The sequence below is a fragment of the Fundidesulfovibrio putealis DSM 16056 genome, assembly GCF_000429325.1.
Lineage (GTDB): Bacteria > Desulfobacterota > Desulfovibrionia > Desulfovibrionales > Desulfovibrionaceae > Fundidesulfovibrio > Fundidesulfovibrio putealis.
Genome location: NZ_AUBQ01000004.1, coordinates 228,263 through 284,395 on the forward strand (window position 1 = coordinate 228,263; position 56,133 = coordinate 284,395).

The window sequence follows — 56,133 nt, forward strand, 5'->3', positions numbered from 1 at the left end:
GTGGTTGCCGGACCCTAACGTGCCGGTCTGGTCCTTCTGGCGGGCCTTTGCCTTTTCCGACACAAGTTCCGGGTCTGCCCCGGCGATACGCCCATGGTCCTCGATGCGCTCAAGGTCGGCAGTTTCCCCGTATCCCTGCTTCACGGCCCAGGCCGCGCCGCCCGTGAGCATGGCGTCCATGGATTTTCCCGTGAGCCGAAGCGCACCGGTTTCGCCCACCCCGGCGGGGATGGCCGAGAACAGCCTGTCCGCCAGCTGATCGAGAACAGGGCGGACCTCGTCGACATGCAGGCGCGTGGTCAGACTGCGCACCCCGCAGGAGATGTCGTACCCAACGCCTCCGGCGGAGACGACCCCGCCCAGCGACGAATCGAACGCGGCCACTCCGCCTATGGGGAAGCCGTACCCGTGGTGCGCGTCCGGCATGACGCAGGCCGCGCGGACGATCCCCGGCAGGCAGGCCACGTTGGCGATCTGGCGCAGAACGGCGGCGTCCATGGCGCGAATTAGTTCCCTGGAGCCTGTCAGCTCCGCCGGAACCCGCATGCTCCCGTGTGCGGGCAGTCGCCACTGCCAAGGGCCGAGCGGTTCGAGCTGGTCGATTTCCATGCCCGCAGCATACACGTTCCCGCGCCTCTTGACAAAAGGAGGCGGGCGGGCGCATTGGCCCTATCCCGAGGAGATCATCATGATGCGCACTCTCATAGCCGTTCTCACGTGTCTGTTTCTCAGCGCCTGCGCAGGTTCCATGCCCCTGGTGGGCGATGGCGACGATACGCTTTCCGCCCCTGACGAGTCCTTCAGCCTGAAGCTGCCAGCTGGGTGGACCATCAAACAGAGGGGTGCGGGAACGGCGGGCGAGGGGGGACGGGTGTCCGTGCTGGCCCACAAGGACGCCGCCGCCACCGGCAAGGGGTATCCCACCGTGATGGTGCGCGAGATAACCGAACCGACCCCGCAGGGCGTCTTGGACCTCATGGCCAAAGACAAGGGGCTGGAATACTCCGAACTGTGGAACGTGAGTCCGGAGAAGTATCAGTTGAAGCAGGCGCTGCTGGACAAGTCATCCCAGGTGCTTTCCTACTGGCTGGTGCCGCGCGACGGTCAGGGCCTGGAATACTACGCGGCGGTGGTGCTCACGCATGCAGGCAGGATGGAGATCATCGGAGTGGCCCAGGCCGGGACTGTCCCGACCTATATGAAGGATTTCAACGCCATGTTCACCTCGTTGAACATCGGCGAGAAGGCTCGTTTCAAGCAGGGAGCAGCCGGGGACGCCACGGCGTACCTGAAGCGGACCTATGCCCGCGCCCTGACGCGCGAACGCGACGCCCTGGCCCGGCAGGCTGCGGAGACGGCGGCCTGGGCCAAGGCCGGGACCGGGCTTTCCGCCCAGGAGCAGGGATTTCTGGCCAACGCCTATGTGCGGGCCGTCAGTTCCGCGCAGCAGTACTGCGCGGAGCTCATTAAAACCGTGGAAGCGCATCGGGGCAACGAAACCGTGGCGACCATGCAGCGCCTGACCGAGCGCCTGGACGAGGCGGCCAACGCGCTGGACACCATCCAGCTGAACATCCGCGAGGTTCAGGCCAGAAGCTCAGTGGAAAAGAGCGCGGTGAGGGCGCACCGCATGGCCACGCTCGGGCGAGAGGCGCTGAAGCTGTCGCTTTAGCCGCAGCGCTGCAAAAAAAAAAATCAGGCCCCGGAATGCTGTCGCATCCGGGGCCTTTTGTTGTTCGTCGGATAATCCCTGGAGCCACGGGCTGGCTTTCACGTTTGGGATCGTAGAAAATCACTTCACATGCTGAATGGGCGTTTTGTCCGTCTCAGTCATAGCGACGGCAGCCGCCTCCCAGTGTCTGACGGGGAAGCGGCAGGAGGCCAACCCGCTCTAAGCTTCCTGGCGGTTCCTCCGGGCTCTGCGGCCCATGTAGGCCAGTCCGGCTGCGCCCAATCCCACAAGGAGGATGGTCCCCGGTTCGGGGGTGGCCGCGCGGGGGATATTACCCTCAAAAGGTTTGTCGTTCACCTGTACCGAGCTGTACCAGTTGCCCACCACGACCTGTCCGTTGATGACTCCCCACTGGTGCTGGACCGATGCCAGCGGAGCCAGGAGCGAGCCGTATATTCCGGAACTCAGGGTTATGCTGGTCGCATCCGGGAGGTTGAACAGGATGCGGTCCGCTGCGGCGCTGAAGTTGGCGTAGTGTTAAGGCGTGGGGTTGCAAGTGAGCCAAGGCATTGACGGAGGATCACGAATGAGCAAGCCGCAGATGTCTAGGCGATGAAGTAGGCGTTCAGCTCCTTGCCGTGAACCAGGCCGGGACATGGCTGTCGATCTCGGCGCTGCCGCAGGCCGCGATTTTACCCATATGAAAGGTGTCCTTGGGGAACGCGTCACTCTGGCCATGATGAAAATATGCGTGAACGGGTTGATGATTTGCCATCCATGAGGACAAGAGTTCCAGCTTGAATTCAGTGGATGCCAGCATGCTGGCCAGGCCGCCTGTCGAGGCGCGAGTTTCTGCGTGGTCGTCAGAATATGAAACGCTCAGGGAGACTTCGTCTCGCAGTGGAAGGGGATTGAGAGACGGCAACGTCCGGAGTCGGGCTTCGTAGCCGGTTTTTATCAACCATCTGGAATCATGAACAAACGCCCTCTCCGGGTGTCTTTATCATTGTCTCATAATGTAAATTATGTAAACTTTAAGAACGGGCGAAGGGTACCGGCGGGGCGGCCCGGGGCAGATAAAAAAGACGCTGCCAGACGCGTTCTGTTCGCGTCTGGCAGCGTCCCGGTTCATTTTCGGGGTCGAAAGCCTTGTGGCTTGTCTGGAATCAAAACTCCCGGCAAAGGCCTTCAGCAGGCTTCGAAAACACTCACACCCAGAGGCTGACCAATTCGAACCTGCCGACGTCGATCAACCCCTTGTCCGTCAACTTAAGTTCGGGAATCACCGCCAGCGAGGAAAACGACATGGCCATGAACGGGTGCGTGTATTCGTCGGGATTGATGGCCACGGCCCGGAAGGCCTTGCGCAATGCGGCGTACTCCGATGCCACGGTCTCTGCGGGCTTCAGGCTCATGAGTCCGGCCAGGGGCAACTCCAGGAGCGCGAGCACCTCGCCGTCTGCCACCACGCAGTATCCGCCGCCTGTCCCGGCCAGGATGTTGCCTGCCAGGGCCATGTCGGAGTCGGACACGCCAGCAATGATCAGGTTGTGCGAATCGTGCGCCACGGTCCCGGCCAAAGCGCCGCGCCTGAGTCCCAGGCCGTGCGCGAAGCCCAGTCCGACGTTGCCGTTTTTGCCGTGGCGTTCGATCACGGCCAGCTTGGACAGGTTCCGGGCAGGGTCTCCCTGGGCGTATCCGTCCACAATGGCAGGGCGCACGACCATGGCCTTGGTGATGATCTGGCCGGTCACCACGCCGATGCAGCGAACCTCATCCGTAACTTGAGGTATTGCAAAGATATCCGAGGCTAATTTTCCAGCTGAACAGCTTAATTTAACTGTGTTTTCTGCGCGAACATCGCCTGACGGCGTGAAGGAGGTTTCCGCCACGTCCCGACCGTTGAGCAGGACGGAATGCACGGCGAAGGTCTCCAGATCATCGAGAATGACGATGTCTGCCCGGTAGCCGGGGGCCACCGCCCCCCTGCCCCGCATTCCGAAGTGGCGGGCGGTGTTGATGCTGGCCATCTGGATGGCCCGGATGGGGTCCATGCCCAGGCTCACCGCCATGCGCACGTTGTGGTCCATGTGGCCGTGAGTGGTCAGGTCCAGGGGGTCGCGGTCGTCGCAGACCAGGGATATATTCTGGGCGTTGAACCCGTTGGCTGCCGCGATCAGGTCCTTGAGGTTCTTCTCGTCGCTGCCTTCGCGCATGAAGAGGTGCATGCCCTTGCGCAGCTTTTCCAGGGCCTCGTCCAGGTCGGTGCATTCGTGGTCGGAACTTGGCCCGGCGATGATGTAGGCGTTCAGTTCCTTGCCGTGGACCAGCGGAGCGTGGCCGTCGATCACGGCGCAGCCGCAGGCCGCGATCTTGCCCAGAACGTCCGGGTCCCTGGCCAGCACGCCCGGATAGTTCATGAGCTCGGCCAAACCGAGCACCCGGCCCGCATGCTCGCGGACCAGCTTGGCCACGTCGTCTGGCGTCACGCGCGCCCCGGAAGTCTCCATGTCGGTGGCCGGAACGCAACTGGACGCCATGAAGTAGAAGGTCAGCGGACAGCCGTCCGTCAGCTCCAGCATGGATTCGACGCCTTCGCGCCCAAGGACGTTGGCGATCTCGTGGGGGTCCCAGACCACGGCGCAGGTGCCGCGCGGAGCGGCTGCACGGGCGAATTCCCAGGGGGTGAGCAGCGTTGACTCGATGTGGATATGCCCGTCGATGAGCCCGGGGCAGACAAAACGGCCTTCGCAGTCGATGACTTTCCGGGCTTCATAGTCGCCAAAGCCGATGACAATGCCTTCGGCAACGGCTATGTCCGCATCGTGGATGTCGCCAGAGAGCACGTTGACCAAACGGGCGTTTTTCAGCAAGACATCTGCCGGGGCGTCGCCCAAGGCCAGGGATATCTTTCTGGCGATGCCCGCGACTGGAGAGTTCAGGTCCATTCGATACTCCGGTATTTGCCGCCTCTCTGAGGGCAGGCGGCTGGTATCCGCATATACTATTTGACCCTCGCAGCCATGTCCATGGTAAGCCGACGTAAAAAGGACGGATTCATGAACGAGAAGATCATCGATTGCCATGGCATGACCTGCCCCCAGCCCTTGATGGCCTGCCGCAAGTGCATCGAGGCGGAAGCACCGGACAACCTGAAGGTCCTGGTGGATGACGCTGCGGCCCTGGAGAACGTCACCCGCTACCTCACGGCCTGCGGTTATACGGCCTCCCAGGTCCAGGACGGACGCACCTGGATCATCACCGCCCAGCGCGGCACAGATGCGGCCAAGACGCCTGCTCCGGCAGTTGAGGACTACCCCTGCCCCGTTCCGGACAAGGGCCAGCCCCGGCGCATTGCGGTATTCCTGAGCGCTGACGTCATCGGTCGCGGCGACGACGTCCTGGGCGGCAAGCTCATGCTCAACTTCCTGAAAACCCTGCCTGAGCTTGGCCCGGAGCTGTGGCGCATCGTCATGGTCAACGGCGCGGTGAAGATGAGCGCCCAGGACAATCCCTGCCTGGAGCCCCTGCTCGCCCTGGAAGCCCAGGGAGTGTCCATCCTGGTGTGCGGCACCTGCCTGGAGTTCTTTGGCCTCCTGGACAAGCGCGCCGTGGGGCAGACCACCAACATGCTGGACGTGGTCACCAGCCTGCAAATTGCCGACAAGGTGATCGACCTCTAGAGTCGCGTTTTGAAATTAATGAACAGTTTTTTCAAAAAATTTAAATAACTTGCATGAACGCATTTTGAGAACGCCCCACGAGATGACACAGAAAACGCCCTCCTCCGTTTCCGGCGACACCGGCGACGCCATGCGCCTGAACAAGGCCCTGGCCCAGGCCGGAGTCTGCTCCCGCCGCGCCGCCGACGATCTCATACGTTCCGGACGCGTGTTCGTGAACGGCAACCCCGCCGACCTGGGGACGCCGGTGCGCCTCGGCGTGGACGACATCAGGGTGGACGGCAAGCCTCTGGGCGGCCCGGCAGCGGGAAGCCCCCAGCTGTATTACATCCTCAACAAGCCCATCGAGGTGGTGACCACGGTCAAGGACCCTGAGGGCAGGCGCACCGTTCTGGACCTCATGGGCGAGGTGGGCCGCAGGCGCAGGCTGTTCCCCGTGGGCAGGCTGGACTACTTCTCCGAGGGGCTTCTCATCCTGACCACGGACGGCGAGCTGGCCAACAGGCTCATGCACCCGCGCTGGCACATGCCCAAGCTCTATCGCGTGGCCGTTCGCGGCGACGTGTCCGAACGGGCCTTGGGGACCATGCGCTCCGGCATGACCCTGGCCGAGGGCGAGAGGCTGGCTCCGGTGAAGGTCCAGGTGGTCCAGAAGGACGAGCGGGCCACCGTGCTGGAGATGGAACTGGTGCAGGGCGTGAACCGCCAGATCAGGCGCATGTGCCGCGACCTTGGCCTGATCATCCTGCAGCTTGTCCGGGTGAGCCAGGGGCCGCTGGCCCTGGCCGATCTGCCGACGGGCCGCTCCAGGCCCCTTACCCCCGATGAGGTCGCAGCGCTCAAGAAAGCCGTCGGACTGTAGACTTCAAAGTCTCAACGCAAAAGGGCAGTTCCGGAATCCGGAGCTGCCCTTTTTGCATCGCATGAAGCCAATAAGGCTCACAAACCGTATGAAGGGACCTTCAGGACGCTGCACGGGGCCGCGTCCAGGAAGTTCACAACTCGCTGCCGGAACAGGTCCGGAGCTTCCAGATAAGACATGTGCCCGCAGTCGGGCAGGTCGTCGAAGCGGGCGTCCGGCAGGCTTTTGGCCATGGCGCGGGTTCTGACGGGAGGTATCAGCACGTCCTGGTCGCCCGAGATGCACAGCGTGGGCGCGGTGATGCTTGAGAGCAGGTCCTGGCCGTCGTGAGCGCCCAACGCGTCGCACTGGGCGGAAAAACCAGCCAAAGTGGGCACGTACTTGCGCCTAGACAGGCTGTCCACGACGCCCTCCTGCTTCAGACCCCGTTCACCAAGCAGCCAGGGCAGCATGGCCGCGCCAGAGTGGGCCATGCAGTGGCGGGAGGCGAAGAGCTTCACCACCATGCGCATGGCCAGCATGCCCGCCGTGCCCATGGAGGCCGCCGAGGAGGCCAGCACGAGCCGGTCGATACGGTCGGGGTGTCTTGCGGCGAGCACCTGGGCCGTCATGCCGCCCAGGGAGAAGCCCAGCACGTGCGCGCGTTCGATGCCGAGACGGTCCATGACCGCCAGGGCGTCGTCTGCCATGACGCCGGTGCTCAGGTTTTCGAAGTCGGCCTTGGTGCGGCCCGAACCTCTGGGGTCGTGGATGATCACCTGAAAGTGCCGGGCGAGGCCGGGAACGAGATCGTACCAGAGGGTCACGTCCATGGCCAAGCCTGCAAGCAGCAGGAGCGGACGCCCGGTTCCATGCACTTCGATGTGCAAATCGTCTGACATGCTGAAATGACCTCATTTCCTTGAAAGCTGATGTGTGTGGCCGGAGCATGCTCCAACGACATTACGCCTCAGGAAAAGGTCCACACCGCCCTGTCGTGATGCACTAGAATGTTATGACTTGAAAGCCTTTTTGCAGGTATGGGGCCATCCCGGCGTGGCCGTGCATGTCTTCCAGCAGGGGCAACCCCTCGTTGGCCACGGAGTCCAGGGTGCCCATGGCGTGCGCGCAGGCCTTGCACACTCCGGCGATCAGCCCAAGCGACTTGGTCTTCTCGAACAGGGCGTGCATGGGATGTGACCCTCGAGAAAGTTCGGCCAGCACCTTGCTGGACTCTCCTTCAAGTATGACTTTAACTTCCATCCCCTTTTCACGCATGTCGATGGCGTTCAGCATCACGTGAATGAAGCAGGGGATCTCGCCTTTGAACACAAAAAGAGCTATTTTTCCCATATGTTACCTCTTTCCCACAACACAAGCACAGCGATCCCTAGGTGTAGCCTTCCAGAATGTCGTCCAGCGCTGTCATGTCGGGCTTCGAGGTGGCCAGCGGCCGACGCACAGAGGAAACCATGCGCTGCTCGTATGGCTGGCGCGAGCCCTTGTAGATGACCCCTATGGGAACGCGGTCTCCGAACTCCTGGGCCTTTATCATGGCCTGCCGCCAGTCCGTGGGGTCGTGGTCCTGCCCCAGCTTGTAGCAGCGCTCCTTGTACCACGCATACGTGTTCACCTTGTTGAAGGACACGCACGGCTGAAAGATGTCCACCAGGGCGAATCCCGGATGCCGGGCGGCCTGGACGATGATGTCCGCCAGATGATCGACCTCTGCGGCGTACGCCCGCGCCACGAAGGGCACATCCATGGTGACGGCCACGGATATGGGATTGAAAGGCATGGAGGGCGTCCCCCAGGGCTGGAACTTGGTGGCCTGCCCCTGCGCGGTGGTGGGGCTGGCCTGGCCTTTGGTCAGGCCGTAAACTTGGTTGTCGTGCACCAGGTAGGTCATGGTCACGTTGCGGCGCATGGCGGCCAGGAAGTGGTTTCCGCCCTCGCCGTAGCTGCACCCGTCGCCGCTTTCGGCGAACACCGTCACCTCGGTGTTCGCCAGGGCCGCGCCCTGGGCCGGAGGGAGGCTTCGACCGTGCAGGCCGTTGAAGCAGTTGCAGCGCAGATAGTGCGGTGATTTGGCGGCCTGGCCTATGCCCGAGCAGATCAGCACCTTGTGGGGGGGGAGATCCAGAGTGGACAGTGCCTTCTTGAGGGCCTTGTTGATGAAAAAGTTGCCGCAGCCGGGGCACCAGGCAGTCTCGAAAGTCCCGTATTGCTCGATGGGAATCATGAAAGCTCCTTGACCGGAAATCCCGTAAGTCGTCCGCGTCTCAATTCGCCTCTTCCAGCCGCTTCAGGATGTAGCCAGCCGTGACGGGCAGGCCGTCGTAGCGCGTTACCGTCGCGCCGAAGACGTAGCCTGTCTCCTGGCGGATGAGCGCGGCCAGCTGGCAGGAATAGTTCCCTTCCACCATCACCGTGCGCCCGGCGGATGCCAAAAGCGGCAGGAACTGGTCCGGATTCAGTGGGTACACCTGCCCGAAGTGTAGGACGGCGGTTTTCTTCCCCTGTGTGCGCATGATTTGCGCGGCCTCCACTGCGGGTCCGTACGTGGATCCCCAGCAGGCCAGCAGCATCTCCGGAGCGTCGTCTCCCGTGAAAGTCGGAGGCAGGACGTCTTCTTTCAACCCCAGCCCCTTGCGCATGCGCTTGTCCACCATGCGCACGCGCACGCCGAGATCTTCGGTAATGTGCCCGTCCGGGGTGTGCTCGTCGCTGTCGAGCACCACCAGATGTTCCCCGAAGCCGGGCACCAGCCTGGGCGATACACCGTTTTCGGTTACGGCGTAGCGTTCGTACCCGGCGGGGTCGTCCGTGGCCAGGGCCGGAGCGGATACCGGAGGCAGGGCGGAAAGATCGAAAGGAGTCACCGCCCGGTAGGAATCTGCCAGATACTGGTCCGTGAGCACGAACACCGGGCTCTGCCACTTCTCGGACTGATCCATGGCCCGGTAGGTCATCTCGAAGCACTGTTCCGGCGTGCCGGGAGCGAAGATTGCCCTGGGGAAGTCTCCATGTCCGGCGTAGAGCACCAGGTTCAGGTCGCCCTGCTCCGTGCGCGTGGGCAGCCCAGTGGCCGGGCCGGGCCGTTGGGCCAGGACCACCACCACCGGGGTCTCCGTCATTCCGGCGAGGCTTATGCCTTCCACCATCAGGGCGAACCCGCCGCCCGAGGTGGGCACCACCACCCTCGCCCCGGCGTAGGACGCGCCAAGGGCCATGTTGATGGCCGCTATCTCGTCTTCGGCCTGCTCCACCAGCATGCCCATGCGTTGGGCGTGCTCGATGAGTGTCGATGCCACGGAACTGGACGGGGTCATGGGGTAATAGGAACAGAAATTCGCACCGGCGGCCAAGGCTCCCAATGCGATGGCGTCGTTGCCGTGCATGAACAGGCGTTTTTCCGTGCGCCCTGGGGCGGGCATGCAGGAAAATCCAGCCTGCTGCGAACCGGCCCAGGTCAAGGCGTCCGAGAAGACCTTCAGGTTCGCGGAGACGATCTCGTCGCCCTTCTTGTGGAACGTTTCAGCGATCAGATCCTCGAACCACTTGCGATCCAGGCACAGAACCTGGGCCAGGACGCCCAGCGCGGCGATGTTTTCGAACATCGGCTTGGGGCACAGGGTTTTGAAGGGTATCGAAAGGCCGGTGTGCCCCATGCGGTCTATGGCTTCGTCCGCCAGCACCATGGCCCGCCCGGACAGGTCCCCCGTGTGCATGGGCACGGTCTGCGCGTCCAGGGCCACAAGCAGGTCGATGGATTCGCGAGGGCCATGCACCGCCTCGTGGCTGACCCGGATGGCGTAGGTGTTGTGCCCGCCCCGGATGCGCGAGAGATAATCCTGGGTGACGACGATTTCGTAGCCCGCCCGGACCAGGGCCTTGGCCAGGAAATCTCCCACGGTAACCAGGCCCTGTCCGGCTTCTCCGCCGACGACGATGTTCACGCAAGTGTCCGGCATGTCCGACTCCAGGCCCTGGGGCCTTAATGAAAAGGCGGCCGCCGGAATGCTCCGGCGGCCGCCTGGTGAACTACTTTTCAGCAGCGGATTCCGCGAAACGTTCGAAGTAATAGCGCATGTCTGAGAGCAGGACAAAATGTCCGCGCTCCTCCTCCATGGCCCGTTCCAGGAAGAAGCGGACGTCTTTGTCCTTGGCTTCGCGCAGTTGGTCTTCCAGATGCTTGAGGCAGGCGTGCTCCACCTCCATGGCCAGCATGAGCACGTCCAGCTCGGCCCGGCATTCGCCGGGAACGCCTGTATAACCGGCTTTGAGTTCGGCGAAAACACCGGGGATCGACGTCTCTTCCTCGGTCAGCTTGCACGCGCCGACCAGTGAGAGTCCCTGGTTCAGGGCCGCATGGATCTCCGCCAGGCGTCTGGCAACGCGCAGCTTGTCCTCGGCCAGAACACCGAACACTTTCCTGGCCAGCTCACTCGGGCAGCGCGCCTGGGCGTCGGTGTAGAAGTCCAGGGCTTTGCGCTCCAGGTCCAGAGCCTTGCAGAGCATGTCCCCGGCGTCGGTCATGATCAGGCCGTGGCCGCCGGCGGCGTGAAGACCCGAGTCGCCAGTTCCTTGTCCAGCATGTACAGGGCGGACGGGTTGCCTTCCACCAGCTTGAGCTTGTTGATCACGTCCTGCACGCTGGCCTCTTCCTCGACCTGCTCGTCGATGAACCACTTCAGGTAGGACGCCGTGGCGTGGTCCTTCTCGGAAATGGCCAGGTCCATCAGGGCATTGATGCGGGCGGTGACGCCCTGCTCATGCTTGAGGGTGTCCTGGAAAGCGGCCATGGGGCTCTTCCAGCTGTTCTCGGGGGCTTCGAGGGTTTGGAGCTTGATGCGTCCACCGCGCTCGAAGGTGTAGCCGTAGAACTTGGTGGCGTGGAACTTCTCTTCCTGCTCCTGGACCTTCATCCAGCTGGCGAAGCCCATCAGGCCCATGTCCTCGAAATAGGTAGCCATGGACAGATACAGATAGGAAGACCACAGCTCCCATTTCACCTGGTCGTTCAAGGCCTGCTCCATCTTCTCGCTGAGCATCGGTTACTCCGCCTTCCAGAGGCCGTGGATGTTGCAGTACTCGCGGGCCACGATCTTCTCTGCGGCAATGCAGAATTCAGCCTCGGGCTTCTGGCCGGGCAGCAGGTCCTGGCGGTAGACCTTGCCGTCCGCGATCACCTCGATGAACTCGATGAAGTGTTTCTCTTCCATGGGATGGGCGACGCTGCCCACCATGACCTTGAAGCCGTTGGCGGTCTTCTCGATCACGGGGACGTGCTTCTCTTTGGCCGCGTCCACGGTGTTTTCCTGGAAGTACTTCATGGGCTGGCCGCAGCACACCAGATCGCCGCCGCCGGTGTGCAGGACTTCAACGATATTGCCGCAGATATCGCATTTGTAGATGCCATTTTTTTCGGTCATGTCAGCTCCTTTGTGGTTTCATGGAAGTACGGGCCGCGCATTCGAGGAACAGCCCGACATTCTGATGAGATAAACCACTTTTGATGCGTTTGCGCAAGAGCTTTCAAGCCGGATCAGGAGAAGGCCTCCAGAATGTATTTCACGGCCAAAAACAGGATGCAGGCCGCCAGGAAGGTTTTGATGTACTTGGCCGGAACGTATTTCTGGCAGCGCGCCCCCGCGTACATCCCCGCGAAGCCGCCCAGGCCGAAGAGCGCGCCAAGGGTCCAGTCCGGGGCCACGGCCATCTGGGGGTAGTACGGGGCGATGGCCTGATAGAACAGGACGCCGCATACGGACGTCAGGAACGTCCCCATCAGCGCCGCGCCAGCCACGGTGTAGACGGGCAGTCCGAAGAAGGCCACGAAGAACGGGGCGATGATGGCTCCGCCGCCGATGCCGTACACGCCGCCCACGATGCCCACCACGAAGCTCATGAGCAGCACGCCGCCCGTGGAGAACCCGTAGGTTTCGCCCTGGAAGGTGAACTCCACCCGCTTGAAGCTGTAGCTGGCCTTGGACACGGCCAGATTGTCCACCAGCGAGCCTTGCGGGCCGCAACGCGGGCCTGTTGTCCCGGCCTGAGCCTCCAGCGGCTTGCCGGAACATCCCAGCTGTCCCGCCTGCCCTGCGCTTGCGGCGTTAAGGCCCCCCAGGGATTTTCCGGCGCAACTGGCCTGTTTCGGCGCGTCGCGCATGGCGCAGCCCGGACCCGCACCCGGCGCTGCCTTGGCCGGGGCAGCTTTCTTGAAGAAGGTGTCCCGTGCCAGACGCAGGCCGATGTAGCCGAGCACGCAGGCGGCGAACAATTTGAAACTTGAGGGGTTTGGCAGATACTTCACCCGGATGATGGCCCCCAGGAAAACGCCCGGCAGCGTGCCGATGGCCGTGGCATAGGTCAGCGGCCAGACCATGCGCCGTTCCTTGATGTAGCGGTACACGCCGCTTGGGATGGCAACGATGTTGTAGACTTGGTTGGTGGCGCTCACCGACGGGGAGGTGTACCCAAGTACGGAAAGCTGGAAAGGCAGCAGCAGAAAGGCCCCGGATACGCCGCCCATGGACGTGCAGAAGGACACGCAAAAGGCGACCACCGGAGGAATCCACGGTGAAACCTCTATCCCTGCGACTGGAAAATACATGGCTCCATGCCTCCTGGTTGCGGCCCCCCCGCATTGTCGGCATCCAAGCCGGGATCTCCTGGGCGCGGCTGGGCGTCCACGAGAGCCTCAACTCCATCGATAGTCACGAATTTCACAAAACCCGTGACCATTCAATAACCAGAACACATCCGGTTGTCCACAATCACGGCATGGACTTTGCCTAAATGCGGCAGAGGCGGTATACATAGGAAAATTCGTCCGCCCTGGCGAGTCTAAAGGGTTTTCGTCCTGCCGCCGATAAAGGGATAAACCCTTGGAGGATACAATCATGCGCGCGTTTGCCCTCACCGCCGCGCTGCTGTGCGCCCTGGCGTTGCCCGCCGTGGCCTCGGCGCAGACCATCGGTCCGGTGGACCCCGGCGCGCAGGTGGACGTCTCCGCCTCGAAAAGCACCACAATAAATGGTGTTTCGGGAGTGCGCGTGCGCTCCACCCCTGGCGCTTCCCAAGGGTACATGGTGCCGGACGCCTCGGGTGGCTACGTCTATTACGCCCCGGGCAGCCCTCCCGCGCCCCAGGCCCCTTCGCGCGCTGACGCCGAGGAGATCCGCCTCTACGTGCGCGAGCTCGCCTCGCAGATCACCCGAGGGCTTGACGGAGACACTCCTCTGACGGGCGTCGTCAGCATGCCGTCGGCCTTCGTGGATCAGGACAACAGGTCCTCGTCCTCTTTCGGGCGCCTGGTGGGTGAGCAGATGATTTACGAATTGAACAGCCGTGGGTTCCCTGTGCGCGAGGCACGCGGAGCCGCACCGGTTCGCGCCAAGGGCAGGAAGGCCCCTGCCGATCCCCTGGCCGTGCTGGCCGGGTCGTACTATGTGGACCGCGAGAACCTGTTCGTCAACGCGCGGCTGGTGGAAGCATCCGGGCGGGTGCTGCGCACCGGATCGGTGCTCATCCCCATGACCCCGACCCTGCGGCGCATGCTGGGCATGCCGGACTACAACGGCCTGCGCCCCACTCCGCCCACCATGATCGGCGCGCGCGACGTGAATGATCCTCCCGGCTCCGGAGCCAGGACGCCAACGCCCTATACGCCGTCCGTAAAGAAGAAATACACGGCCAAGCCGAGCGCAAAACCCAAGGCCAAGGCGCCCTGCCCGCCCGGGTGCGAGCCGGTGGACACCGCCGCCAAAACACCCGCCAAACCGGCAGCCCCGCCGCAGCAATAGGAAACGGACATGTTTCGATCCATCGCCGTAATCCTGACGCTCCTGCTGGCCGGATGCTCGCAGGGCAAGGGACTCACCGTCATTCCGCAGGACGCGCACAGCCTGGATCATTACGCCTTGGGCCTTCGCGACATGCGCGCAGGGCGCTACCTGCTGGCCAGGGAACACTTTGTGCTTGCCAGGGCCACAGCGCGCGACATGGACATGACCCGGCGCTGCGACGCGGAAATCGCCGCCGCCGACAGGGCTATTCATGGCCTGCGCTAACGGTCTGTTGCAGGCGGCCCATGCCGCCCGAGGAGTACGCTCATGAAACGATTCGCATGGCTGCTGCTTTTTGTCGCCACGGCCTGCGCCCCTTATGCCAACGGCGAGATGGCCTCGCTTTTCCACGAGGTGGGGGGGGCCATGCCCTGGGGCGGCAACAAGCCAGACACCAATGAATATTACCCCCAGTACGCGCGCATCATGGCCGACGAACTGGACACGCAGCTGGCCGGACGCCTGGGGTTCGACCACACCACCACGCGCGGCCTGCAATGGTTGGTAGTCACCACGCCGACCGACCTCAACAACATGGGGCAGGCCGCCCCCCTGGCCAGGGCCATGGCCGAGCAACTCGGTTCGGCCATGACGGGCAAAGGATACTACGTCCAGGAGATCAGGAAGACCTCCGAGGTGATATTCGACAAGTCCCAGGGGGAATTCATGCTGAGCCGCGACGTGCGCGCGCTGGCCACGAAACGCTTCCAGGGGACCCTGATCATGGCCGGGACCTACGTGGCCACGCCCCAGGGAGTTCGTTTCAACGTGGAGGTCATGGACGCCCGCAACAACGACGTGCTGGCCAAGACCAGCAGCGTGATGCCCATGAGCCTGCCCGTGGCCTATCTAATGGAATCGTCCTCGGGCGGCAGGGGAACCATCCGCCCCACCGTGGCCACCGTCCCAGGCGTCCCCGATCCTGGGCCGACATATCTTCCCGCTGGAGACTGGCGAACCAGCAGGCAGAAAATTCCCAACTTTCTGCTGCCGTAGAGAGTGAGTTTATTTGGGAGTGGTGAGTCGATGGGCTGACGAAAGCGCGTGTAGGAAGGGTGGTATTGTCGAAAGAGTTGGAACGGCGAAAGCAGGTCCAAGAACGGGTGACGTTGGCGAAAGGGATGGACAGGCGAAAGAAAGCCTCCGGCGGCCAAAGGGACAAGTCCCTTTGGAATCCCCTCCAGGGAAGATTGTTCTTTTCGGCCTGACGGAGTGAAGCTGGATTGTCCAGGAATCATGCAGTCGGTACTAGGTCTGATAGTTCTCTTGTCGCTTTGATTCGCATGGAACGTTGTCGGCGTTCAAAGCGTCGGGCACGTGAAGAGGCATAACCCCAGCCGCTCCCCTTCAGCTGTACAGATAAACGCGAACAGGCGGACCATTTGGTCCGCCTGTATTTTTATACGTGTACGAGAGATTCCCGTTACATGCTGGACGAGCCGCGCTGCGACGTGGACATCAGGTAGATTTCGTGAGGATCGAGGATCAGCACCACGGAGCCGTCGCCCATGATGGTCGCGCCGGACAGGCCACGCATGTCGAAGTCCGAAAGGTAACTGCCCAAAGGCTTGATGACCACCTCCTGGCGCTCCAGCAGCTTGTCCACGATCACGCCCAGGCGCCGGTCGTTGTCCTGGAGGATGACCATGGACACGATTTCCTTCTGTTCCTCGTCAGGTTCGGCGGGAATCTCCAGGATCTCGCGCAGCTCGATTATGCCCAGCACCTCGCCGCGAAGCGTCACGGCCTTGCGCTTGTTGACCTCGGTCATGCGCTTGACCTCGATCTTGGTGGTCTCGGACACTGCATCCAGGGGGATGGCATAGGTCTGGTTGCCCACCATGACCATCAGGGCGTCGATGATGGCCAGGGTCAGCGGCAGGGCCATGGTGAACTTGGTCCCCTTGCCCACTTCGCTGGTGACGCTCACCGTACCCTTGAGGTTCTTGATGTTGGTGCGCACCACGTCCATGCCCACGCCTCGCCCGGAGATGTCGGTGATGGTCTCCGCCGAGGAGAATCCCGGCATGAAGATCAATTCCAGGGCGTCGCGGTCGTCCATGGCCTTGGCCTCTTCCGGCGTGACCAGCCCCTTGCGGATGCCCACCTCGCGCATCTTGGCCGGATCGATGCCCTTGCCCTCGTCCTCTACCTCGATGGCCACGGAGTTTCCCCTGTGGTAGGCGCGCAGGTACACCTTGCCGATGGGGCTCTTGCCCGCCGCCACGCGCGCTTCCTCTGTCTCGAGGCCGTGGTCCACGCTGTTTCGGATCAGGTGCACCAGCGGGTCGCCGATGACCTCCACCACGGATTTGTCCAGCTCGGTCTCCTCACCTTCCATCACCAGCTCGACTTCCTTGCCCGACTTGCGCGACAGGTCGCGCACCAGGCGCGGGAAGCGCGAGAACACCGAGGACACCGGCACCATGCGTACCTTCATGATGGTGTCCTGAAGGTCGTCTGACAACCGGGCCATTGCGTAGGTGGTCTCGGTGAGCTGCTGGGCGATTTCCTGGACCTCGAGCTTGCCCTCCTCCAGGGATCTGGCCAGCAGGGCATACCGATTTCGGTTGATGATGAGCTCGCCGATGAGGTTCATCAGGTGGTCCAGCTTCTCATGATCCACGCGGATGGTGGAGGAGACTTTCGGTCCGCCCGCAGGCTGTCCCTGCCCTGCCGGGGCTGCCGGTGCGGGGGCGGGTTTGGCTTCGGGCTTGGGAGCAGGCTTGGTTTCCGGTTTGGGGGCGACCGGAGCGGGCACCGGCTTCGGCTCAGCCGGGGGCGTGGGCTTGGCTTCCGGTTTGGGAGCAGCTTTCGGCTCCGTCTTGGCGGGAGCAGGCTCGGGGGCCTTTTCCGGCTTGGCGGGTTTGGCTTTGGGCGCTGGCGCAGCTTCAGGCTTGGGTTCCTCCACGGCAACTTCGGCCTTGGGCTGCGGGGCAGCGGCAGGTTGCGCGGGGGCGGGCTTGGCATCGCCGCCCTTGAGGCTCGCCAGGGCCTTCTTCAGCATGTCTGAGATGATGCCGCATTCCTGGCCCAGGATGTCCAGCATCAGCTCGAAGTCCAGGCCGGACTTGCGGGCCTGGTCCACCATGCCCGCAGTGCGTTCCGCGTAGACCTTCAGGTCGGCAAAGCCCATGTAGCCGGTGGAATTTCTCAGGGTGTCCAGCGAACGGTACAGGCCGTCGATGTATTCCTTGTTGGTTCCGTCCTTGGCGAGTTCCTTCAGGGCCAGATGGATGTTGTCCATCTGCTGGGCAGTGGTCTGCTCGAAAATCTCGATATCTTCGGCGTCCAGGCCGGAGTCGCCGACTGGGGGTGCGGTCTCCTGGGGAGTCTCTTTCGGCTTGGGCGGCGTGGGCGGTGTTTCGACCGCAGGTTCCGCAGGAGCCTCGGCTTGCGGCTCGGCGGATACAGGCTCGGGCTCGGCAGACGCAGGAGCCTCTTCCGTCACGGGCGCGACCATATCGCTGAAATCCACGTCGCCGGTGGCTACGGCCTGCTGCAGCTTTTCCACCAGGAAGGAGATGTCCACGGGGATGGCGTTGTTCTGCTTGGCGTCGATCTTGCCGACCAGGGTTTCCATCATGTCCACCGTGCCAAGCAGCAGGTCGATCATGCGGGGGGTGGACGCCATCTCCCCTTTGCGCACCTTGTTGAGGAGGGTTTCCGCCTCGTGCGTCAGGGCGTTCAGTTCCTTGTGGCCGATGATGCCGGAGTTGCCCTTGAGGTTGTGGAAGTAACGGAAAATGTCGTTGACCAGATCGCCGCCGGTTTCCGGATCTTTCTCGAGTTCAAGGAGTCCGGCGTTCAGGCTTTCGATAAGCTCCTGCGCTTCCTCCAGGAAATCGGTCAGGTGCCCTTCTCCGATGGCCTGCAAGCCGTAGGCGGCCCCAGTTTCGACCACAGGAGGCATGATGAACGCGCGATTTTCACCCGTTGGGGTCGTCTTCTTCGCGGTCACGGAGTCCTCCTGGGCAGTGGTGGCGACAGGTGCGGAGGCTTCGTGATCGGGCTGTCCGAAGGTTTCGATCTGCTCCACGTCGAGAATCGCATCTTCCAGGGGTGGAGTCTCGACAGCGGGAACCGATTCCACGGCGGAGGCAGAGGCGACAACCGGTTCGGACATGTCCTCGCCGGCCAGGATGGCTTCGATTCGGTGGATGATGGAGGCGGTTTCGACTTCGCCCTCGTATCCCTGGGTTTCCAGGTTGTCGATCATTGTGCGCAAGGCGTCGGTAGCCGAGAGGATGACGTCCATGATGGCCGCCGTGACCGCGATCTTGCCCTTGCGCAACTCGTCCAAGATGTTTTCGGCTCTGTGAGCCAGGCCATTGATGTGATTCAGGCCGAGAAATCCCGATGCCCCCTTAAGCGAGTGCATGGGGCGGAAAATCTCGTTCAACAAGCCGAGATTGTCCGGGTTTTTTTCGAGCTCCAACAGGTTGGGCTCGATGGTTTCCAGATGTTCCTTCGCTTCGACGATAAAATCGGCGAAGAGTTCGGGATCCATGAAATCCTGACTCATGCGCACCTCTGCAAGGCGTGTCGTTTGCGACTAGCCAAGGAGCATCTTGATGTTCTTGACCATCTTGTCCGGCTGCGCCGGTTTGACCATGTACAAATTGGCGCCGATGGACATGCCGGCCTGGATATCCTTCTCCTGGCCCTCAGTGGAGAGGACCACGATGGGGATGTCCCTGTAGGCTTCCTGTTCGCGCACGCTCTTGATGAACGTGAACCCGTCCATCCGGGGCATGTTTATGTCGGAGACGATCAGGTCGATCTTCTCGGCGGAATACAGTTTCTCCAGGCCGTCCAGGCCGTCTTCAGCCGTGACAACCTTGAAGCCTTCCTTTTTCATGATGAAGGCCACGAGGTTGCGGACCGTTTTGGAATCGTCAACGATCAGAATCGTCTTGGACATGGCGGCTCCTAGCTCTTGAGCACTTTCTGGAACAGACGGTTGACTGAGAGTATCTTTATCAACCTGTCGTCGGCCTTCAAAAGACCTGCCATAAGGTCGGCGCTCACTCCGACCTGGGCTTCGATGTTCCACTCGATGTCCCCTCGCGGGGCTTTGTACATTGTGTCGATGGCCCGCACCAGCAGGCCTATCTGCATATCGTGAACCCGGCAGACTATGAGGAACTTGTCCTCGTGGTCCTGGCCGACGGGAATGCCAAGCAAGCGCGCCAGATCAACCAGGGGCGTCACCCTGCCCCGTAGGTTGGTCACTCCGGCAAGAAACGGCGGCGCGGCAGGCAGTTTGGTGGCGGGAACAGCCCGCAGCACCTCCTGAACCAGCATTATGGGCACCGCAAACACCTGGTCGGAAACATGGAAGCTGACCAGGCGCAATTCTTCCTCGGCCATGAGCGAGGCTTCCAACGCGTCTCCGGACAACACGGCGGGAGCGGCGTTGTCCTGGGGCTGCCCGGTCGGGGCCGCGTCCGGCGTCACGGCGTCGAGGCCTCCTCCGATCACCTGCTCAACGCGCACGGGGCGTTCCAGCGCCTTGCCCGCCGGGGTGTTCTCCCAGCCCGCACCCACGTATTTTTCCAGGAAAGCCCGCTCGGAGCCGGTAAGGTCCTTGGCGGAAGCTCCCGTTTCCGGCAGAGCCACGTCCTGCTCGAAATAATTTTCAAGATTCTTCATGCAGCCAGTATTTCCTTTGCGAGAGCCATATACTCCCTGGCCCCGCGCGAGTCGGGAGCGACATCGTAAATCACCAGCCCTCGAGCGCTGGCCTCGCGAAACTGGGTGTCCATGCCGACCACGGTGTCGAACATCTTGCCCCCCAGCTTGTTCCTGAGCAGTTCCAGCACCCGGCGGCAGGCTCCTGCCCTGCGGTCGAACATGGTGGCCAGCGCCTTCCAGGCCACGGGCTTCGCGAGCACCTTGTTCAAGAGCCGGATGGAGTCAAAGATCAGCCGCAGGCCGTGCAGCGCCAGAAAGTCCGTCTGGATGGGGATGATGAGCATGTCCGAGGCCACCATCGCGTTCACCAGCAGCACTCCCATGTTGGGCGGACAGTCCAGGATGACGTAGTCGTAGTCACCCGCCGCCTGCTCCAGAAGCTCCTTCAACAGCACGCCTTTGTTCTCGCGCGCCTTCAGGTCTATATCCAGCTCCGTCAGCCTGACGTTGCTGGCCACTACATCCATTTTGCCTTCAAGGGCCGGAAAGACGGCCTGCTTCCAAAGCGACGCATCGTACGTGCCTTTCAGAAGCAGATCGTACGCGGAGACAGTCACATTCTCCGGAAAATATCCCAGATGCACCGAGGCGCATCCATGGGGGTCCAGATCCATCAGCAACACGCGCTTGCCAAGTCTGGCCAGGGCCGCACCAAGCGAAAGCGCAGTGGTCGTCTTGCCCACGCCGCCCTTCTGGTTGGCGATGGCCACAACTCTTACAGACACGTCCTCTCCCGTCTTTTAAGGCAACACGCAAGGAATCGCCAGTCGTCATATTCGGACAAAAAGGTGATTTCTTTAACCTTCCTTGAGGTAGACGATGGCTCCCGGGTAGTGCTTGGGCTTGAACGCTCGGGAAATGTTGTGCAACGACTCGGAATGGCCGATCAGCATGAATCCGCCGGGCATAAGATTGTCGTAGAAGGAACCGATGACGTTCTTCTTCATCTCATCATCGAAGTAGATGATGACGTTGCGGCAGAAAACTATCTGTGAACGGTCGACGCGTTTGAGCATCGCCTTGTCGCTCAAGTTTATCTGGCCGAAATTCACCAGACGTTTGACTTCCGGCTTCACCTTGAACTTGTCTTCCTCTTGAGTGAAGTACTTGGCGACGATTTCCTTGGGGGTGGTCCGCAGGGTGTAGTCGTTGTAGACGCCGCGCCGTGCCGAGGTCAGCACCGCTTCGGACAGGTCGTTGGCAGTGATCTTTATGTCCCAGGAGGCGATCTCGGATTTGAGAACCTCATGCAGGATGATGGCGATGGTGTAGGGTTCCTCGCCAGTGGAGCACCCGGCCGACCAGATGCGCAGTTTCCTGGCGCCCAGCTTGCGCTGCTTTTCTATCACCTCGCTCACCACGTTGTTCTGAAATACAGCCAGCTGAGGCGGGTTGCGATAGAAGCTGGTCTCGTTGGTGGTGACCACTTCGAAAAGGCGGTTCAACTCCAGGCGTTTGCTCGGGTCGTACTGAAGAAAGTGGTAGTACTCGGCAAAGCTCTTGAGGTTCAGCTCCTTGAGCCTGTTGGCCAGCCTGTTCTCCAGCAGGTACTTGCGGTTGTCCGCGATGTAAATGCCGGACTGCTGGTAGATGTAGTCCCGCAGTTGCACGAACTCGGAATCCGCGATTTTGAGTTCTTTGCGCAGGGATATGGTCTTTGAAAAAAGCGAGGACATTTAGTTATCCTCTCCGTGCTCTTCTTGAATTTTGGAAATGGCTGCTTCAGCCGCTTCCGCAAGCTCCTGATCCTCGGCATTGAGGATTTCCAGGAGCGCCCGGAAGGAGACTTTGCCGCCGATGTCGCCCATGGTCTCGATGACCTTCAAGGCGACGAGCTTGTTGGGGCTGTCCAATAGGCCCACCAGATCCGGGATGGCCTCTTTCGCGCTGCGCATGGCCAAAGCTTCCATGGCGCGGATTTTGACCCAGTCGTCGGAATCGTTCAAAGCCTGGATGAGGTATTTCGTGCCTCCTCCGAGGGAGCAGTGCTGCCCGATCTGTTCCACCACCGCCAGCCTGACCTCGCGGGATTCGTCGGACAGCCTCGATACCAGCAGATCCATGCCGTCCCCTCCTGGGGAGCACAGGGTTGCCACGGCTTCCAGGGCGACTTTGCGGATGTCCGCAATCTCATCTTCAAGCGCGGCCTTGAGCACCTCGAGGTTGCCTTCGGGATCAATCTTGCCGAGCGCGTAGACGGCCATGAGCCGGTCCAGCGGCTCGCCGGACTGGGTCATGGCGCGGAAGCGGTCGTTCATGACGGAGTCGCCCAGGGCGATGCAGGCGTCCAGCGCAGCTTCCTTTACGTCGTCGTAAGGATGCTGGAGAAGTGCGAAGATGGCGTCCGCCGCCTTGCCCACCCGCATCTTCTGGCCCAGGAAGGCGAGCGCGCCCTTGATGACGGTGCCGTCGTCATGCCTGGACAGGACGTCCTGGAAAAAGTCGATGGATTCCGCCCCCCCGACTTTCAGGAGTGCGCGGGCGATTATTTCCCGCTGCACGTCCCTGTCGCAGTTCCAGAAGGCGTTCCGGAGTATCTCGGAGACCTCGCTCCCGCCGATGCGCGCCATTGCCTCCACGGCCACCATGGCCCGCGCGTGGTCGCCGACGGTCAGGGCGTTCTGCAGGGCGGGGTCGAGCCCCATGGCGCTCAGGGAATGAACGGCCAGCTCCAGGCGGTCCTGGTCGCGGTCCGGGTCCAGGGTGGCCGCCAGATTCAGGACGGCCTGGCTCGCATGCTCCACTCCCACGAAGGCCAGCCCGTGCATGGCTGCGTCCTGGATCTCGACGTCCTCGTCAGTCAGCGCGGCCAGCAGGTACTCGCCGAACTGCGCCCGCTGTTTCTCGGAGAGAAGGGCAAGGGATTTGCCGCCCAGGATGCGCACGACCGCCTTGCAGATCTTGTTGCGAAGCGCCGTGGGCGATTCGTCAAGGCGCTTGATGAGCATGGAAACGGCTTTGATGTTGCCGATTTCGCCCAGGGCGTCCACGATCATGGAGGCCACCAGGTCTGTGGACTTGCCCAGGGCTCCCACCAGGGCGCTCACTGAGGATTCGTCGCGTATCTTGGCCAGGGACTCGATCACAGCGAACTGCACCCATTCGTCGTCGGCCAACGCCTGGTTGAGGCACGTGGCCGCCTCAGGCTTGCCAAGCGCCCCCAGGCTCACGGCGGCCTGATAGCGGACGTTTACCTCGGGGTCCTTGAGCAGGGCGTCGCACAAGGGGGCGACCGCCTGGAGCGTGTCGGTGGAGCCGAGAATGTCCGAGGCGAAAATGCGCATGTCCGGGTCCTGGTCGTGAAGAAGCGCAACCAGGGTGGAGAAGTCCTGGTGGCCCACCTCGCGCATGACGTCCATGGCGATGTTTCTGGCCGGGGGGTCGTCAGAGCGCAGGAGCGGCGCGACGGCACGCACCACGGAGGCTCCGCCTATCTGGCGCAGGGCTCGGTCGGCAGCCTCCTGGACTCCGAGGTTCTGGCTCTGCACCAGCCTTGCCAGGAGCGGCACGGCTTCCTCGACCCTGGCAGCCCCGGCGGCGAAAGCGGCTTCGCGTTCTAGTTCCACATCACCGGACTGAAGCTGGCTCAACAGTTCGTCGTGCTCACCCATAAGCTCCCCGGCTGCCGTCCAAACCATCTGGGCGGCCCGTTGATCATTTGTACAAATTGGCCATGATGGCCTGCGCCATCTCTTCTATGTCCACTATCTCATCAGCCAGCCCTGCGTCCACGATTGCCTTGGGCATGCCGTACACGACGCAGGAGGCGTCCGACTGGGCCAGCGCCCGGCCCCCTTTCTGCTTGAGCACCTTGACGCCTTCCATGCCGTCGGAGCCCATGCCGGTCAGGATGACACCGAGAGCCCGCCTGCCCACTGCCTCGGCTGCGGAAGCCACCAGCACGTTGGCCGAAGGCTTGTAGAGGGCCTCCACCGGATCCGTGGTGATTTCGATCTCCACGCGGCTTACTTTCTGGTGCAGCTTCAGGTGTTTGCCGCCAGGGGCGATGAACACGTGGCCGGGCATGAGCCGGTCGCCGGTTTCGGCCTCCTTGACGTTCACCTGGCAGACGCCGTCCAGGCGCTTGGCGAACGGCCCGGTGAACGCGGCGGGCATGTGCTGGGCGATGACGATGGCGGCGGGAAAATCCTTGGGAAGGCCGGAAAGGACCTTCTGGACGGCCGGGGGGCCGCCCGTGGAAACGCCGATTGCCACCAGATCGCGCACCAGGGAGCCGGAAGGCCGGACGATTTCCCGCCTGGCCTCGGTTTCTCCGGGTGGGCACGGGGAGGAAGACGAAGGGATGCAGGGCTTGCGGGCAAGAATGGGAGGCCGGAATTTGCGCCGGGCGATCTGCTTCACCTTGGCCTGGAGATCCAGCTCGATCTTGACGATGTCCAGCGACACCTTGGAGAGCTGCTTGGGGATGAAGTCAACCGCGCCCAGCTCCATGGCCTTGAGCGTGGCCTCCGCGCCTTCCACAGTGAGGGAGCTGACCATGAGCACGGGCTTGGGCATCTCCATCATGATGTGCTTGAGGGCCGTCAGGCCGTCCATCCGCGGCATTTCGATGTCCAGGGTGATCACGTCTGGATTATGCTTGCGGATGAGGTCAAGGCCTTCCTGGCCGTCTCTGGCCGTAGCCACGACCTTGATCTCAGGATCCTTCTCGAGCATGGACGAGAGCGCCTTGCGCATGAAGGCCGAATCATCAACGACAACAACACTGATCACTATGGCGTCCTTTGGGTTTTGCGTGTCGGCCGGACAACCGACCAGATGAAGCTAGCAGCCTTACGTCTCGGGAACATGGCAGAACAGCATAAAATGTACTTGAAAAGACCTTCGCATGACAACAAAAATTCCTGCTTGCCAAACCCTCGTAAGTTGTCTAGAAGCTCTTTCTCGCATCGGGATGTAGCTCAGCATGGCTAGAGCGCTGCGTTCGGGACGCAGAGGCCGGAGGTTCGAATCCTCTCATCCCGACCAAGAACAACGGGGGCTTACGACACAGTCGTAGGCCCCCGATTTTTTATTGCGGATAATGGTTTTGCCGCCGCTGCCCCCCCCCCCGATTTCCAGGGCCACGCGCTGCCGTACGCCCGGATGTATTTCCATATCACAGCCCTCGTGACCTGCCTGTACCGCAAAAAGCCCCCGCCAGTGATGGCAGGGGCTTGGGTGAATCGTCGTCAGCTGCGATTGAGGCTAAATCCAAAGCGCCCTACCTCATTGTCTCGTCCACGTTGCGCTTCACCTCGATGACCTCGGGAAGCTTCTGCAGGTGGTCAATAGTGCGGTAGAGATGCCCGGAGTCTTTCACTTCGACCGTGAAAACGATCTCCGTGCGTCCGTCCACGCTGGAATTGAAGGTGCCGGAGTCGATGTTCACGCCATCGTCGGAGAGAATTGCGGAGATCTTGGCCAGCACGCCTTTCTTGTTGCGGGCCAGAATGGCGATCTTGGCCGGATACGGTTTGTCCTCCTGCCCTTCCCAGGAGACTTGCAGCAGCCTTTCGGGCTCAAGGCTCGCGAGGTTCGGGCAGTCGTGGGTGTGCACGATCACGCCCCGGCCCCGGCTGATGTAGCCGATCACCGGTTCGCCCGGCAGCGGCGTGCAGCAGCCCGCGAAGTTTACCAGCACGTTGTCCACGCCCTTGATGCGGATGGATTCCCCCACCTTGCCCTTGGCCGCTTCCGCCGCATGGGCGGCCTGGGCCGCCTGCGCCTCGGCGGTCTGGCCTTCGGTCTTGGCGGAAGCCTCCGGCTTGGGCAGGAAGGCGCGCAGCACGCGCCTCGGGGTCAGCTTGGAGTAGCCGATGGCCACCAGCAGTTCGTCCATGCCGGGGAAGTTGTACTCGGCCAGCACCGGGGCGAAGGCGTCCTCCTTGGTCAGGCGCGCCACGCTGAGCCCGTGTTTGCGGCCCTCCTTTTCCAGGAGTTCCTTGCCCAGGGCTATGGCCTCCTCGCGCTCCTGGGTCTTCACCCAGTGCTTGATGCGGGTGCGCGCCTTGGCGGTCTTGACGAACTTGAGCCAGTCCTTGCTGGGCTTGCGGTTCTTGTCGGTGATGATCTCCACGGCGTCGCCGTTTTTCAGCGGCGTGGAGAGCGGCACCAGCTTGCCGTTGACTTTGGCCCCGGTGCAGTGGCTGCCCACCTCCGTATGGATTGCGTAGGCGAAGTCCACGGGGGTGGCCCCCTCGGGCATCTCCTTCACGTCGCCCTTGGGGGTGAAGACGTACACCTCCTCCTGGAACAGATCGTAGCGTAGCGAGTGCATGAACTCCTTTGAGTCCGTGGCCTCGCGCTGCCAGTCCATGATCTGCCTAAGCCAGGTGAAGCGCTCGGCGTCGCGCGCGGCCATCTTCCCGGCCTTGCTGCGCTCCTTGTAGGCCCAGTGGGCGGCCACGCCGTACTCGGCCAGCTGGTTCATCTCCTCGGTGCGGATCTGTATCTCGATGCGCTCGCCGTCCGGGCCTATCACCGTGGTGTGCAGGCTCTGGTACATGTTGGCCTTGGGCATGGAGATGTAGTCCTTGAAGCGCCCGTGCACCGGCTTCCAGACCGAGTGCGCCAGGCCCAACACCGCATAGCAGTCCTTGAGGCTGCCCACGATGATGCGGAAGGCCACGATATCGTGCACCTCGTCCAGGGCCAGTCCCTGGGCCTTCATCTTGTTGTGCACGCTCCACAGGTGCTTCTTGCGCCCGAGCACCCTGCCCTTGATGCCATGCTCGTCCATGAGGTTCCGGATGATCTCAATGACCTTCTCGATGTAGGTCTCGTCCAGGACTTCATGCTCGTCCACGCCCTGGCGCAGCTGGTCGTAGATGTCCGGCTTCAGGTGCTTGAAGGACAGATCCTCAAGTTCCACTTTAAGTCTGTGCAGGCCCAGGCGGTTGGCCAGGGGCGCATAGATGTCCATGGTCTCCTGGCTGATGAGCTGGCGCTTCATGGGTTTCTGGAAGTCCATGGTGCGCATGTTGTGCAGCCTGTCCGCCAGTTTCACCAGGATGACCCGGATGTCCTCGGCCATGGCCAGCACCATCTTGCGGATGTTCTCGGCCTGGGCCTCCTCCTTGGACTCGAAGGACATGAGGCTTATCTTGGTGACGCCATCCACGATGTCGGCCACTTCCTCGCTGAACTGCTCCTCGATCTCGTCGATGGTGGCGATGGTGTCTTCCACGGTGTCGTGGAGCAGTCCCGCCGCGATGCTGGGAGCGTCCAGGCGCATTTCCGCCAGGATGTTGGCAACCTCAAGGGGGTGCGAGAGATAGGGTTCGCCCGAAAGGCGCACCTGTCCGGCGTGCGCGGCCGCAGAATACACATAGGCCTTGGTGATGAGGTCCTGCCCGGCCTGGTCCATGTAGGGCGAGACCTTGTCCATGATTTCGTTGATGCGGATCATTTGGCGTAGGTATTTCTTTGCTGGGACGCAGGAATCCACCAGCGGACGAAGTTCCAGGAAATTCCCGCCGGAGCCGGTTCCACGCCGTGGACGCGCTCCGTCAGGATGGGCAGTGCATAGGGGGTGTACAGGAAACAATACGGCTGGTCCTCGTGGAGGATTTCCTGAAACCGGTCATATATGGGCTTCCGGCCGGCCGGGTCCACGAGGTTTCGCCCCTGTTCCAGCAGCGCGTCGGCCTCTGGATTGGCGTAGCCCACGAAGTTGAGACCCGGCTTGGCTATCTTTGAGGAGTGCCACACGTCGAAGGCGTCCGGGTCCTGCGGGATGGACCAGGCCAGCAGCACGGTCTCGTAGCGGCGCTGGTCCACGAACTCCTTGATGAACGTGGCCCACTCGATGGTGCGCACCTTCACCTGGATGCCGATGCGCGCCATCTGCGCCTGGATGATGGCGCAGGCCTTGATGCGTTGCTCGTTGCCCTGGTTGGTGATGATGGAGAATGCGAAGGGCTTGCCGTCCTTCATGAGCGGCCCTGTGGGCGTTTCGCGCTTCCACCCCAGCCGCGCCAGGAGCATCTGGGCCTTGCCCGGGTCGTACTCGTAGTCGGCGATATCGTGATTGTAGGCCCAGGAGTCCGGTTTATAATGGCCGATGGTCGGCACGCCCAGGCCCATCAGCGCTCCCTTGATGATCTCTTCCTTGCCTATGGCGTGGGCCAGGGCCTGTCGGACCGCCTTGTCCCTGAACAGGGGGTGCTCCAGGTTGTAGGCCATGTAGGCGTAGGACGAGGCCAGGTATTTGTACTTGCGGAAGTCCCGCTCCCACTGTTTGCCGCTGGTGAGGAACAGATACTGCGGCGGCGTCAGTCCGATGTAGTCCAGGTTTCCGGCCTTGAGCTCCATGAACTGGGTGGTCTGGTCCGGCACAATGCGGTAGACCACCTCGTCGATGTTGGGCCTGCCCTCGAAATAGTCCGGATTGGCCTCCAGGATGACCCGTTGGTTCTCCACCCACTGCTTCAGCTTGTACGGCCCGGCCCCCATGGGCTGGCGCGAGTACTTCGTGTTGGTCAGGTCCTCGTTCTCCAGGGCGTGCTTGGGCAGTATGTCCTGGGCCCAGGTGGACACGGCCCTGGCGAAGGGCTTCTCGTAGAACACCTCGAAGGTGTATTTCCCGGTCAGCCTGAATTCCTTGATGGCCATGAAGTCCCCGGCATAGGCCGTGGGCGTGTTGGGGTTCACCATGACCTTGTAGGTGAACTCCACGTCCTCGGCGGTGAGGGGCGTGCCGTCGAACCAGCGGATGTCTTCGCGCATCTTGAAGGTCAGGTGCCGTCCGCCGTCGAGTACCTGGAAGGATTCGGCGGCGTAGGGCTCGATGACGATGTTCTTGTCGTAGCGCAAGGGCGATACGTAGATGAGCGAGGCCACCTCATGGGAGGCCGAGTCTGTGGACAACACTGAAATGAGGTTGGAGGGCTCGCCCAGCGTGGCCATGGTGATGCGCCCGCCCTGCTCCGGCTTCTCGTCTCCGGGCGCCGCACGGGCGGACGCGGCCGGGTCGCCCGTGAGCGATTCGCCGGACTTGGGAGAGTCGCATCCGGCCGCCAACAGGGCAAAAATACAGAACAAGACCGCTGGAAGTGTGAAATTCCGCCCAAGGCGGGAGAAATGCTTGCTTTGCTGTTGAAAATGCATAGAGTGTGTGGTTAGGCAATGGGTACAGGGTTTTTCACATTTTTGCGCTGCAACGGAGTATCGAGCGACATGGCCCTCACCAACGAGGATGGTAAAGCCAAACAACTCCTCCAGGAGTTTGTCCGGGAGACGATCCCTGAGTATATCATTGACGGCTCGCATTCAATCGTCGCGCAGGACGGCGTCCAGAAAATCGACGTCAAGAAGCGGGAACATTACTGGGATTTGGAGGGACAAGTCCAGGGGGATGATTTCCAGGTTTACACTTCCGAACTGGGGTTGAACCTTGAGGAAGAAACCGTAACATTCTTCTGCAACTGCCCCGATTCCTTTTCCGGAGTGTGCCGCCACGTAGGCGCGACCGCACTCAAATTCCTGAAATCGCTCGACGGCAAGAAGAGCCAGGAGCACGACGCCCAGGCCAAGCAGAACGTGGAATGGCGTCAGAGCTTCCGCCACTTTTTCTCCACCGCCTTCGAACCGGAGGCCGGGAAGCACTACATCATCTACAGGTTCTTCCCCGAACCGGGACGCCTGCAAGTCGCCTTCTTCAGGGGACGCCAGAACAAATCCGGCCTCTCCCAGGTGCACACCGAGATAACGCTCGAGCAGATCATCCAGAACCCCGACTGGTGCGAGACCGCGCCCAGCCTGCCCCTGCTGGCCGAACAGATCGGGCATTTCCTGGATTATCGCGGCCACCGGGTGGACATCCCGGCAGGACTCATTTCCTGGTTCTTGTGGTCCATCGGCAAGGAATATTATCTCTACTGGCAGGACACCGAGCATCCGGTGCGCATCGAGCGCTCCACCATGCGCCTGCAGCTTCGCCCCATCATGGACGAGGAACAGGGCCTGCGCTTCGACATCTACCTGGCGCGCCCCGGCAAGGCCCCCTTCTCCATTCAGGGCCAGGAGACCTATTTCTACGGCCAGCTGCCCCTGTGGGTGTGCTGGAACAAGAGCTTCTATCCCGTGCAGACCGGCCTGCCCGCGCCCTTCATCCGGGAGATGGTGGAGAATCCGCCGGTAATTCCCGGAGCGGACGTGTCGGAGTTCCTGGACCGCGTCTGGACCAAGTTCCCCACCTCGGACCTCCACGGCCAGCAGGAATTCCTGGAGCGCATGAAGCCCAATTTCCTGCCAGCCAACTACAATCCCAAACTCTACCTGGACGAAGAAGGAAGCCTGCTGACCCTCCAGGTGCAGAACATCTACGAGACCGAGCACGGCGACATCTTCCAGGAAGGCCCCAACCCCGAGCTCCAGACCGGCTCCTACGCCTTCGAGGGCAAGAGCTTCCTCCTGGCGCGCGACCAGGACGCCGAGGCGGCCCTCATCGCCCAGCTCCAGGAGATGGAGTTCCAGCCGCGAAACAACGCCAACTGGTTCCTGGAGCCGGAAGAGGCCATCGTCTTCCTGTTGGACGCCTACCCCAAGCTGGTGGAAAAGTACCGCGTCTACGGCGAGAAGAACCTCACCCGCTACAAGGTGCGCCTCTCCCAGCCGGTCATTGTGGCCGAGGTCGAGTCCGACGAGAAGGAAAAGTGGTTCGACCTGGAACTGGCCGTGCAATACGACGACCAGCGCGTGCCCATCGACAAGATCTGGAAGGCCTGGACCCAGGGCAAGCGCTATGTGCAGCTGAAAGACGGCTCCTACACCAGCCTGCCCGAGAGCTGGCTCAAGCGCATCGGCCACAAGCTGCGCGCCCTGGGCTACGACCCGGACAAGCCGCCCCAGAAGCGCTTCAAGCAGTTCGAGGCCCCGGTGCTGGACAAGATCCTTGAGGATCTGCCCGAGGCGCACACGGACTCCTTCCGGAACAGCCTGCGCGAAAAGATCCATAGTTTCGAGGAGATAAAGCCCATCAAGCAGCCCGCCGAGCTGAACGCGCAGCTGCGCCCGTATCAGCTCCAGGGCCTGGCCTACCTGAACTTCCTGCGGGAGTACGGTTTCGGCGGCATCCTGGCCGACGAAATGGGCCTGGGCAAGACCGTGCAGACGCTGTCCTTCATCCAGCATCTGTCCGACAAGGGAAACAAGGCCCCCAACCTGATCGTGGTGCCCACCTCGGTGCTGCCCAACTGGGACCGCGAGGCCGAGAAGTTCGTGCCGAACCTCAAGCGGGTCATCGTGTATGGGGCCAAGCGCGAGGGGATGTTCAAGAAGATCGCCGAGTCGCAGCTGGTGGTCACCACCTATGCCCTGCTGCGGCGCGACCTGGATGAGCTTTTGAACTTCGAGTTCAACTCCATCATCCTGGACGAAGCCCAGAACATCAAGAACCCCAATACGATAACTGCGCGGTCCGTGCGGCGCCTCAACGGCAAGATGCGCCTGTGCCTCTCGGGCACGCCCATTGAGAACAACCTCTTCGAGCTGTGGAGCCTCTTCGAGTTCCTCATGCCCGGCTTCCTGGGCAGCCAGAACTCCTTCCAGCGCGGCATAGTGAAGCCCATCAAGGACGGCGACGAGGAAACCCTCGACTACCTGCGCGGTCGCGTGAAGCCCTTCATCCTGCGCCGCACCAAGTCCGAGGTGGCCAAGGACCTGCCGCCCAAGGTGGAGAACGTCCAGTACTGCGCGCTCATCGACGAGCAGGCCGAGCTGTACTCGCAGCTGGCCAAGAAGCTGCGCGATCAGGTGCTGCGCGACGTGGACGAAAAGGGCATGGCCAAGTCCCAGATGTCCATCCTGGATGCGCTTTTGAAGCTGCGCCAGATCTGCTGCCACCCCAGGCTTCTCAAGCTGGACATGCCCGGCGTGAACACCAACCTGCCCTCCGGCAAGTTCGACACCTTCAAGGACCTCGTCACCGACGTGGTGGAGGAAGGCCACAAGGTGCTGGTGTTCTCGCAGTTCGTGCAGATGCTGCACATCATCCGCAGCTGGCTGCAAATCAACCAGACGCCCTTCTGCTACCTGGACGGCTCCAGCAAGGACCGCTTCGAGCAGGTGGACCGCTTCAACAACACCCCGGAAATCCCGATCTTCCTGATCTCGCTGAAGGCGGGCGGCACGGGCATCAACCTGACCAGCGCGGACTACGTCATCCACTATGACCCGTGGTGGAACCCCGCCGTGGAAAATCAGGCCACGGACCGCACGCACCGCATCGGCCAGAAGCGGCAGGTGTTCAGCTACAAGCTGATCTGCTCGAACACCGTGGAAGAGAAGATCCTGAAGCTTCAGGAAATGAAGAAGGGAATCGCGGATGCGATCATCCCTGGGCAGGACGCCTGGAAGAGCTTGACCAGGAACGATCTGGAGATGTTGTTTGAGGTGTAGAGCGACCAATCCCGACGCATAATAAAAGGCCGGTCCGCAACACGCGGACCGGCCTTTCAAATTTCAGGACAGGACTGCGTGTGCCGCAGTCCCAATTCATGCAGCGTCTCCGAGACTCCTAACCACCAGGCATCTGGAACTTCCGGTTGATGCTCACCACCGGGCACAACGCCCGAAACGCCACATGGACCACGGTCGATCTCTCGAACGCGCAGTCCAGGTCCGCCTCGCGGGTGTGGTGGGCCATCACGATCACATCCACCCCGCGCAGCCGGGCAAGCTTGAGGATCTCCACCGCCGTCTGCCCTTCATAACAAACGTACTCCACGTCCTTCACGTCCTTCACCATGTCGCCGTACTCGACGTTCATCCGGGTCATGCGCTCCCCGGCGATGCGGCCGATTTCCTCCTGAGGCAGGTTCGCGGCCCCGGCGTCGGCATCCAGGACGCTGAACACCGTGAGCTTCGCCCCGCACTTCCTGGCCAGTTGGGCGGCGTACTCCACGCAGAAGCTGTCCTTTCCCGAGAGGCCCGTGGCGGCCAGCACGTGCCGGAATATCTGCCCATCCGAGGAAACGGGGTGGGTGACCAGCATCACGGGGTGATGTGCGTTTTGGATGACGCGCTCCAGAGTGTGTCCGACCCTGGTCCAGAGCAGATCCTTCATCTGCGGTAACTCCCTCCTGTACGGGCACATCAGGATGAGGTCGGCCTCCATTTCGCGCGCCATGCGCAGTATCTCCACATGGGGGACCCCCTGGGCCACGACTATCTTGTGCCCCGGCACCCCAGCGAGCCTCCCGGCGAAGTGCCTGGCCATGTCGGTTTCAATCTTCTGGAGTTCCTCCGGTCTGTCCAGCAACTCCGCCTCGCCCCACTTATGCTCGAAACCCTGGACGTTCAGGAGCACCAGATTCGATTCAAAACGCCGGGCGAAGGTGATGGCTACATCGGCAGCTTGTTCGCAGGACTTCGAGGACGTGACGGGGGCCAGGATGTTCTTGAACATGAGGCGCCTCCTTTAGGGATGATGGTCGTTGCGTATTTCGGGCGGATATCCGGCTTTTTCCTTCAACCAATAGCATGGCCTGGGACGCCTGGGAATATTATTCGGATTGTGGAAGACGAATTTTCCAGAGGGAATCCGTCAAGTCGGGCGGCGACACATTTCATGATCAGCGAAAAAGCAAAAGGCCGCGCATGCTTGCAGGCATGCGCGGCCTATCAAGGGCCAAATGCGCTGGAATGAAAATCTTCCAGTCGGCAAGGTCCCATTACAACCCCGTCAGCTCGAACACCGTCTCAGCCTCGCTGTCCCAGCCGTCCCACAGGAAGTCGTCGGCCTTGCCGTCGGCTATCAAGCGCAGCGCGTAGCGTGTCTGGTCTTCGTAGAACCCGCAGAACGCTCCCATGCGGTTCATGGCCCCGTTCATTTCGATGGCCTCAGCCGGGCACGGCGATCCGCAGAAGTGGCGGATGGCGCAGCGGTTGCACGGTGTGATGTCCTCCACCTTGCGGCCCGTGACCTGGGCGAAGGGGGCGCTTTGCAGCACGTCGCCGATGGCGTCCGTGAACAGATTGCCGCCCTTGAAGTGCGGCAGGCCGATGAACTCGCTGCACGGGAACATGTCACCGTTGGGGGCCAGGGCGAAAAAGCAACGCCCGCCGCCGCAGGGGGAGATGTCGCACATCAGCCGCCGGGCCGTGGGGGCCATGATGGCCAGCAGGATGTTGGCGAAGTTGGCCACCACCAGTTTGCGCCCGGTCTCGCGGTACAACTCGTGGCTGCGCTCCAGGGCCGAGACGAACTGCCGACCGGCGTCCTGGTCGCCTGGCATGATCTCTCTCGCGCCGGGCAGTGTGCAGCGCACGATGTTCAACAGGCAGGTCTCCACTTCGTTCGTGTGGAAGAACTCCACCACCTCGGGCAGCGTGGCGATATTTTTTGCGGTCACGGTGCAGATGACGTTGAACCCGGAGTAGCCGCGCAGCATGTCCATGGCCCGGCGCACCAGATGTGATACGCCCTCCCCGCTCCAGGTCTTGCGAGTACTGTCCGCGATTGCGGCGTCCACGCCGTCCAGAGAGATACCCACGCCCACGTTGCGCTCGGTCAGGAATTCCACGGCCTGTTCGTCCAGCAGGGTGGCGTTGGTCTGCACGCCGAAGCGGAAATCATCCTTGAAGGCCTCGATGCCCTGGAATACGGCTTCGCGGTTCATGAGGGGCTCCGCCCCGTGGAAGATGATCTGTGGCTTGCGGCCCTCAGGCATCGTGGCTGTGAAATGGGCCTTCAGCCTGGAAAGCGCGTCCAGCAGCGTATCGGGGCTCATGTGGATGCCCTTGGAGCGCATGTCGCCGGGGATGTAGCAGTAGGTGCAGTTCAGGTTGCAGCGCTCGGTGGGGTTGAAGTAGACCGCCGAGGGCGTGAGCCCGAAACGCAACCCATCCATTTCCTCGCGAAAGCGGCCCGCCTTGGCGCGGTAGGCGTCCAGGAACGAGGAGTCCGTCAGCGCATGGCCCAACTTGTCCTTTTTCACCAGGGACCAGAAGGCGCTGTCGGGCTCGATAAGGGCCAGATAGTCCGAGTGGCCGATGTCCACGGGCTGAAAGGTGGGGCCATGGCCGGTATTGATGAAGCGCGGCGAAGCCTCCGATGCTGGACCATGGACTGTATCAATGAAGCGGCCCCCGGTGGAGGCCGCTTCCGAGGCGTTGTGGTCGGGATTCATTTCGCTTTCTTGTCCATGAGGATGTAGTGCGACAGGCCTGTGCCGTCGGCGTTGCAGGATTTGCGGATGGCGATGACGTCCTTGTTTTCCTTCTTCTTTTCCATGTGTTCCTCCTGTGGTTGGCAACAAAAAAAGGGTTCTGACAGGCTAAGCCCGTCAGAACCCTTTACCTTCGGATTCCGATAGAGAGACGTACGACAGGTCTTCTGGCTCACGGATCGTCCGCTGGGGGGCAAGCCTTCCCAACGGAGAATATCCGCCAGTGGCCGGCAATGCGCCATGCCCTCCCGCGTCCCCGCTTACAGTGGTGGGTCCGCCACGGATTCGCACCGTGTTCCGAGATGTCGTTCAATAAAATTAGCCAGATCGGATGGTGCTGTCAATGCACGTCCGCCCTTTCAGGCAGCTCGTGCTCAATCCGGTTCCCCTGGCTGCGGAAACAACACCAAAACGATTTGCGCCGCCGCGATTGCCGCATTTCATCCGCACGACCCATTTCCCTGGGAAATGGAGCCCTACTCCATGTCCCTGTCCCTGAACCCCAGCAGGTAGAGCACTGCGTCCAACCCAAGGGTCGAGATGGCGTGCCCAGCCCCTTCCTTGACCACGGGTTTGGCCCGGAAGGCGATGCCAAGGCCAGCCAGGTTCAGCATGGGAAGGTCGTTGGCGCCGTCGCCCACGGCGATAGTCTGCATGAGCGAGATGTTCTCGTTGCGGGCGATGCTCTGCAACAACTCCGCCTTGCGCTGGGCGTCCACGATCTCACCGTCCACCTCTCCGGTGAGCTTGCCTTCCACGATGCGCAGCTTGTTGGCGTGAACATAGTCGATGCCGAGCTTGGCTTGCAGTTTCTCGCCGAAATAAGTGAAGCCGCCGGAGATGACCGCCGTCTTGTAGCCGAAGCGCTTGAGGTTTCGCACCAGCTTCTCGGCGCCGTCGTTCAGGGGAATGTGCTCCGCAACTTTTTCGAGCATTTCAGAGGGCATGCCTTTCAGGAGGCTCAGGCGTTTAGCCAGGCTCTGGCGGAAATCTAGTTCGCCGCGCATGGCCGATTCGGTGATGGCCGAGACCTGTTCGCCCACGCCCCAGGCCTTGGCAAGTTCGTCGATGACCTCCACCCGGATGAGCGTGGAGTCCATGTCGAAGGCCACCAGCCTGCGGTTGCGCCGGAAGGCGTTGTCCTCCTGCAGGGCGATGTCCACGCCCATGTCGGCGGCGATGGCCAGGAAGGCCATGCGCATGGCGCGCACGTCGCCGGGATTTCCGCGTACCGAGAATTCAATGCAGGCCGGGCGTTGCGGATCGGCGTCGTCCAGGGGCGGGCGGCCCGTGAGGCGGTTGACCGATTGGATGTTCAGGCCGTTGGCGGTGAGCACCTGGGCCACGGCGGCCACCTGGCCGGCGCTTATGGTGCGCCCCAGCAGGGTGACTATCCAGCGGGGCTTCCCGGCGGCGTCCACCCAGTGGCTGTATCCCTCGGAGCTGACCGGAGTGAACTTGCAGCTTATGCCCATCTCATGGGCCTGGTAGAGCAGGTCCTTGACCACGGCAGCGGCCTCGCCGCCCTCGGGGATGCGGATCAGCATGCCAAGCGACAGGGCGTCGTGGATGACGGCCTGTCCCATGTCCAGTATATCCACGCCGTATTGGGCCAGCAGGCTCGAGACGGCAGAGGTGATGCCGGGGCGGTCCGCCCCGAAGATGTGTACGAGCATGAGGTCTTTCATGAATGATCCTTGCGTACGGAAAGTCGGCGGATGTTTCCACAAAACGCGTCCGGGGTAAATGGCGGAGTGCGGGCTTTGCAGGGAGGTGCGCGCCATAGCATACCGCCCCGCTCCGGGCGGCGGCACGCAAAATATTGCATGCCGGAACCCCGCCGACACGCGCCGGATGTTACTGAAACTCGCGCGATTGAAACAACGAACCGACCAAACAACCGGGAGACACCATGCGATTTCTTCAGTATTGTCTGGCTTTCATCGCCCTCATGACACCCATGTTGGAGGAAGCAGCCATGGCGGCATCCAAGGCCCCCATCGTCATCGGCCATCGCGGCGCCTGCGGCTACCGCCCGGAACACACCCTGGCGTCCTATGAACTCGCCATCGAGATGGGCGCGGACTTCATCGAGCCCGACCTCGTCTCCACCAAGGACGGCGTGCTGGTGGCCCGCCACGAGAACGAAATTTCGGGCACCACGGACGTGGCCGAGAAGTTCCCGGCCCGCAAAGCGACCAAGACCATCGACGGCCAGAAAGTCGAAGGCTGGTTCACCGAGGACTTCACCCTGGCGGAACTGAAGACCCTGCGCGCCAAGGAACGCCTGGAGTTCCGGGACCACTCCCACGACGGCAAGTATGAAGTGCCCACCTTCCAGGAAGTCATCGACCTGGCCAAGAAGCAGAGCCAGGCAAAGGGACGCACCATCGGGATCTACCCCGAAACCAAGCACCCGAGCTACTTCCGCTCCATCGGGCTGGGGCTCGAGGTGCCACTGGTCAAGGCGCTCAAGGCCGCGGGGTGGGACAAGGCCGATTCGCCTGTGTTCATCCAGTCCTTCGAGATCCAGAACCTCAAGGACATGCACACGATGATCAACGTGCCCCTGGTCTTTCTCTACGACGAGCCCGACATGCGCCCCTACGACTTCGTCGTGGCCAACGACAAGCGCACCTACGCGGACCTCACCAAGCCCGAGGAACTCAAAGCCATCGCGGCCTTCGCCAAGGGCATCGGCCCCTGGAAGCGGCTCATCGTGGGCGAGAACCCGGACAAGACCCTGAAAGCCGCAGGCAGCCTGATCGAGGACGCCCACAAGGCCGGACTGGTGGTCCACCCCTACACATTCAGGAACGAACCGCGTTATCTCGCTCCCGAATACAAGGGCGATCCTGAAGCCGAATACATGCAGTTCTTCAAACTCGGCGTGGACGGAGTGTTCTCGGACTTCTCCGACACGGCGGTGAAGGCGCGCGACAAGTTCCTGAAATAATACCTGCTGCGGGGCGTGGCGGGAACGCCACGCCCCTTTAGAAGTACGGCTTCAGCAATGAAGACCAGAGCTCATATCCCGCACGGTTGAGGTGCAATCCGTCGGAGCTCAGCTCTTTTCTCAGGTTTCCCAACACGTCGGAAAATTGTTGCGTAAAATCAAGAAACGTTGTGTTGGGATGCAACGATACAATTCTTGAAATTTCCTGATTATATGTTTTTACAGTCGAATTTGTAAAATCGTAACTTTTCGGGAAATCCACGAAGTTGGAAGGAAATATGGCATTTACATAGACCTTTGTCTGTGGCGACACGTCTTGAATTGTCTGCAATGCCAGATCGTAGTTTGCGGATAGTTGCTCAAATGAATTCTTTCCTATGTCGTTTACTCCAGTTTCTATAAATATTGCCTTTGGTTTCGATGCAGACGCCGATCCTGCGACCTGTACGACATACGACGAGACTGACATGGTCAGTCCCAAGTTTATAGTGTCTTGCGGCAGCATGTAGAGGAAGTTGTCAAATCCATACATCATGGAATCACCAACAAGAACATATGATTGCGCGTTGCATTCAACAGTACTGGATACCTGAAAAAAAATGAGAATCAGGGCGGGCATCAAACGCTTCATAGGTTCCTCCTCGTTTTCAGAAAGTTTCATATCGGATAACGACTGAATGCATACACAAACAGTGGCGCTTTCCATTATTCACAACTGCAAACGACCTATAAAGCGGATTGACGTATTGATAACTTGAAGTGTGACGGGAAATCAAGTCAGACGGCATGCGCACATTAAATACACAATGTGTAAGATTAAATATGCCATGTAGTCTGGTTATGAAGATAGCATGCCTGTATCTCTATCTGCAACAAGCTTGTGCTTGTTCATATGCATCCCAGTGCAATTCCCAATGACGTACAGCGCCAAGGGCAGCGCGCCTCCCCAGGGCATCCTGGCTGAACGCAGGGATTGCACTTGCGCAGGCACGACGGTGACGGGTCCCTCCCTTATGTGCGGCATCGCCGCCGGGATGATCGGGCCATACGGGTACGTCTTCCGATGCAAGCAGGGCGCATTTCATCCATCCTACTGTCGACAAATTGATCCGCCGACACCCACCACCCAAGCGCGGCAACTTTAGTGCACCGAGGCCTTGAGCAAACCTGTCAAGTGCCCTATGGCGCAGGTATGAGTGCGAAATGCGCCAACCGGATCGTTTCTGTTGATTTCCTGCGGGGCCTGACCGTGGCGTTCATGGTGGTCGCCAACAACCCTGGTGACACCGAGAACGTCTACCGGGAGCTTGTCCATGCGCGCTGGCACGGCTGGACTGCCGTGGACTTCATATTTCCCATGTTCTTGTTCCTGGTGGGCGTTTCCGTTGCGCTTGCCGTCCGGACAGATGCGGTCCCCTCGGATCTACTGCCCAGAGCACTCAAGCGCGCGGGCATCATCTTCCTGCTGGGTCTTTTCGTGAACGGATTTCCCTTTTTCAACCTGGATACACTGCGTATTCCCGGCGTGTTGCAACGCATTGCCGTTGTCTATCTTGCTGCCTTGTGGCTGCACATGAAATTGACGAGGTCCGGCATCGTGCTCACGGTGCTGGGCATTCTGGTCGGCTACTGGCTGCTCTGGACATTCGTGCCGGTTCCGGGCCTTGGCCGTCCCAGCATGGATATGGAGTACAACCTTGAAGGCTGGCTGGATCAGACGCTGCTCCGGGGACACATATGGGAATATGACACACCCTGGGACCCTGAGGGGCTTCTCAGCACCGTACCGTGCGTGGCCATGGCCCTGTTCGGGGTTCTCGCCGGACGCTGGCTCAAGAGCGGAGACGGACCGGGTTGGACAGTGGTCGTGCTCATGGGACTTGGCCTGCACCTGACGGGATTGGCCTGGAACGAGTGGTTCCCCATTAACAAGCTGATCACCACCAGTTCCTTCGTTCTTTTCGTAGGCGGCGTCGGAATCATGCTGACTGCGACGGCTCACCGCCTGCTCGACGGTAAAGTCCATGGTCCCTGGATCGCGCCATTTCTGGCATTGGGCAGGAACGCCCTGTTCGTTTACGTGACGTCGCAACTGCTGACGCGGGTGCTTTATGTCACCACGCTCCCCGAACTGTTCTGCGACGGGAAAACCCTGCACTTTTGCCTGTTCGACCGCTTCTTCGGCATGGTGGGGGACAAATACGTGGCGTCCGTCTTCTGGGCAGTCGCTCTGCTTGGGGTGTTGACGGCTGCGGTGATGCTGTTGGGCTGGCTGCGACAACGAAGAGTTGTGAGGTGAGTCTTTTCAGCCTCAGCTGGAAGACTCATCGTCGCCTGTGGCAAGAGAAGCTTGAAACGGCAGACGGATTATGAATCTCGTCCCATGGCCTGGTTTCGACTCCACTTCGAACGTCCCCCTATGGTTGGACGTGATGATGTAATACGACACGGATAGGCCCAGACCGGTACCCTCCCCCGGCGGTTTGGTGCTGAAGAATGGCTCGAACACACGCTTGCGGATATTCTCGTCCATCCCTGGCCCATTATCCTCCACTTCAATGCGCGCGTAGCCGTCTTCGCGCCGCGTGCGCAGCACAAGGCGTGCCTGCGGCATTCCGGGCGTGCAGCACTTCATGGCCTGGGCGGCGTTGCGTAACAGATTCAAGACCACCTGCTCGACTTGGTTTGCCGTGCACTCGACCGGAGGCAGCCCAGGCTCGTACTCCCTTAATATTTCTACCTTCCTGAAGTCGTATTTCTTTTTCAGATCGTAGTCGTTCAGGCTCAATTCTATGGCCTTGTCCAGCAGGTCGTTCAGGTCGGCTGAAACAATCTCGCCGCCGGTCTTGCGGCTGAACGCCAGCATGTTGACCACGATGTTCGAAGCCCGCTTCGCCGAGTCCCGGATGCCCTGCAGCAGGGCGTAGCCGTCGCGGCGTTCCATGTAGCCCCAAATGTTCTCCAGGGCGCATCCGGCCTGGACGGCGGCCTCCCGGTTGACCTGCGTGTCGTCCCTCATGCGGCGCATCAACACCTGGCAGCTTTGCAGGATGCCGCTCAGCGGGTTGTTGATCTCGTGTGCCATGCCTGCGGCAAGCCCGCCGAGGCTCATCATCTTTTCTGTCTGGATCATGATTTCCTGCATGCGCGCCTTCTCGGACATGTCCGAGGCAATCAACAGCAGATGTCTGGCCTTGTCCACGTCGAACCGGGCAAGGAGGCAGTCGAGCGCCACATCCTTGCCGAAGGTCGTGGTCATGCGCAGATCCATCCTGCGCGGTCCGCCCTGGGTCAGCGCCTTCTGTGCAAGCTCGAACATTCCGGTGCTTTTCCAGGATTCGATTTCCAGGAAATTCTGTCGAAGCACCTGTTCCAGGTCAGCGCCTATCAAGGAGGCAATGGCCTCATTGGCGGCAACGCACTGCCCGGTGTCGGCCATATAAACAGCGATGCCCACAGGAGAATGTTCCAGGATCATCCTGAACCGCTTCTCGCTCGCGGACAGGGTCTTGATCCATTGGCGGTCCTTCCATTGCAGGTACGCCGATGTCGCAAGCAGCAGCGCCATGCAGGTCAGGATCCAGTACGTTTCCGGATGTGACCGGAAATAATCAGCGAGCGAGACGTTTCTGGGCGTCAGCGAAACCATGGTCAGCCCGCTGCTGGATGACTGCACGACCCCTGCGACATACTCCACCCCGTCGAATACCGTTACGGGAGTCCCTCCTTTGGGGTGGATGGCGTGCAGCGGCCCCGCCCTTCCGTTCAGCCCTTCTCCCGTCAGGGAGGTAAAATTTCCGGAAGCGTAATGAACCACCCCGGACTGGCCGTAGACCACCAGGGCAAGATCGGAAGATTCGACCAGTTCGTCCCAGCGGACGCTCAAGGCGGAAAATGCGATGGATGCTCCGACGATGCCCTCGAAACGACCGTCCTTTCCTGGTATCGGGACCACGACGCCGGTGACCAGCTCGCCGGTTATGGGGCCCTGGTGAGGTTGCATGACCGCCAAGGGCGCACCCGAAGCCAGCCGCTGGAAAAATTCCCTTGAGCTGATGCATGGGGTGGAATTCGTGAGCGGTCGTGCGGACGCGAAGAAACAACCCTCGATCCCGGTGGCGGCGATGTTCTCGCAAGCGGGGAAGGCTGTGGAGAGTTCCCTGAACAGCTCCGAGGAAGCTGCCGCATCGTGCCGCTGTACGGCCTGCACCCTGGCAACCCCCTGGAACAGGGCGACGTACCGATCCACGAAGGCCAAGGCGGCCTTGTCGGCCATTCGGCTCAAGGCCAGGCATTCGTCGGCCCTGCGGGCAACCCTGTCCTGCCTGTACCAATTCACGCTGTAGGCGACATACGCGGCGATCCCCAAGGCCAGAGCCAGGAGCACTGTCAGTATCAGTCTGCTATGCGAACCTTTGGCCATCAGTTTTGCCGCCTGCGTGCCACGCAATATCTCTCAATGCCGTGCTGCTGCCCGGACACTCCGTACATGGCGAATAGATGCCGGACGGACGAGACTCTTATGGACTGTACCTCATGCCGGGAAGCATTGCCAGCGGCTTGGCCTCTTCTCGCGAGTGCGATATGGGGATATGAACCTGTCGAATGGAGACTCTTTATGTGCGCAAAACAGATCGTTGAGACCACGAACGCCCCCGCCGCCATCGGCCCGTATTCCCAGGCCGTCTGGGCTGGCGACCTGCTGTTCTGTTCCGGCCAGATACCCATAGACCCGGCCACGGGGCAGCTCGTCGAAGGCGACGCGGCCACCCAGGCCAGGCAGGTCCTCACTAACGTGAAGGCCGTGCTGGAGGCCGCTGGCCTTACCATGGCCGACGTGGTGAAAGCCACGGTGTTCTTCAAGAGCATGAACGATTTCCAGGCGGTGAACGAAGTGTACGCATCGTTCTTCCCTGCGCCCTGCCCTGCCCGCTCCGGCGTGGAAGTGGCCCGGCTGCCGCGCGACGTGCTGGTTGAGATCGAGGTGATAGCCAAGAAATAATAAAACGCCCCCGTCCTCTCGGACGGGGGCGTTAGAAGAGCATTTGCAGGAACAGACCCTAGTTCCTGGCGAATACGCGCCTGATGGTGGCCTCCGCCTCGTCCAGCCACGCGGCGCGCACCTCTGGAGTGGAGGTGACCACCACGGAAAACGTGCGGCGGTGAAAATCGTTCACGCCGCACAACCCGAACACGCAGTCCTTCCAGATGCGCTCCAGCGGATCGCCGAACACCTGCGCTTCCCGCTCTGGGCTGGTGTTGGCGGTGTTGAACACCACCGCGCTCGCCGCTTTCAGAAGCCCTTGCGGGACTCCCTCGCCACTGTCGCCTTCCAGGAACTCGTAAGCAAGCCCCGGTCGCATCACCCTGTCCACCCAGCCCGTGAGCACCGCCGGGGGCATGCCCCACCAGTTGGGATGCACCACCACGATGCCCGAGGCCTCGGCTATCTCGTTGCAGTGCCGGGCCACGAAATCCGGGACGAACCCGTCCCGGGCGACCTCGATGGCGGGCAGCACCGGAGCGAAGCGTTCCGCGTACAGGTCGTGGTAGGCAACCTCGTGCCCCATGGCCTCAAGCGTTGATTTGGCCCGATCCGCGATGGCATGGTTGAAGCTGCCCGGGGTTGGATGGCACAGGATGAGGGAAATCACTTGTCGCCTCCCGCCAGCGTTTGCACCGCTGTTTTGATCCCTTGTTTATGGATGCCCAGCATCTCGCGCAGGGCCTTCTGCGGGCCGTGCTCCACGAAGTGGTCCGGGATGCCCAGACGCTTTACGGTCTGGCCAGTCAAGGCTCCGGCATCGCTCAAGAATTCCAGGACGGCAGAACCGAATCCGCCCTGCAACGCATTTTCCTCGACGGTAAGGATTTTGTCGAAGCGTCCGGCCAGATCCAGCAGGTCGGCCTCGGGAAGAGGCTTCACGAAGCGGGCGTTGTACACGGCCACGGACAGCCCTGTTTCGGCCTCCAGTTCCGTGGCCGCCTGGAGGGCAGGCAGCACCCGGCTGCCGATGGCGATGATCACGGCGTCCTTGCCGTCGCGCAACAGTTCGCCGTGGCCAATGGGCATGGGGGCCGGATTCTCGGACAATTCCGCGCCGATTCCCACGCCGCGCAGGTAGCGGATAGCCACCGGGCCTTCGTGATTCATGGCTGTTGCCAGCATGCGCTGCATTTCGGCCTCGTCCTTGGGAGCCATGACCACAAGATTGGGGATATGGCGCAGGAAGGAGATGTCGAACACGCCGTGGTGCGTGGCTCCGTCCTCGCCCACCAGCCCGCCCCGGTCCAGGCACAGGGTGACGGGCAGGTTCTGCAGGCAGACGTCGTGGACGATCTGGTCGTAGGAGCGCTGCAGGAAGGTGGAGTAGATGGCCACCACGGGTTTGAGCCCCTGGGTGGCCAGGCCCGCCGCGAAGGTGACGGCGTGCTGCTCGCAGATGCCCACGTCCACGAAACGGTCCGGGAAGAGCTGGGAGAAGCAGGACAGGCCGGTGCCTTCAGGCATGGCGGCGGTGATGGCCACGATGCGAGGATCCTTGGCGGCCATCTTGCACAGGGTGTCGCCGAACACGTCGGTGTAGGTGGGCAGTTTGGAGGGGGAGAGCTTTATTATCTCGCCGGTTTCCGGCTCGAAGGAGCCGACCCCGTGGTAGTAGGTGGGGTTTTCTTCCGCCGGGGTGTAGCCGCGCCCCTTCTGGGTGAGCACGTGAACCAGCACCGGGCCGCTCATCTCGCGCACTTCCTTGAACACGGAGATGAGCTTTGGCAGGTCGTGGCCGTCGATGGGGCCGACGTAATTAAAATGGAAGGCTTCGAAGAGCATGCCCGGCGTAAAGAAGCCTTTGAAGGACTCCTCGCCGCGCTTGATTATCTCCACCATCTCCTGGCCGAAGGGCATGAGCTTGGCCACGGACTCGAACTCCCGCTTGGCGCGGGTGATCCAGCGGTTGGAGAGCTTGCGCGACAGAAACAGCGACAACGCGCCCACGTTCTTGGAGATGGACATCTTGTTGTCGTTCAAGACCACGACAAGGTCGCGCTCGTCGCCTCCTGCCTGGTTCAGGCCTTCGTAAGCCAATCCGGCGGTCATGGAGCCGTCGCCGATGATGGCCAGTACCTTGTTGGACCTGCCCAGCACGTCGCGGGCCATGGCCATGCCCGAGGCCGCCGAGATGGAGGTGCTGGAATGCCCGGTACCGAAGTGGTCATAGGGGCTCTCGGCCATGCGGGGAAAACCGCTGACCCCGTGCTGGGTGCGCAGGGTGTGGAAGGTGTCGCGCCGTCCGGTGAGGATCTTGTAGGCGTAGGCCTGATGGCCAACGTCCCACACGTACTTGTCGGTGGCGGGGTCGAACACCTTGAGCATGGCCAGGGTGAGCTCCACCACGCCGAGCGACGGGGCCAGATGTCCCCCGTTCTCGGAGACCGTGCCGATGATGAGTTCGCGTACATCGGCAGCCAGCAGGGAGAGTTCCTCGGTGGAAAGTCCGGCCAGATCCGAAGGTGAATTCACGCGCGAGAGCATGGTCAGGGGATGTCCATCGAGCAGAGACATGCGTTGGCTTTCTCCCAGGTGCGTTTCAGGAGCCGGGACTCCGGCTGCCGGAAAGGCTGGCATTGTTGCGGCACGACAAAATACTGCGTGCCGGAAGCAAATTTACTGAAAAACTGGCGTCAACTGACGCGGTCGATCATGTATTGGGCCAGATCGCGCAGGAACTGGGCCTCCTCGCCCTCGAAAGGCGAAAGGCTCTCCACGGCCTGGGCCACATGGCGGCGCGCCAGATCCATGCTGCGGTCCACGCCGATGAGCGCCGGGTAGGTGGTCTTGCCCTGCTCCTCGTCGGAACCCACGGGCTTGCCCAGGGTCTTCTCGTCACCCACAACGTCCAGCACGTCGTCCACTATCTGGAAGGCCGCCCCTAAGGACTGGCCGTAGCTCCTAGCGCGCAGGAGCTGGTCGTCGCCTGCTCCGGCCAGCTCGGCCCCGCAGACGCAGGCCGCCGTGATGAGCGCCCCGGTCTTCAGGGCCTGCATCTCGCGCAGCTCTTCCAGACTCACGCCCGCCTTGGCGGTGTAGGCCATGTCCAGGGCCTGTCCGCCCACCATCCCGGCGGCTCCGGCCGCGTGGGCCAGCACGCCTATGGCCCGGACCACCCGGTCGGACGGCAAGCCGCATGCAGACTGGGCCATCAGGCCGAAGGCTTCCGTGAGCAGCCCGTCTCCAGCCAGAATGGCCATGGCCTCGCCGAAGACCTTGTGGTTGGAGGGGCGTCCGCGCCGCAGGTCGTCGTCGTCCATGGCCGGGAGGTCGTCGTGAATAAGCGAGTAGGTGTGGATGAATTCGAAGGAAGCCGCGAAGCCCAGCACGGATTTGGACTCTGCGCCGAGCATCCTGGCGAAGCACAGGCACAGCACCGGGCGAAGGCGCTTGCCGCCAGCCAGCAGGCTGTATTCCATGGATTCAAGAAGGCCAGGGGGGATGCACCGCCCCTTGAGGGAACCGCGAAGGAACGACTCGACCTCGCCAGCGTAATTCATCAGACGTTGTTTGACCGGCACTTCAGTTCTCCTCGATCGAATCCGCATTGAAAGGCGACAGGCCGTCCGGGGTAACCTGGCTCACTACCAGCCTGGCTTCGCTCAGCTGCTTGCGGCAGGCTCCGGCCAGGGTCTGTCCTTCCTTGTACAGGGCGACGCCCTTCTCAAGAGGCAGCTCTCCCGACTCCAGCTGGTCGACTATCTGCTGCAACCTGTCCATATTCTTTTCGAAACTCTCTTTTCGAGCGCTCATGAGCCCCCCTTGGCCTGCCGGTCGAACGCTCCTCCTGCCGTGAAAAGGGGCATGGGGTCAACCGACTGGCCGAGAATCTTCAACCCGAAATGCAGATGCGGCCCGGTGGAGCGCCCCGTTGAGCCCACGAGGCCCACCAGATGCCCCCGCTCCACGTGCTGTCCGGGCGTCACGTCGATGCGCGAGAGGTGGAAATACATGGTGTACACGCCCTGCCCATGGTCCAGGAACACCGACTTGCCGTTGAAGTAGAAATCACCGGTGAGCGCCACGCGCCCCTGGTTGGCGGCAAGCACCGGGTCAGCCATCATGGCGTCGAAGTCGATGCCGGAGTGCGGGCTCCTGGGCTGGCCGTTCAGGATGCGGCGCAGGCCGAAGGCGCTGGTCACTTCGCCGGGAACAGGCCGCAGGAAGGGGAAATTCCAGAATTTCCTGGGGCTGGCCACGGCCAGGACCGCATTGACCTGCTCCTGCTCGCGCTTGATGCGGGCCAGATTTTCCTTGGACGGCGTGACCATGGACGGCGGCAGGTTCAGGCGCTGTTCCGGAAAGGCCACGGCGGTCACCGCGATCTTGCCGAGCACCATCTCGCGCCGGTTGGGACGCAGCGCCTCCACCAGGATGGTCTGGGGGGCGTGCCTGGTTCCAAGGCCCGCGCCAAGGAGCAGCTCCCCCTTGAAGACGTTGCCGCGCTTGGTCATGGTCACCTCGGTGGCGCGGCCCATCCACTCCACCAGGACGGTCTCCACCTGGTTTTGCAGGCTCACTTCCACCAGGAACACCTGCCCCTCGCCCACGGACTCCGGCACGGTGACGGACAACGGACCTTCCGTCAGCACGGCGGCCTGGACCGTCGCGGTGACGGCCAGCAGAAGGAGGGCAAGCAGCGCGCGAAGGATCATGATGAATGTCGCTCCACTGAGGTGACGCCGGTTTTCACCGTGCCGTCCTGGACGATGATGTCCAGGGCATCGCCGGGACGGACCTCGTCCACCCGGCGCAGAAATGTTCCGTCGGCCTTGCGGGCCAGGGCGTAGCCCCGCTCCAGGGGCTTTCGCGGGTCCAGGCCCGCGAGGCGCGCGTCCAGAAGCGCAAGGCGCGCCTGCGTCCGCTCCCCGGACAGGGATGCTGCCGCGTCCAGGCGGCGCGAAGCCTCTCCCAGCCGGGACTCCAGTCCGTCCAGCCAGCCGGGGCCGAAAGCGTCCAGGCGATGCGTGAGCCCATCCAGGCGCATGCCCGCCCTCTCCGGGATCGCGCGCCCGGTGCGAGACAGTCTGGCAGAGGCATCGGCCAGGACGCGCTCCGGCTGCTGCGTCATGGCCTGCCCCGCCCGCGAAAGCCGCACTGCCGCCAACTCCAGACGCTCTTCCAGGCGGCGCACCTGCCCGGCCGGGGACAGCCAGCCAAGCGCCTTGTCCAGGCGCGACAGGGCCTGCTCCCTGGCGGCCAGAAATCTCGCGAACACCCGCGACAGGGCCATCTCGGCCTCGTCGGCGCGCTGCGCCAGCACGGTCCGCTCCGGCCAGAGCAGCTGGGCCGCGTGGCTGGGCGTGGCCGCTCGCACGTCGGCCACCATGTCTGCGATGGTGGTGTCCACCTCGTGGCCCACGCCGCACAACACCGGTACCGGGCAGCGCTCTATGGCCCCGGCCACGGCCTCTGTGTTGAAAGCCCACAGATCCTCAAGGGAGCCGCCGCCGCGAATGAGCACCACCACCTCGGGCCAGTCGTCCGCACAGGCCGCGTCGACCGCCTGGGTGATCTCACGCGGGGCGGCCTCGCCCTGCACCAGGGCCGGGAAGATGCGTATCTCGCAACCCGTGCCGCGCGCACTACCCACGCGCAGAAAATCCCTGATGGCCGCGCCCGTGGGGGCCGTGATCACGGCCACGCGCGTGGGGTGCGTGGGCAGAGCGCGCTTGCGTTCTGGAGCAAACCAACCGCGTGCGGCCAGCGTGCGCTTCAGGGCCTCGAACTCCTGGTAGAGCTTGCCCAGGCCCATGTCCTGAACCAGCTCGGCCACCATCTGGTAGGCCCCGCGCGGGGCATACACCGTCAGCCTCCCGGCGCAGAGCACCTCCAGGCCGTCCGCCAGCCAGGCCGAGCCGCCCTCCCCTTCCTGCATGACTTCGCCGGTGAGGGGATCGTAGCGCTCGGTCTGGTTCAGGGAGACGCCGGACTGGCTGCCCTTGAACCAGACCACGTTCAGGAGCGCCTCTTCGTCCTTCAGCGAGAAATAGACGTGCCCCGAAGCGGGGCGCGCCAGGTTGGACACCTGGCCGCGCACCTGCACAAAGGGGAACTGTCCTTCCACCACGTCCTTCAGGGCGCGGGTTATCTCGCCGACGCGGAAGATATGCGGCATGGCTGCTAGCGGGCGTTCCACCCGGCCTGCACCGCTTCGCGCCATTTCGTGAAGGCTTCCTGGAAGCCTTCCACGGGCAGCTCGGATTTCTCGCCCGTGCGGCGGTCCTTCACTTCCACCACGCCGCGCGCCAGTCCCTTGCCGCCGATGACGATCTGCATTGGCATGCCCATCAGGTCCACGTCCTTGAACTTGACGCCGGGGCGCTCGTCGCGGTCGTCCAGCAGGGCGTCCACGCCCTGGTCCTGGAGCCAGCCGTAGATTTCCTCGGCCTTGCCCATGGCCTCGCCCTTGGGGTCCAGGCAGAGTACGGCCACTTCATACGGGGCCAGGGCGGGCGGGAAGGCGATGCCGTTGGCGTCGTGGTTCTGCTCGATGCAGGCCGCCACCACGCGCGACACGCCGATGCCGTAGCAGCCCATGTACAGGAGCCTGTCCTTGCCCTGCTCGTCCAGGAAGGAGGCCTTCATGGACTCGGAATACTTGTAGCCCAGCTTGAACACGTGGCCGACCTCGATGCCTCGCGTGAGCGTAAGCCCCACGCCGCACTTGGGACAGGGATCCCCGGCGGTGACGGAGCGCAGGTCGGCGTAGCCGGTGATCTTCGCATCACGGTCCAGGTCCACGTGCTTGAGGTGCGCGTCCGCCGCGTTGGCCCCAACCACCCAGTCGGTGCCCTGCGACAGCTCACGGTCGGCCAGGATGGTCTCCACGCTAAGGCCCACAGGACCGGCGAAGCCCACAGGAGCCTTGGTCCAGGCCTGGACCTGCTCCGGCGTGGCCAGGGCGACATTCTGGGCGTTGAGGGCGTTTTTCAGCTTCACGTCGTTCAGTTCGCGGTCGCCGCGCACCAGGGCGGCCACGGGCTTGCCGTCCACGTCGAACAGCAGGGTCTTCACCACGGCGCGGGGTTCCACGGACAAAAACGCGGCGACCTCCTCAACCGTGTGCTGGCCGGGAGTGGCTACCTGCTCGAAGGCCTGGCAGACCGGGGGCTTCTTGGCATCAGGCAGCACGGCCTCGGCTTTTTCCAGGTTTGCGCCGTATTCGCAGGCCGGGCAGGCGGCGATGGTGTCTTCGCCGGTGTCTGCCAGCACCATGAACTCGTGCGAGTAGTTGCCGCCGATGGAGCCGGTGTCGGCCTCAACGGCCCGGAAGTTCAGACCCAGGCGGGTGAAGATGCGGCAGTAGGCGTCGTACATGCCCTTGTAGCTGGCCATGGCGCCTTCCTCGTCCTTGTCGAAGGAGTAGGCGTCCTTCATCAGGAACTCGCGCCCGCGCATCAGGCCGAAGCGCGGCCTGATCTCGTCTCGGAACTTGAACTGCACCTGATACAGGTTCAGGGGGAGCTGGCGATAGGAGCGCACCTCGTTGCGTACAAGATCGGTGACGACCTCCTCGTGCGTGGGTCCCAGGCAGTAGGCGCGGCCGTGGCGGTCCTCGAAGCGCAGGAGCTCCTTGCCGTAGAACTCCCAGCGGCCCGTTTCCTGCCAGAGGTCGGCGGGCTGGACGCCGGGCATGAGGATCTCAAGCGCCCCGGCGCGGTCCATCTCCTCGCGCACGATGCGGGCGGCCTTGTTCAGCGAACGAAGCCCCAGGGGAAGAAAGGTGTAGATGCCCGAGGTGAGCTTGCGGATCATGCCCGCGCGCAGCATCAGTTTGTGGCTGACGACTTCGGCGTCCGCGGGGTCTTCCTTGAGGGTGGGGGCGTAGTATTTGCTCAGGCGCATCTGTCTTCAAACTCCCTGATTGTCTGATCGAGTTCTTTCATGAATTCCGTCAACACGTTGGCCTCGCCGCGCACCTTGCGCACCACCTCTCCCTTGCGGAAGATGACGGCGCAGTCGCGGCCCCCGGCTAGGCCGATGTCGGCCTCGCGGGCCTCTCCCGGCCCGTTCACCACACAGCCCATCACGGCGACCTTGATGGGCGTCTTCACGTCGCGAAGTTTCTTTTCCACGGCCTCGGCAAGCCCGGCCAGATCGATCTCCGTTCTGCCGCAAGTGGGGCAGGAGACGATCTCCGGGCCGCGCTCGCGGATGCCCAGGCAGCGCAGGATCTCCCAGGCGGCCACCATCTCGGTCAACGGATCGCCGGTGAGCGAGACGCGCAGCGTGTCGCCAAGGCCCATCCACAGGAGCACACCCAGCCCCACGCCGGACTTGGTCGCGCCGCGAAGCGGAGTCCCGGCCTCGGTGACGCCGATGTGCAGGGGGTAGTCCACCTCTTTGGCCAGCAGCGAATAGGCCGCGATGGTAGCTGGAACCGAGGAGGACTTGAGCGAGATCTTTATCTGGTCGAAATTTTCGTCCTCGAGCATGCGCACGTGCTCCAGGGCGCTCTCCACCATGGCGGCTGGCGTCGGCCCGCCGAACTTCTCCAGCAGGTGCTTCTCCACCGACCCGGAGTTGACCCCGATGCGGATCGGTGCGCCGTGGTCCCTGGCGGCGCGCACCACCGTGGCCACCTTGTCCTGGCCGCCGATGTTGCCTGGGTTGATGCGCAACCCGTCCACACCGGCTTCCAGCGACTTGAGCGCCAGCCGGTAGTCGAAGTGGATGTCCGCGATGATGGGCACGGGCGAAGCGGCCTTGATGGCCTTGAGCGCCACGGCGGCCTGTTCGTCGGGGACTGCCAGTCGGACGATCTCGCACCCGGCGGCGGCCAGGGCCAGCACCTGCGCGGTGGACGCGTCCACGTCGCGGGTGTCGGTGTTGGTCATGGACTGGACGCGAATGGGGTTGTCGCCGCCCAGGAACATGTCCCCGAGGCGGATGACCCGCGTGGCGTGCCGGACGATGGTCGATGCGGCGTTTGTGGTATGATGGTGGTTCATGGGAGGCAGGAATTCTAGCGGATTTCCCTGCCAAAGCCAATCAGAAGTAGCCAAGCGCCCTGAGTTCGGCCATGCGGGCCTCCTTCTCCTGATCGCGCCCATCGCGCTCGCCCTGACCCTCCCCGGCAACCCTGGTCGTGCAGGGCATGCAGCCGAGCGACCGGTAGCCCTGGTCGTAGAGCGTGCAATAGGGCAATGCGCGTGTGGTCGTGTGCGCCCAGACGTCCATTTCGGTCCAGTCCAGGATGGGGTTGGCCTGTGTGTACCCCTGGCGGTCCTCCAGGTGGGACAGGTCGGTGCGGCTGGGGTTTTCGTCGGCCCGTATTCCTGTAAGGAGCACCTCAATACCGAGTTCGGCCATGGTCCGCCTCAAAGGCCGGACTTTCAACGCGCCGCAGCAGGCCAGCTTGTCGTCGGCGATCCCGGCGGGGATGTCCTCAAGCAGAGGCCGCGCCACGTGGAGGGTTACCCCCCACTCGACCGCCAGTCTGTCGCGCAGTGCGAGTATCTCGGGGAACTTGCACCCGGTGTCCAGGTTGATGGCCGTGACGGGGCCGCCCAGAACCTCGCGCCAGAGGTCCAGGACCACTGTGGAATCCTTCCCGGCGGTCCAGGCTACGGCTATGCGGGCGGGGTTGTGTCTGGCTGCGAGCGAAGTCAGGAACTGCCGCGACGCGGCAAGCTTTTCTTGTAGGCTGTGCATGGTTTCTGGTAGAATCATTTTGAATCGTTACGAATATTCACGGAGGACTGCATGCCCATCCCCGAAGAGATGGCCCAGATGATCCGCGAGCGAGACCTGTGCGTACTGGCCACCAGCGCAGGCGACCTGCCGCACGCTTCGCTCATGAGCTACGCCGTGGAGCCGAACCTGCAATACATTCATATGGCCACGCCCGCAAACACGCGCAAGTGGGCAAACCTGAAAAGAAACCCAAACATGGCCCTGCTGATCGACGAGCGGGAGAAGGCCCTGGCCGGAAATACCACCCAAACCAGGGCCCAAACCAGAGCCCTGACCGTGGGCTGCGAACTGTTTCCAGTGGATGATGACCAGGAGAAGGCAAGAATCCTGGGAATCCTTGCCGCCGCACACCCCCACCTGCGGGACTTTCTCACAGCCCCTGAAATTGTGATAATCCGTGGCAAGCCGCTCTGGCTCTTGCTTCTGACGGGTGCTGAACATTCCGAGTTCATAAATTTATAAAAAATTCAAAAGAGTGCTTGACGCGGGGGCCTGAAATCCCTAGAACGCCTTTCTCGACGACGCGCCCGTAGCTCAGCGGATAGAGCGCCGGACTACGAATCCGTAGGCCGCAGGTTCAAATCCTGCCGGGCGCACCAAGAAATCAGGGGTTTAGGACAACGGTCCTAAGCCCCTTTTTCTTTGCCTTCCGATTTTGTCCCGCCCTTGCCCCTTTTTTAAGCGCTGACTGAACGTCCGCATTTGATTGTCCTGCTTCAGACCGGGGCAAATCATGCTGATGCCTGCTAATGGTTTTAAGGCAGTTTGAGAAATAGGAGGAGGATGCCATGGCCGTGAGAAGGCGCATGGACATTAGCTTTCAGGAGGATTTCCAGGAGAATCAAGTTTGAGAAAAAATGCCGAATTTGCCGCGAAAATTCAGAATAGAATGAGAAAAATGCCGATCAATCGTCCGTTCCGGTAACAACCTCGCGCTGCCACTCCATCGCCCATTCCCATATCCGCCTGACCACTTTCAAAGACGCAGTGTTCAAGTCGCATACACCGAACAGATCCATAAGCACATCGCTGAATTGGTTCTTGTGAAAGTAGCGTCCAGCATTGGCATGAATGGCTTCGATCATCTCGCGACGTGAAACCGTCCTGCGGGTGTCTTTCTGTTTACTTGTGGGCTGGCGATCGTGCGGGGAATGAATGTGAACATCCCCGCCTACGTTGATCGTCAGATTACGAATGGAGATGCCAGCGGCTGATTGCTGGGGTTGATCAGCGTGGTGCTTTAGAGCATTGACGAGTTTGTACGTAAGATCGTCATCCATGTTCTAAACAGTCAGAGCCCTAACTAAATTCTCCGCCTTCTTTTTCAGCTCTTCGCGTATAATGCTGACAAGAGCTGCTTTCTGTTCGGAGTTTACGAGGCAACCTGACGCCTTCACAGCTTCATCCACGAGTTCAACCGCACTGTCAATATATAAAGGTTTACGCTCGGCAGCCGGAGAGGGCGAGATCTCGCCTGGAGTGTTACGGCCAAGCAATATTACGTCTAAACTTAAATTTTGCCTTCGTGCGAGGCGAAGCGCCCAGCCAAGAGGGAAAACCCCTCGTTTCTTCGCATCAGCAACAGACGCGTCGGAGATTCCCAGCGTCGCCGCAAGGCTGCGCTGCGTCTTGATCCCCGTACTCCGCTTGATCCGCTCCCAGACTTCGTCCCAAGCAGGACCGGTTGCATTCTCGTCAGTGGAATTAGCAACCAATTCGCAACCCTCCTCGCACATGGTAACTCGCTAATATTGCTGATCTTAGCGAAACCTCGTACAAAATACGTTTGCAACTAACCTTTAAGTCTTGACTTGAATTACGCCCAAGACTAATTCTGAATCCATGAATTCACGGCGACGCTACCCGACAACCCACCGGCCCACAATATCCAGGGCCGGACAAATTTCGGACATGCCGTCATGAGCACCCACCAGTTTGGCCTCTGGCACAATCCCAGTCTGGATGTGACGTTGCGCGTCAAAGCCGCCCTGCGCGAGGTTCTTTCGGAATGTCCGAAGAGCCGCGAAGCCATCGCCGAGCTCATGTCGGCGGCCGCGCGTAAGGAAGGGCTGGCCGAAGAAGGCCGGACGCCTGTCTCGCCCGACATGCTGGACAAGTGGGTGTCGTCCAGCGCCACCGCGCACCGCATGCCGTACCACTACCTCACCATCTTCTGCTTTGTGACCGATTCGCTCCTGCCCATCCAGGCGATGCTCGCCCCCCTGTGCGCCAGAGCCGTCACGGGTGAGGACATGGATCTTCTCGAACTCGCCCGGATCAAAGCCCAAAAAGACGAACTCGCCCGGCAGGAACGGGCCATCAAGCAAAGGCGCAAGAAATGAACACCAGGGCCATCAAGCGCTGGGCGCTCACCCACGACGTCACCTGGGTCATGGTCGCTCAAGAAGCGGGCGTCAGCAGGCAGCAGGTCAGCAACGTCATCCACAACCGCCGCGCGGACGAGTCCGTCTCGCGCGCCCTGTGCTGGCTTGGATGTCCGACGCGCCTCATGGCTGCGCGAGTCGCGAAATGAAGGACGCCTATTCCACCAAGGAGCTGATGACCGTCCTGGGCAAGTCCAGACAGGCCATCGAGAAGGAAGCCGACCGCAAGGGATGGGCCTTCAGGGAGATCCCCGCGCCCGGACGCAACGGCAAGCTCAAGCTCTGGCTGGTGGACGGCATGGATGAACAGAACCGGATCGCCATGGGCATGCGCCAGCGCACGGCGTTGGCTGTCATCACCGGCGGCAAGGCCGGATGTGCGCCTGCCGTCCAGGACCATGCACCGGATTCCTGCCGACTGTCCGTGGCCGAACTCCCGCCCGAACAGCTCCGTAAGGCAGCTCTCAAGGCCGACCTGGTGCGCCACTATCTGAACGCCAAACGCGACGCCAAGCGGAAAGGATTCAAGATCGAGGAAGCCCGCGACGCGTTCATCACGCTCTACAACACAGGCGTGGCCTACACGGCCATCCTGGCCGAACTGGGTGAGACTTCCTGGAAGACCCTGGAGCGCTGGGCCGTGACCCTCAAACAGGCCAACTACGACTGCGCGGCCCTGGCCGAGCGTTACGGGCAGCACCGCAAAGGCGAGTCCAAGGTGACGGAGGCCGAAAAGGCCATCCTGCTCAAGCAGCTGCTCAACCAGAACCAGATCAAGATCGCTACGGCCATTGGGTACTGCAAGCTGTATCTGGAGCAGCAAGGCATCCACTCGCCCAGTTCGCCCAGCACACTCCGGCTTTTCGTGAATGAGTTCAAGGCGAGGTACGCCGACATCTGGACCTTGGCGCGCGAGGGCGAGAAGGCCCTCACGGACAAGATCGCTCCCTACTTTGAGCGCGACATCTCGCTCCTCGAAGTGGGCGACGTGCTGATCGCGGACGGCCATCGCTGCAACTTCACGGTCATCAACCCCTTCACCGGCAAGGCGGTGCGCCCGACGCTCATCGCCTTCCTGGACTGGGCCAGCCGCGACATCATGGGCTGCGCCTTCATGCTCCAGGAGGACAT

At 61.9% G+C, this 56,133-nt stretch carries 52 protein-coding genes, 2 tRNA genes, 1 pseudogene and 1 riboswitch (2 of these 56 only partly in view); of the genes and pseudogenes, 16 read left to right on the forward strand and 39 right to left on the reverse strand.

Going from position 1 to position 56,133, the window contains the following annotated elements; translation table 11 throughout:
• A protein-coding gene (locus G453_RS0103985) for an RtcB family protein (protein WP_027190004.1) crosses the window boundary here: on the reverse strand, positions 1–609 show its 5' portion. 822 nt of this gene lie to the left of the window's left edge; 609 of the gene's 1,431 nt are visible here — the first part of the coding sequence; it begins with the start codon at positions 607–609; the stop codon falls past the left edge of the window.
• A gap of 79 nt (positions 610–688) precedes the next feature.
• Here G453_RS0103985 and G453_RS0103990 point away from each other — a divergent pair, with 79 nt between their 5' ends.
• Positions 689–1,672 carry a hypothetical protein gene (locus G453_RS0103990; protein WP_027190005.1) on the forward strand — a complete coding sequence of 328 codons (984 nt, stop codon included), beginning with the start codon at positions 689–691 and terminating at the stop codon, positions 1,670–1,672.
• Positions 1,673–1,891: 219 nt separating this feature from the next.
• On the opposite strand, the gene G453_RS29155 is transcribed toward G453_RS0103990, so the two are convergent.
• The 4 genes and pseudogenes from G453_RS29155 to ade all read right to left on the reverse strand — a co-directional run bounded on the left by G453_RS29155 (position 1,892) and on the right by ade (position 4,620).
• Positions 1,892–2,029: a PEP-CTERM sorting domain-containing protein gene (locus G453_RS29155; protein ID WP_407635547.1), complete on the reverse strand. Its 138-nt coding sequence runs from the start codon at positions 2,027–2,029 to the stop codon at positions 1,892–1,894.
• A pseudogene (locus G453_RS29160) lies at positions 2,018–2,188 on the reverse strand (collagen-binding domain-containing protein); the annotation flags it as partial. The gene G453_RS29155 and the pseudogene G453_RS29160, both read right to left, overlap by 12 nt.
• 109 nt (positions 2,189–2,297) lie before the next feature.
• On the reverse strand, positions 2,298–2,492 hold the full coding sequence (locus tag G453_RS0104000) for a hypothetical protein (protein WP_027190007.1): 195 nt from the start codon (positions 2,490–2,492) through the stop codon (positions 2,298–2,300).
• Positions 2,493–2,880: 388 nt separating this feature from the next.
• Positions 2,881–4,620, reverse strand: coding sequence for an adenine deaminase (ade, locus tag G453_RS0104005; RefSeq protein ID WP_027190008.1), 1,740 nt, complete (start codon positions 4,618–4,620; stop codon positions 2,881–2,883).
• Positions 4,621–4,731: 111 nt separating this feature from the next.
• Here ade and yedF point away from each other — a divergent pair, with 111 nt between their 5' ends.
• Positions 4,732–5,355, forward strand: coding sequence for a sulfurtransferase-like selenium metabolism protein YedF (gene yedF, locus G453_RS0104010; protein ID WP_027190009.1), 624 nt, complete (start codon positions 4,732–4,734; stop codon positions 5,353–5,355).
• An 82-nt stretch (positions 5,356–5,437) separates the two neighbouring features.
• Positions 5,438–6,217: a pseudouridine synthase gene (locus tag G453_RS0104015; RefSeq protein WP_235731691.1), complete on the forward strand. Its 780-nt coding sequence runs from the start codon at positions 5,438–5,440 to the stop codon at positions 6,215–6,217.
• A gap of 77 nt (positions 6,218–6,294) precedes the next feature.
• On the opposite strand, the gene G453_RS0104020 is transcribed toward G453_RS0104015, so the two are convergent.
• The 8 genes from G453_RS0104020 to G453_RS0104055 all read right to left on the reverse strand — a co-directional run bounded on the left by G453_RS0104020 (position 6,295) and on the right by G453_RS0104055 (position 12,812).
• Positions 6,295–7,098, reverse strand: a complete 804-nt coding sequence (locus G453_RS0104020) for an alpha/beta fold hydrolase (protein WP_027190011.1) — start codon at positions 7,096–7,098, stop codon at positions 6,295–6,297.
• Between the two features lie 103 nt (positions 7,099–7,201).
• Positions 7,202–7,549, reverse strand: coding sequence for a hypothetical protein (locus tag G453_RS0104025; protein ID WP_027190012.1), 348 nt, complete (start codon positions 7,547–7,549; stop codon positions 7,202–7,204).
• 37 nt (positions 7,550–7,586) lie between these two features.
• Entirely contained in the window at positions 7,587–8,438 is an 852-nt protein-coding gene (locus G453_RS0104030) for a thiamine pyrophosphate-dependent enzyme (protein WP_027190013.1), read from the reverse strand.
• 40 nt (positions 8,439–8,478) lie between these two features.
• A complete protein-coding gene (locus tag G453_RS0104035; protein ID WP_027190014.1) occupies positions 8,479–10,170 on the reverse strand; it encodes a 2-oxoacid:acceptor oxidoreductase subunit alpha in 1,692 nt (563 codons plus the stop codon).
• 70 nt (positions 10,171–10,240) lie between these two features.
• Positions 10,241–10,735: a ferritin family protein gene (locus G453_RS0104040; RefSeq protein WP_027190015.1), complete on the reverse strand. Its 495-nt coding sequence runs from the start codon at positions 10,733–10,735 to the stop codon at positions 10,241–10,243.
• Positions 10,736–10,737: 2 nt separating this feature from the next.
• Positions 10,738–11,250 carry a ferritin gene (locus G453_RS0104045; protein ID WP_027190016.1) on the reverse strand — a complete coding sequence of 171 codons (513 nt, stop codon included), beginning with the start codon at positions 11,248–11,250 and terminating at the stop codon, positions 10,738–10,740.
• 3 nt (positions 11,251–11,253) lie between these two features.
• Positions 11,254–11,631 carry a desulfoferrodoxin gene (locus tag G453_RS0104050; protein WP_027190017.1) on the reverse strand — a complete coding sequence of 126 codons (378 nt, stop codon included), beginning with the start codon at positions 11,629–11,631 and terminating at the stop codon, positions 11,254–11,256.
• A 113-nt stretch (positions 11,632–11,744) separates the two neighbouring features.
• Positions 11,745–12,812 carry a sulfite exporter TauE/SafE family protein gene (locus G453_RS0104055; protein ID WP_027190018.1) on the reverse strand — a complete coding sequence of 356 codons (1,068 nt, stop codon included), beginning with the start codon at positions 12,810–12,812 and terminating at the stop codon, positions 11,745–11,747.
• A gap of 289 nt (positions 12,813–13,101) precedes the next feature.
• Between G453_RS0104055 and G453_RS0104060 the strand changes: the two genes are divergently transcribed.
• The 3 genes from G453_RS0104060 to G453_RS25980 are packed head-to-tail and all read left to right on the forward strand — an operon-like array spanning position 13,102 to position 15,042.
• The gene (locus G453_RS0104060) at positions 13,102–14,004 is read left to right on the forward strand and encodes a FlgO family outer membrane protein (RefSeq protein ID WP_027190019.1); all 903 of its coding nucleotides are present in this window, start codon (positions 13,102–13,104) and stop codon (positions 14,002–14,004) included.
• Between the two features lie 9 nt (positions 14,005–14,013).
• Entirely contained in the window at positions 14,014–14,271 is a 258-nt protein-coding gene (locus tag G453_RS22240) for a hypothetical protein (protein ID WP_043644356.1), read from the forward strand.
• Between the two features lie 42 nt (positions 14,272–14,313).
• Complete coding sequence (locus G453_RS25980; RefSeq protein WP_051271622.1) at positions 14,314–15,042, forward strand: FlgO family outer membrane protein; 729 nt, start codon at positions 14,314–14,316, stop codon at positions 15,040–15,042.
• A 427-nt stretch (positions 15,043–15,469) separates the two neighbouring features.
• Here the strand turns inward: G453_RS25980 and G453_RS0104075 are convergent, their stop codons facing one another.
• The 7 genes from G453_RS0104075 to G453_RS0104105 form a co-directional block, all read right to left on the reverse strand.
• A complete protein-coding gene (locus G453_RS0104075) occupies positions 15,470–18,571 on the reverse strand; it encodes a chemotaxis protein CheA (RefSeq protein WP_027190020.1) in 3,102 nt (1,033 codons plus the stop codon).
• Between the two features lie 30 nt (positions 18,572–18,601).
• A complete protein-coding gene (locus G453_RS0104080; RefSeq protein WP_027190021.1) occupies positions 18,602–18,970 on the reverse strand; it encodes a response regulator in 369 nt (122 codons plus the stop codon).
• A gap of 8 nt (positions 18,971–18,978) precedes the next feature.
• Positions 18,979–19,701, reverse strand: coding sequence for a chemotaxis protein CheW (locus G453_RS0104085; protein ID WP_027190022.1), 723 nt, complete (start codon positions 19,699–19,701; stop codon positions 18,979–18,981).
• Positions 19,698–20,468: a ParA family protein gene (locus tag G453_RS0104090; RefSeq protein WP_027190023.1), complete on the reverse strand. Its 771-nt coding sequence runs from the start codon at positions 20,466–20,468 to the stop codon at positions 19,698–19,700. The genes G453_RS0104085 and G453_RS0104090 overlap by 4 nt, the downstream gene beginning before the upstream one ends.
• Before the next feature lie 72 nt (positions 20,469–20,540).
• Positions 20,541–21,419 carry a CheR family methyltransferase gene (locus tag G453_RS0104095; protein ID WP_027190024.1) on the reverse strand — a complete coding sequence of 293 codons (879 nt, stop codon included), beginning with the start codon at positions 21,417–21,419 and terminating at the stop codon, positions 20,541–20,543.
• Positions 21,420–23,354: a HEAT repeat domain-containing protein gene (locus G453_RS0104100; protein WP_027190025.1), complete on the reverse strand. Its 1,935-nt coding sequence runs from the start codon at positions 23,352–23,354 to the stop codon at positions 21,420–21,422.
• Between the two features lie 43 nt (positions 23,355–23,397).
• A complete protein-coding gene (locus G453_RS0104105; RefSeq protein WP_027190026.1) occupies positions 23,398–24,477 on the reverse strand; it encodes a protein-glutamate methylesterase/protein-glutamine glutaminase in 1,080 nt (359 codons plus the stop codon).
• Between the two features lie 177 nt (positions 24,478–24,654).
• Here G453_RS0104105 and G453_RS0104110 point away from each other — a divergent pair.
• Positions 24,655–24,732, forward strand: a tRNA-Pro gene (locus G453_RS0104110).
• A gap of 235 nt (positions 24,733–24,967) precedes the next feature.
• Here G453_RS0104110 and G453_RS0104115 read toward each other — a convergent pair.
• Complete coding sequence (locus G453_RS0104115; protein WP_027190027.1) at positions 24,968–27,154, reverse strand: RelA/SpoT family protein; 2,187 nt, start codon at positions 27,152–27,154, stop codon at positions 24,968–24,970.
• Complete coding sequence (locus tag G453_RS0104120; RefSeq protein WP_084502084.1) at positions 27,151–28,854, reverse strand: peptide-binding protein; 1,704 nt, start codon at positions 28,852–28,854, stop codon at positions 27,151–27,153. Before G453_RS0104120 ends, G453_RS0104115 begins: the two co-directional genes overlap by 4 nt.
• A gap of 69 nt (positions 28,855–28,923) precedes the next feature.
• On the opposite strand from G453_RS0104120, the gene G453_RS0104125 reads away from it, so the two are divergent.
• Positions 28,924–32,145, forward strand: a complete 3,222-nt coding sequence (locus tag G453_RS0104125) for a DEAD/DEAH box helicase (RefSeq protein WP_027190029.1) — start codon at positions 28,924–28,926, stop codon at positions 32,143–32,145.
• Positions 32,146–32,263: 118 nt separating this feature from the next.
• On the opposite strand, the gene G453_RS0104130 is transcribed toward G453_RS0104125, so the two are convergent.
• The 4 genes from G453_RS0104130 to serB all read right to left on the reverse strand — a co-directional run bounded on the left by G453_RS0104130 (position 32,264) and on the right by serB (position 36,604).
• Positions 32,264–33,154 (reverse strand): universal stress protein, encoded by an 891-nt coding sequence (locus tag G453_RS0104130; RefSeq protein ID WP_027190030.1) that lies wholly within the window; start codon positions 33,152–33,154, stop codon positions 32,264–32,266.
• A 265-nt stretch (positions 33,155–33,419) separates the two neighbouring features.
• Positions 33,420–34,877, reverse strand: a complete 1,458-nt coding sequence (cbpB, locus tag G453_RS0104135; RefSeq protein WP_084502085.1) for a peptide-modifying radical SAM enzyme CbpB — start codon at positions 34,875–34,877, stop codon at positions 33,420–33,422.
• Complete coding sequence (gene cbpA, locus G453_RS27005) at positions 34,874–34,981, reverse strand: modified peptide precursor CbpA (protein WP_084502086.1); 108 nt, start codon at positions 34,979–34,981, stop codon at positions 34,874–34,876. Before cbpA ends, cbpB begins: the two co-directional genes overlap by 4 nt.
• A 75-nt stretch (positions 34,982–35,056) precedes the next feature.
• Positions 35,057–35,263: riboswitch (cobalamin riboswitch) on the reverse strand.
• Positions 35,264–35,392: 129 nt separating this feature from the next.
• Positions 35,393–36,604: a phosphoserine phosphatase SerB gene (gene serB / locus G453_RS0104145; protein ID WP_027190032.1), complete on the reverse strand. Its 1,212-nt coding sequence runs from the start codon at positions 36,602–36,604 to the stop codon at positions 35,393–35,395.
• A 224-nt stretch (positions 36,605–36,828) separates the two neighbouring features.
• Between serB and G453_RS0104150 the strand changes: the two genes are divergently transcribed.
• On the forward strand, positions 36,829–37,872 hold the full coding sequence (locus G453_RS0104150; protein ID WP_027190033.1) for a glycerophosphodiester phosphodiesterase: 1,044 nt from the start codon (positions 36,829–36,831) through the stop codon (positions 37,870–37,872).
• A gap of 37 nt (positions 37,873–37,909) precedes the next feature.
• On the opposite strand, the gene G453_RS0104155 is transcribed toward G453_RS0104150, so the two are convergent.
• Complete coding sequence (locus G453_RS0104155; protein ID WP_027190034.1) at positions 37,910–38,503, reverse strand: SGNH/GDSL hydrolase family protein; 594 nt, start codon at positions 38,501–38,503, stop codon at positions 37,910–37,912.
• A gap of 543 nt (positions 38,504–39,046) precedes the next feature.
• Here G453_RS0104155 and G453_RS0104160 point away from each other — a divergent pair.
• Positions 39,047–40,171, forward strand: a complete 1,125-nt coding sequence (locus tag G453_RS0104160; protein WP_235731692.1) for an acyltransferase family protein — start codon at positions 39,047–39,049, stop codon at positions 40,169–40,171.
• 12 nt (positions 40,172–40,183) lie between these two features.
• Here the strand turns inward: G453_RS0104160 and G453_RS25985 are convergent, their stop codons facing one another.
• On the reverse strand, positions 40,184–42,295 hold the full coding sequence (locus G453_RS25985; RefSeq protein WP_051271625.1) for an ATP-binding protein: 2,112 nt from the start codon (positions 42,293–42,295) through the stop codon (positions 40,184–40,186).
• 195 nt (positions 42,296–42,490) lie between these two features.
• Here G453_RS25985 and G453_RS0104170 point away from each other — a divergent pair, with 195 nt between their 5' ends.
• The gene (locus G453_RS0104170; protein WP_027190036.1) at positions 42,491–42,874 is read left to right on the forward strand and encodes a RidA family protein; all 384 of its coding nucleotides are present in this window, start codon (positions 42,491–42,493) and stop codon (positions 42,872–42,874) included.
• 58 nt (positions 42,875–42,932) lie between these two features.
• On the opposite strand, the gene G453_RS0104175 is transcribed toward G453_RS0104170, so the two are convergent.
• The 9 genes from G453_RS0104175 to G453_RS0104215 form a co-directional block, all read right to left on the reverse strand.
• Positions 42,933–43,526, reverse strand: a complete 594-nt coding sequence (locus G453_RS0104175) for an NAD(P)H-dependent oxidoreductase (RefSeq protein ID WP_027190037.1) — start codon at positions 43,524–43,526, stop codon at positions 42,933–42,935.
• Positions 43,523–45,433 carry a 1-deoxy-D-xylulose-5-phosphate synthase gene (dxs, locus tag G453_RS0104180; RefSeq protein ID WP_027190038.1) on the reverse strand — a complete coding sequence of 637 codons (1,911 nt, stop codon included), beginning with the start codon at positions 45,431–45,433 and terminating at the stop codon, positions 43,523–43,525. Before dxs ends, G453_RS0104175 begins: the two co-directional genes overlap by 4 nt.
• 119 nt (positions 45,434–45,552) lie before the next feature.
• Complete coding sequence (locus G453_RS0104185) at positions 45,553–46,440, reverse strand: polyprenyl synthetase family protein (RefSeq protein ID WP_027190039.1); 888 nt, start codon at positions 46,438–46,440, stop codon at positions 45,553–45,555.
• 1 nt (position 46,441) lies between these two features.
• Positions 46,442–46,672 carry an exodeoxyribonuclease VII small subunit gene (gene xseB / locus G453_RS0104190; RefSeq protein WP_027190040.1) on the reverse strand — a complete coding sequence of 77 codons (231 nt, stop codon included), beginning with the start codon at positions 46,670–46,672 and terminating at the stop codon, positions 46,442–46,444.
• The gene (locus G453_RS22255) at positions 46,669–47,574 is read right to left on the reverse strand and encodes a M23 family metallopeptidase (RefSeq protein ID WP_043644359.1); all 906 of its coding nucleotides are present in this window, start codon (positions 47,572–47,574) and stop codon (positions 46,669–46,671) included. The genes xseB and G453_RS22255 overlap by 4 nt, the downstream gene beginning before the upstream one ends.
• Positions 47,571–49,037 (reverse strand): exodeoxyribonuclease VII large subunit, encoded by a 1,467-nt coding sequence (gene xseA / locus G453_RS0104200; RefSeq protein ID WP_027190041.1) that lies wholly within the window; start codon positions 49,035–49,037, stop codon positions 47,571–47,573. Before xseA ends, G453_RS22255 begins: the two co-directional genes overlap by 4 nt.
• Positions 49,038–49,042: 5 nt before the next feature.
• Positions 49,043–50,767, reverse strand: a complete 1,725-nt coding sequence (locus G453_RS0104205) for a proline--tRNA ligase (RefSeq protein ID WP_027190042.1) — start codon at positions 50,765–50,767, stop codon at positions 49,043–49,045.
• Positions 50,758–51,873, reverse strand: coding sequence for a flavodoxin-dependent (E)-4-hydroxy-3-methylbut-2-enyl-diphosphate synthase (gene ispG, locus G453_RS0104210; protein ID WP_051271629.1), 1,116 nt, complete (start codon positions 51,871–51,873; stop codon positions 50,758–50,760). Before ispG ends, G453_RS0104205 begins: the two co-directional genes overlap by 10 nt.
• Positions 51,874–51,913: 40 nt before the next feature.
• Complete coding sequence (locus G453_RS0104215) at positions 51,914–52,576, reverse strand: phosphoadenosine phosphosulfate reductase family protein (protein WP_027190044.1); 663 nt, start codon at positions 52,574–52,576, stop codon at positions 51,914–51,916.
• Positions 52,577–52,627: 51 nt separating this feature from the next.
• Between G453_RS0104215 and G453_RS25990 the strand changes: the two genes are divergently transcribed.
• Both G453_RS25990 and G453_RS0104225 read left to right on the forward strand, forming a co-directional pair.
• Complete coding sequence (locus G453_RS25990; RefSeq protein WP_027190045.1) at positions 52,628–53,080, forward strand: pyridoxamine 5'-phosphate oxidase family protein; 453 nt, start codon at positions 52,628–52,630, stop codon at positions 53,078–53,080.
• Positions 53,081–53,141: 61 nt separating this feature from the next.
• Positions 53,142–53,217, forward strand: a tRNA-Arg gene (locus G453_RS0104225).
• Between the two features lie 306 nt (positions 53,218–53,523).
• Here G453_RS0104225 and G453_RS0104230 read toward each other — a convergent pair.
• Together G453_RS0104230 and G453_RS22265 are read right to left on the reverse strand one after the other, a co-directional pair.
• The gene (locus tag G453_RS0104230; RefSeq protein WP_027190046.1) at positions 53,524–53,898 is read right to left on the reverse strand and encodes a hypothetical protein; all 375 of its coding nucleotides are present in this window, start codon (positions 53,896–53,898) and stop codon (positions 53,524–53,526) included.
• A gap of 3 nt (positions 53,899–53,901) precedes the next feature.
• Positions 53,902–54,333 carry a helix-turn-helix domain-containing protein gene (locus G453_RS22265; RefSeq protein WP_043644362.1) on the reverse strand — a complete coding sequence of 144 codons (432 nt, stop codon included), beginning with the start codon at positions 54,331–54,333 and terminating at the stop codon, positions 53,902–53,904.
• Positions 54,334–54,537: 204 nt separating this feature from the next.
• Here G453_RS22265 and G453_RS0104235 point away from each other — a divergent pair, with 204 nt between their 5' ends.
• The 3 genes in view from G453_RS0104235 to G453_RS22270 are tightly spaced (each overlapping or abutting the next) and all read left to right on the forward strand, a layout consistent with a single transcriptional unit that may run on beyond the window.
• On the forward strand, positions 54,538–54,960 hold the full coding sequence (locus G453_RS0104235; RefSeq protein WP_027190047.1) for a hypothetical protein: 423 nt from the start codon (positions 54,538–54,540) through the stop codon (positions 54,958–54,960).
• Positions 54,957–55,151 carry a LacI family DNA-binding transcriptional regulator gene (locus G453_RS0104240; RefSeq protein ID WP_027190048.1) on the forward strand — a complete coding sequence of 65 codons (195 nt, stop codon included), beginning with the start codon at positions 54,957–54,959 and terminating at the stop codon, positions 55,149–55,151. Before G453_RS0104235 ends, G453_RS0104240 begins: the two co-directional genes overlap by 4 nt.
• Positions 55,148–56,133: the start of a Mu transposase C-terminal domain-containing protein gene (locus G453_RS22270; RefSeq protein WP_051271632.1), read on the forward strand. Its footprint extends 1,054 nt past the window's final position; only the first 986 of its 2,040 coding nucleotides appear in the window; the start codon lies at positions 55,148–55,150; its stop codon lies off the right edge, out of view. The genes G453_RS0104240 and G453_RS22270 overlap by 4 nt, the downstream gene beginning before the upstream one ends.

What these genes read in the sequence shown, in the direction of transcription:
- G453_RS0104215 (WP_027190044.1), bottom strand. Translation starts at nt 52,576, where the DNA reads ATGCACAGCCTACAAGAAAAGCTTGCCGCGTCGCGGCAGTTCCTGACT.
- G453_RS0104080 (WP_027190021.1), bottom strand. Translation starts at nt 18,970, where the DNA reads ATGTCCAAGACGATTCTGATCGTTGACGATTCCAAAACGGTCCGCAAC.
- G453_RS0104150 (WP_027190033.1), top strand. Translation starts at nt 36,829, where the DNA reads ATGCGATTTCTTCAGTATTGTCTGGCTTTCATCGCCCTCATGACACCC.
- G453_RS22240 (WP_043644356.1), top strand. Translation starts at nt 14,014, where the DNA reads ATGTTTCGATCCATCGCCGTAATCCTGACGCTCCTGCTGGCCGGATGC.
- G453_RS0104235 (WP_027190047.1), top strand. Translation starts at nt 54,538, where the DNA reads ATGAGCACCCACCAGTTTGGCCTCTGGCACAATCCCAGTCTGGATGTG.
- G453_RS0104240 (WP_027190048.1), top strand. Translation starts at nt 54,957, where the DNA reads ATGAACACCAGGGCCATCAAGCGCTGGGCGCTCACCCACGACGTCACC.
- G453_RS0104230 (WP_027190046.1), bottom strand. Translation starts at nt 53,898, where the DNA reads ATGGATGACGATCTTACGTACAAACTCGTCAATGCTCTAAAGCACCAC.
- G453_RS0104015 (WP_235731691.1), top strand. Translation starts at nt 5,438, where the DNA reads ATGACACAGAAAACGCCCTCCTCCGTTTCCGGCGACACCGGCGACGCC.
- G453_RS25990 (WP_027190045.1), top strand. Translation starts at nt 52,628, where the DNA reads ATGCCCATCCCCGAAGAGATGGCCCAGATGATCCGCGAGCGAGACCTG.
- G453_RS0104030 (WP_027190013.1), bottom strand. Translation starts at nt 8,438, where the DNA reads ATGATTCCCATCGAGCAATACGGGACTTTCGAGACTGCCTGGTGCCCC.
- G453_RS25985 (WP_051271625.1), bottom strand. Translation starts at nt 42,295, where the DNA reads ATGGCCAAAGGTTCGCATAGCAGACTGATACTGACAGTGCTCCTGGCT.
- cbpB (WP_084502085.1), bottom strand. Translation starts at nt 34,877, where the DNA reads ATGAATCCCGACCACAACGCCTCGGAAGCGGCCTCCACCGGGGGCCGC.
- G453_RS0104125 (WP_027190029.1), top strand. Translation starts at nt 28,924, where the DNA reads ATGGCCCTCACCAACGAGGATGGTAAAGCCAAACAACTCCTCCAGGAG.
- G453_RS0104075 (WP_027190020.1), bottom strand. Translation starts at nt 18,571, where the DNA reads ATGAGTCAGGATTTCATGGATCCCGAACTCTTCGCCGATTTTATCGTC.
- G453_RS25980 (WP_051271622.1), top strand. Translation starts at nt 14,314, where the DNA reads ATGAAACGATTCGCATGGCTGCTGCTTTTTGTCGCCACGGCCTGCGCC.
- G453_RS0104050 (WP_027190017.1), bottom strand. Translation starts at nt 11,631, where the DNA reads ATGACCGAAAAAAATGGCATCTACAAATGCGATATCTGCGGCAATATC.
- G453_RS0104025 (WP_027190012.1), bottom strand. Translation starts at nt 7,549, where the DNA reads ATGGGAAAAATAGCTCTTTTTGTGTTCAAAGGCGAGATCCCCTGCTTC.
- G453_RS22255 (WP_043644359.1), bottom strand. Translation starts at nt 47,574, where the DNA reads ATGATCCTTCGCGCGCTGCTTGCCCTCCTTCTGCTGGCCGTCACCGCG.
- G453_RS0104000 (WP_027190007.1), bottom strand. Translation starts at nt 2,492, where the DNA reads ATGCTGGCATCCACTGAATTCAAGCTGGAACTCTTGTCCTCATGGATG.
- G453_RS0104155 (WP_027190034.1), bottom strand. Translation starts at nt 38,503, where the DNA reads ATGAAGCGTTTGATGCCCGCCCTGATTCTCATTTTTTTTCAGGTATCC.
- G453_RS0104085 (WP_027190022.1), bottom strand. Translation starts at nt 19,701, where the DNA reads ATGAAGAATCTTGAAAATTATTTCGAGCAGGACGTGGCTCTGCCGGAA.
- G453_RS0104130 (WP_027190030.1), bottom strand. Translation starts at nt 33,154, where the DNA reads ATGTTCAAGAACATCCTGGCCCCCGTCACGTCCTCGAAGTCCTGCGAA.
- G453_RS0104100 (WP_027190025.1), bottom strand. Translation starts at nt 23,354, where the DNA reads ATGGGTGAGCACGACGAACTGTTGAGCCAGCTTCAGTCCGGTGATGTG.
- G453_RS0104115 (WP_027190027.1), bottom strand. Translation starts at nt 27,154, where the DNA reads ATGATCCGCATCAACGAAATCATGGACAAGGTCTCGCCCTACATGGAC.
- yedF (WP_027190009.1), top strand. Translation starts at nt 4,732, where the DNA reads ATGAACGAGAAGATCATCGATTGCCATGGCATGACCTGCCCCCAGCCC.
- ispG (WP_051271629.1), bottom strand. Translation starts at nt 51,873, where the DNA reads ATGAACCACCATCATACCACAAACGCCGCATCGACCATCGTCCGGCAC.
- G453_RS0104040 (WP_027190015.1), bottom strand. Translation starts at nt 10,735, where the DNA reads ATGACCGACGCCGGGGACATGCTCTGCAAGGCTCTGGACCTGGAGCGC.
- dxs (WP_027190038.1), bottom strand. Translation starts at nt 45,433, where the DNA reads ATGTCTCTGCTCGATGGACATCCCCTGACCATGCTCTCGCGCGTGAAT.
- G453_RS0104205 (WP_027190042.1), bottom strand. Translation starts at nt 50,767, where the DNA reads ATGCGCCTGAGCAAATACTACGCCCCCACCCTCAAGGAAGACCCCGCG.
- G453_RS0103990 (WP_027190005.1), top strand. Translation starts at nt 689, where the DNA reads ATGATGCGCACTCTCATAGCCGTTCTCACGTGTCTGTTTCTCAGCGCC.
- G453_RS0104035 (WP_027190014.1), bottom strand. Translation starts at nt 10,170, where the DNA reads ATGCCGGACACTTGCGTGAACATCGTCGTCGGCGGAGAAGCCGGACAG.
- cbpA (WP_084502086.1), bottom strand. Translation starts at nt 34,981, where the DNA reads ATGGAAAAGAAGAAGGAAAACAAGGACGTCATCGCCATCCGCAAATCC.
- G453_RS0104095 (WP_027190024.1), bottom strand. Translation starts at nt 21,419, where the DNA reads ATGTCCTCGCTTTTTTCAAAGACCATATCCCTGCGCAAAGAACTCAAA.
- xseA (WP_027190041.1), bottom strand. Translation starts at nt 49,037, where the DNA reads ATGCCGCATATCTTCCGCGTCGGCGAGATAACCCGCGCCCTGAAGGAC.
- G453_RS0104120 (WP_084502084.1), bottom strand. Translation starts at nt 28,854, where the DNA reads ATGCATTTTCAACAGCAAAGCAAGCATTTCTCCCGCCTTGGGCGGAAT.
- G453_RS0104170 (WP_027190036.1), top strand. Translation starts at nt 42,491, where the DNA reads ATGTGCGCAAAACAGATCGTTGAGACCACGAACGCCCCCGCCGCCATC.
- xseB (WP_027190040.1), bottom strand. Translation starts at nt 46,672, where the DNA reads ATGAGCGCTCGAAAAGAGAGTTTCGAAAAGAATATGGACAGGTTGCAG.
- G453_RS0104055 (WP_027190018.1), bottom strand. Translation starts at nt 12,812, where the DNA reads ATGTATTTTCCAGTCGCAGGGATAGAGGTTTCACCGTGGATTCCTCCG.
- G453_RS0104020 (WP_027190011.1), bottom strand. Translation starts at nt 7,098, where the DNA reads ATGTCAGACGATTTGCACATCGAAGTGCATGGAACCGGGCGTCCGCTC.
- serB (WP_027190032.1), bottom strand. Translation starts at nt 36,604, where the DNA reads ATGAAAGACCTCATGCTCGTACACATCTTCGGGGCGGACCGCCCCGGC.
- G453_RS0104060 (WP_027190019.1), top strand. Translation starts at nt 13,102, where the DNA reads ATGCGCGCGTTTGCCCTCACCGCCGCGCTGCTGTGCGCCCTGGCGTTG.
- G453_RS0104045 (WP_027190016.1), bottom strand. Translation starts at nt 11,250, where the DNA reads ATGCTCAGCGAGAAGATGGAGCAGGCCTTGAACGACCAGGTGAAATGG.
- ade (WP_027190008.1), bottom strand. Translation starts at nt 4,620, where the DNA reads ATGGACCTGAACTCTCCAGTCGCGGGCATCGCCAGAAAGATATCCCTG.